This window comes from Enterococcus infantis, from assembly GCF_049166715.1.
GTDB classification, from domain to species: domain Bacteria; phylum Bacillota; class Bacilli; order Lactobacillales; family Enterococcaceae; genus Enterococcus_C; species Enterococcus_C leclercqii.
In genome coordinates, this window is the sequence record NZ_JBMHFB010000002.1 from 287,508 (window position 1) to 328,364 (window position 40,857).

The 40,857-nt window shown below is 45.4% G+C and carries 37 protein-coding genes, 1 other RNA gene and 1 pseudogene (1 of these 39 cut by a window edge); 29 read left to right on the forward strand and 10 right to left on the reverse strand.

Annotated features, from left to right (window positions below):
• From ACOMA8_RS03895 to ACOMA8_RS03930, 8 genes are all read left to right on the forward strand, one after another.
• Nucleotides 1-210, forward strand: the 3' end of a protein-coding gene (locus tag ACOMA8_RS03895; RefSeq protein WP_421368682.1) for a M20 metallopeptidase family protein. 948 nt of this gene lie to the left of the window's left edge; only the last 210 of its 1,158 coding nucleotides appear in the window; its start codon lies off the left edge, out of view; the stop codon is at nt 208-210.
• A 30-nt stretch (nt 211-240) separates the two neighbouring features.
• Nucleotides 241-1,539: a diaminopimelate decarboxylase gene (gene lysA, locus ACOMA8_RS03900; protein WP_421368684.1), complete on the forward strand. Its 1,299-nt coding sequence runs from the start codon at nt 241-243 to the stop codon at nt 1,537-1,539.
• A 6-nt stretch (nt 1,540-1,545) separates the two neighbouring features.
• Nucleotides 1,546-2,424, forward strand: a complete 879-nt coding sequence (gene dapF, locus ACOMA8_RS03905) for a diaminopimelate epimerase (RefSeq protein ID WP_161899924.1) — start codon at nt 1,546-1,548, stop codon at nt 2,422-2,424.
• A 273-nt stretch (nt 2,425-2,697) separates the two neighbouring features.
• Nucleotides 2,698-3,168: a GNAT family N-acetyltransferase gene (locus ACOMA8_RS03910; protein WP_421368686.1), complete on the forward strand. Its 471-nt coding sequence runs from the start codon at nt 2,698-2,700 to the stop codon at nt 3,166-3,168.
• Nucleotides 3,169-3,335: 167 nt separating this feature from the next.
• Complete coding sequence (locus ACOMA8_RS03915; protein ID WP_421368688.1) at nt 3,336-4,283, forward strand: PTS sugar transporter subunit IIB; 948 nt, start codon at nt 3,336-3,338, stop codon at nt 4,281-4,283.
• Between the two features lie 110 nt (nt 4,284-4,393).
• Entirely contained in the window at nt 4,394-4,951 is a 558-nt protein-coding gene (locus ACOMA8_RS03920; RefSeq protein ID WP_421368691.1) for a GNAT family N-acetyltransferase, read from the forward strand.
• Nucleotides 4,952-5,088: 137 nt separating this feature from the next.
• Nucleotides 5,089-6,222: a C45 family autoproteolytic acyltransferase/hydrolase gene (locus tag ACOMA8_RS03925; protein WP_421368694.1), complete on the forward strand. Its 1,134-nt coding sequence runs from the start codon at nt 5,089-5,091 to the stop codon at nt 6,220-6,222.
• A gap of 14 nt (nt 6,223-6,236) precedes the next feature.
• Nucleotides 6,237-7,112: an AraC family transcriptional regulator gene (locus tag ACOMA8_RS03930; RefSeq protein WP_421368697.1), complete on the forward strand. Its 876-nt coding sequence runs from the start codon at nt 6,237-6,239 to the stop codon at nt 7,110-7,112.
• A 159-nt stretch (nt 7,113-7,271) separates the two neighbouring features.
• Here ACOMA8_RS03930 and ACOMA8_RS03935 read toward each other — a convergent pair whose 3' ends face one another.
• From ACOMA8_RS03935 to ACOMA8_RS03950, 4 genes are read right to left on the reverse strand one after another with little or no spacing between them, the layout of a single operon-like run.
• Nucleotides 7,272-7,535 (reverse strand): metal-sensitive transcriptional regulator, encoded by a 264-nt coding sequence (locus ACOMA8_RS03935; RefSeq protein WP_161899919.1) that lies wholly within the window; start codon nt 7,533-7,535, stop codon nt 7,272-7,274.
• On the reverse strand, nt 7,532-7,831 hold the full coding sequence (locus ACOMA8_RS03940; protein ID WP_421368699.1) for a rhodanese-like domain-containing protein: 300 nt from the start codon (nt 7,829-7,831) through the stop codon (nt 7,532-7,534). The genes ACOMA8_RS03935 and ACOMA8_RS03940 overlap by 4 nt, the downstream gene beginning before the upstream one ends.
• Nucleotides 7,824-9,485 carry an FAD-dependent oxidoreductase gene (locus ACOMA8_RS03945; RefSeq protein WP_421368701.1) on the reverse strand — a complete coding sequence of 554 codons (1,662 nt, stop codon included), beginning with the start codon at nt 9,483-9,485 and terminating at the stop codon, nt 7,824-7,826. Before ACOMA8_RS03945 ends, ACOMA8_RS03940 begins: the two co-directional genes overlap by 8 nt.
• Before the next feature lie 2 nt (nt 9,486-9,487).
• Nucleotides 9,488-9,802: a rhodanese-like domain-containing protein gene (locus ACOMA8_RS03950; RefSeq protein WP_421368703.1), complete on the reverse strand. Its 315-nt coding sequence runs from the start codon at nt 9,800-9,802 to the stop codon at nt 9,488-9,490.
• Between the two features lie 215 nt (nt 9,803-10,017).
• Here ACOMA8_RS03950 and ACOMA8_RS03955 point away from each other — a divergent pair, with 215 nt between their 5' ends.
• From ACOMA8_RS03955 to ACOMA8_RS03995, 9 genes are all read left to right on the forward strand, one after another.
• Nucleotides 10,018-10,695 (forward strand): HAD family hydrolase, encoded by a 678-nt coding sequence (locus ACOMA8_RS03955; RefSeq protein WP_421368705.1) that lies wholly within the window; start codon nt 10,018-10,020, stop codon nt 10,693-10,695.
• Between the two features lie 313 nt (nt 10,696-11,008).
• Nucleotides 11,009-11,341 (forward strand): PadR family transcriptional regulator, encoded by a 333-nt coding sequence (locus ACOMA8_RS03960; protein ID WP_161900035.1) that lies wholly within the window; start codon nt 11,009-11,011, stop codon nt 11,339-11,341.
• Entirely contained in the window at nt 11,338-12,183 is an 846-nt protein-coding gene (locus tag ACOMA8_RS03965; RefSeq protein ID WP_421368707.1) for a DUF1129 domain-containing protein, read from the forward strand. Before ACOMA8_RS03960 ends, ACOMA8_RS03965 begins: the two co-directional genes overlap by 4 nt.
• Before the next feature lie 197 nt (nt 12,184-12,380).
• Nucleotides 12,381-14,291, forward strand: coding sequence for a heavy metal translocating P-type ATPase (locus ACOMA8_RS03970; RefSeq protein ID WP_421368709.1), 1,911 nt, complete (start codon nt 12,381-12,383; stop codon nt 14,289-14,291).
• A 173-nt stretch (nt 14,292-14,464) separates the two neighbouring features.
• Nucleotides 14,465-14,692 carry a heavy-metal-associated domain-containing protein gene (locus ACOMA8_RS03975; protein ID WP_161899912.1) on the forward strand — a complete coding sequence of 76 codons (228 nt, stop codon included), beginning with the start codon at nt 14,465-14,467 and terminating at the stop codon, nt 14,690-14,692.
• Between the two features lie 69 nt (nt 14,693-14,761).
• Nucleotides 14,762-15,301: a ferritin-like domain-containing protein gene (locus ACOMA8_RS03980; RefSeq protein WP_421368712.1), complete on the forward strand. Its 540-nt coding sequence runs from the start codon at nt 14,762-14,764 to the stop codon at nt 15,299-15,301.
• 102 nt (nt 15,302-15,403) lie between these two features.
• Nucleotides 15,404-16,096 (forward strand): Crp/Fnr family transcriptional regulator, encoded by a 693-nt coding sequence (locus ACOMA8_RS03985; protein WP_421368714.1) that lies wholly within the window; start codon nt 15,404-15,406, stop codon nt 16,094-16,096.
• Between the two features lie 527 nt (nt 16,097-16,623).
• Complete coding sequence (gap, locus tag ACOMA8_RS03990) at nt 16,624-17,634, forward strand: type I glyceraldehyde-3-phosphate dehydrogenase (protein WP_421368715.1); 1,011 nt, start codon at nt 16,624-16,626, stop codon at nt 17,632-17,634.
• Nucleotides 17,635-17,939: 305 nt separating this feature from the next.
• Nucleotides 17,940-18,596, forward strand: coding sequence for an MIP/aquaporin family protein (locus ACOMA8_RS03995; protein ID WP_421368717.1), 657 nt, complete (start codon nt 17,940-17,942; stop codon nt 18,594-18,596).
• Between the two features lie 193 nt (nt 18,597-18,789).
• On the opposite strand, the pseudogene ACOMA8_RS04000 reads toward ACOMA8_RS03995, so the two are convergent.
• Together ACOMA8_RS04000 and ACOMA8_RS04005 are read right to left on the reverse strand one after the other, a co-directional pair.
• Nucleotides 18,790-20,190: pseudogene (locus ACOMA8_RS04000) on the reverse strand (flotillin family protein); the annotation flags it as partial.
• 41 nt (nt 20,191-20,231) lie between these two features.
• Nucleotides 20,232-20,654 (reverse strand): hypothetical protein, encoded by a 423-nt coding sequence (locus tag ACOMA8_RS04005; RefSeq protein ID WP_161899909.1) that lies wholly within the window; start codon nt 20,652-20,654, stop codon nt 20,232-20,234.
• 390 nt (nt 20,655-21,044) lie between these two features.
• On the opposite strand from ACOMA8_RS04005, the gene ACOMA8_RS04010 reads away from it, so the two are divergent.
• The 3 genes from ACOMA8_RS04010 to ACOMA8_RS04020 all read left to right on the forward strand — a co-directional run bounded on the left by ACOMA8_RS04010 (nt 21,045) and on the right by ACOMA8_RS04020 (nt 23,028).
• Nucleotides 21,045-21,383: a zinc ribbon domain-containing protein YjdM gene (locus ACOMA8_RS04010; RefSeq protein WP_421368720.1), complete on the forward strand. Its 339-nt coding sequence runs from the start codon at nt 21,045-21,047 to the stop codon at nt 21,381-21,383.
• A gap of 142 nt (nt 21,384-21,525) precedes the next feature.
• The gene (locus ACOMA8_RS04015; protein WP_421368721.1) at nt 21,526-22,236 is read left to right on the forward strand and encodes a zinc metallopeptidase; all 711 of its coding nucleotides are present in this window, start codon (nt 21,526-21,528) and stop codon (nt 22,234-22,236) included.
• A gap of 150 nt (nt 22,237-22,386) precedes the next feature.
• Entirely contained in the window at nt 22,387-23,028 is a 642-nt protein-coding gene (locus tag ACOMA8_RS04020) for a YczE/YyaS/YitT family protein (RefSeq protein ID WP_161899906.1), read from the forward strand.
• A 626-nt stretch (nt 23,029-23,654) separates the two neighbouring features.
• On the opposite strand, the gene ACOMA8_RS04025 is transcribed toward ACOMA8_RS04020, so the two are convergent.
• The 3 genes from ACOMA8_RS04025 to ACOMA8_RS04035 all read right to left on the reverse strand — a co-directional run bounded on the left by ACOMA8_RS04025 (nt 23,655) and on the right by ACOMA8_RS04035 (nt 27,190).
• Entirely contained in the window at nt 23,655-23,990 is a 336-nt protein-coding gene (locus tag ACOMA8_RS04025; RefSeq protein WP_161899905.1) for a hypothetical protein, read from the reverse strand.
• A 311-nt stretch (nt 23,991-24,301) separates the two neighbouring features.
• Nucleotides 24,302-25,663 carry an RsmF rRNA methyltransferase first C-terminal domain-containing protein gene (locus ACOMA8_RS04030; RefSeq protein ID WP_421368748.1) on the reverse strand — a complete coding sequence of 454 codons (1,362 nt, stop codon included), beginning with the start codon at nt 25,661-25,663 and terminating at the stop codon, nt 24,302-24,304.
• A gap of 120 nt (nt 25,664-25,783) precedes the next feature.
• Entirely contained in the window at nt 25,784-27,190 is a 1,407-nt protein-coding gene (locus tag ACOMA8_RS04035) for a hypothetical protein (protein WP_421368724.1), read from the reverse strand.
• A gap of 470 nt (nt 27,191-27,660) precedes the next feature.
• Here ACOMA8_RS04035 and ACOMA8_RS04040 point away from each other — a divergent pair, with 470 nt between their 5' ends.
• The 3 genes from ACOMA8_RS04040 to ACOMA8_RS04050 are packed head-to-tail and all read left to right on the forward strand — an operon-like array spanning nt 27,661 to nt 31,848.
• The gene (locus tag ACOMA8_RS04040; protein WP_421368726.1) at nt 27,661-28,170 is read left to right on the forward strand and encodes an NADH-quinone oxidoreductase subunit NuoE family protein; all 510 of its coding nucleotides are present in this window, start codon (nt 27,661-27,663) and stop codon (nt 28,168-28,170) included.
• Nucleotides 28,171-28,204: 34 nt separating this feature from the next.
• Nucleotides 28,205-30,085: an NADH-quinone oxidoreductase subunit NuoF gene (locus ACOMA8_RS04045; RefSeq protein ID WP_161899902.1), complete on the forward strand. Its 1,881-nt coding sequence runs from the start codon at nt 28,205-28,207 to the stop codon at nt 30,083-30,085.
• 14 nt (nt 30,086-30,099) lie between these two features.
• Nucleotides 30,100-31,848, forward strand: a complete 1,749-nt coding sequence (locus tag ACOMA8_RS04050; RefSeq protein WP_421368729.1) for an NADH-dependent [FeFe] hydrogenase, group A6 — start codon at nt 30,100-30,102, stop codon at nt 31,846-31,848.
• A gap of 184 nt (nt 31,849-32,032) precedes the next feature.
• Here the strand turns inward: ACOMA8_RS04050 and ACOMA8_RS04055 are convergent, their stop codons facing one another.
• Nucleotides 32,033-32,602: an ECF transporter S component gene (locus ACOMA8_RS04055; protein ID WP_421368731.1), complete on the reverse strand. Its 570-nt coding sequence runs from the start codon at nt 32,600-32,602 to the stop codon at nt 32,033-32,035.
• Nucleotides 32,603-32,983: 381 nt separating this feature from the next.
• Between ACOMA8_RS04055 and ACOMA8_RS04060 the strand changes: the two genes are divergently transcribed.
• From ACOMA8_RS04060 to ffs, 6 genes are all read left to right on the forward strand, one after another.
• On the forward strand, nt 32,984-33,433 hold the full coding sequence (locus tag ACOMA8_RS04060; RefSeq protein ID WP_161899899.1) for a flavodoxin: 450 nt from the start codon (nt 32,984-32,986) through the stop codon (nt 33,431-33,433).
• An 88-nt stretch (nt 33,434-33,521) separates the two neighbouring features.
• Nucleotides 33,522-34,358, forward strand: coding sequence for a sulfide/dihydroorotate dehydrogenase-like FAD/NAD-binding protein (locus ACOMA8_RS04065; RefSeq protein ID WP_161899898.1), 837 nt, complete (start codon nt 33,522-33,524; stop codon nt 34,356-34,358).
• A complete protein-coding gene (gene gltA, locus ACOMA8_RS04070; RefSeq protein ID WP_421368734.1) occupies nt 34,351-35,760 on the forward strand; it encodes an NADPH-dependent glutamate synthase in 1,410 nt (469 codons plus the stop codon). Before ACOMA8_RS04065 ends, gltA begins: the two co-directional genes overlap by 8 nt.
• A gap of 210 nt (nt 35,761-35,970) precedes the next feature.
• Complete coding sequence (nifJ, locus tag ACOMA8_RS04075; RefSeq protein WP_421368736.1) at nt 35,971-39,507, forward strand: pyruvate:ferredoxin (flavodoxin) oxidoreductase; 3,537 nt, start codon at nt 35,971-35,973, stop codon at nt 39,505-39,507.
• 267 nt (nt 39,508-39,774) lie between these two features.
• Nucleotides 39,775-40,362, forward strand: coding sequence for a tRNA adenosine(34) deaminase TadA (gene tadA, locus ACOMA8_RS04080; protein WP_161899895.1), 588 nt, complete (start codon nt 39,775-39,777; stop codon nt 40,360-40,362).
• A gap of 59 nt (nt 40,363-40,421) precedes the next feature.
• Nucleotides 40,422-40,508, forward strand: an RNA gene (gene ffs, locus ACOMA8_RS04085) — signal recognition particle sRNA small type.
• Nucleotides 40,509-40,857: the final 349 nt, after the last annotated feature.

Genomic DNA, 40,857 nt, shown 5'->3' on the forward strand with positions numbered 1-40,857 from the left:
TATGAAGAGACCCCACCGTATTTGTTGGCAGAAGATTTTTCCATGTATCAACAAGTGGTTCCGGGACTATTTTTCTTTGTGGGAATTCGCAATGAGAAAAAAGATTGGGTTCATCCTCTTCACAGCGGAAAACTGCAATTTGATGAAGCTGATCTGTTGGGGGGAATCCAGTGTTACCGAGAGCTTTTGCAGCGAATAAATGAAAACTAAACAGGTACCATCAAAAAAGGAGCGATTGAGATGACGATTCAAACAATCGAAAACGGCCATTTGTATTGGGACGGTTGTGATACTGTGGCACTGGCTGAAAAATATGGAACCCCTCTGTATGTACTTTCAGAAAATGCTATCTTAGCGCGAACCGACGAGTTGCATCGGGATTTTCTAGATAAATATGACAACGTGCGGGCAGCTTATGCCAGTAAGGCTTTCTCAACGCTGGCGATGTGTCGCTTGATGGCAAGAGAAGGTCTTGCTCTGGATGTGGTGTCTGGCGGTGAGTTGTACACGGCCATCAAAGCCGATTTTCCCGGGGAGCATATCGAATTTAACGGCAACAACAAATCTCGTGAAGAATTGACAATGGCCATCGAATATGGTGTTGGGCGGATCATCGTGGATGGACTGCAAGAACTGAGGCTGATTGAAGACATCTGTCAGGCAGTTGGCAAAAAAACGCAAATCTTATTTCGAATTACCCCGGAGATTAAAGCAGATACCCACGATTTTATTTCTACAGGCCAAAAGGATTCCAAATTCGGTATCCCTTTAAATCCGGAAATTCTTTTCCCCCAGATTGAAGCAGCGATAGCCTCACCATTCGCCGATTTTCTTGGCTTTCATTTTCACATTGGAAGCCAACTGGCAGACAATAGTACCCATCTGGCAGCTGCAAAAGTAGCCTTGCATCTGGCGCTCGCTGTCAAAGAACGCTATGACTTCGAGATCCGGGAACTAAATTACGGCGGCGGCTTTGGAGTGAAATACGTAGAAGGGGATGTGCGACAGCCCTATGCCTATTTTTTAGAACCTTTGATGGCATTGACAGAAGCGTTTTGTACTGCAAATAATCTGAAACGTCCCACAATCGTGATTGAACCCGGCCGCAGCATTGTTGCTGAAGCCGGTATCAGCCTGCACACCATCGGCAGTATTAAGGAATTGCCAGGGATTCGGACTTACGCTTCGATTGATGGTGGTATGACGGATAACATTCGCCCCGGGCTTTATCAGGCCGATTATACGGGACTGATTGCCAACAAAGCCGATCAGTCCTTAACAGAGGTTGTGACGATTTCCGGAAAAGCCTGTGAAAGTACGGATATTCTCGTGAAGAATCTGGCGACAGCACCGGTTGAAGCAGGAGATATCTTTGTGACCTTTGCGACTGGCGCTTATGGCTATTCGATGGCGTCCAACTACAATAAACTACCGATTCCAGCAGTAGTGATGGTCAAAGATGGGGTTGATCAACTGATTGTCAGACGCCAAAGCTACGAACAAATGCTTCAAAATGAGTGCTTACCAGAAGGGATGTGAGGGCAGATGGAACTGGCCTTCTTTAAAATGCAAGGAGCCGGCAATGACTTCATTGTGATGGATAATCGCAGGACCAACTACACGAAAACACAGCTCCAACAGATTGCTCGCAGAGTTTGTCAACGAAAAATTTCTGTCGGCGGGGATGCCTTGATGGTTGTTGAAGCACCAGTCTCGGCACAAGCCAATCTGCGTATGCGCTTTTTCAATGCTGATGGCAGTGAAGCAGAAATGTGTGGCAATGGCGCCCGTTGCTTGGCTCGTTATGCATATGAACAGAAAATTGCGGGGGCGGCGATGGTTATTGATACAATGGCTGGCCCGGTCCCCGCTTGGCGGCTAGGAGAACGGCGCTACAAAGTGCGTCTGAATCCGCCTTCTGCCTATCAGAAAAATTTGCCGCTTGAAGCGTTGACGGATAAAAAAGGAGCCAGCGTTGCCACCACTGGTATTGATTTTGCAGACCATGTAGATTTGGGAGATCCCGCAATCCCTCATTTGGTGGTGAGTTGTCCAAATCTTCTTCAAAAAACCACAGAGGAGCTGCGGGAAGTGGCAACGGCGTTTCGCTGGTGGTCGTTACTTGAAAAAGGAGCTAACGTGAATTTCTTTGCGCTACCGGAGCAACCAGGTGCGCCCATTTTAGTCCGGACTTTTGAACGAGGCGTGGAAGATTTTACCCTGGCTTGCGGGACCGGTTCCGGTTCCGTAGCCTATGTTTTGGCGCAGCGTTCTCTGGTGGATCCGACTGACGGCCCGATTCCTTTAGCAGTTCCTGGTGGCTTATTGGAAGTCGAAGTTAAAGGAACAGCGCTCAACTTGATTGGGGATACCAATATCGTTTTGCGGGGTCTTATTACGGATGAGGACCTCAACTTCGATTGATTGGTACACAAGAGGGACTCTTTGCATCACTTGGCGTGAAAATAGTGCTAATAAAACGACCTTGCCGCTAAAAGGCAGGGCCGTTTTTTATCGTGGCAACATCAAAGTCGGATTAATCCAGATTGTCAAATTTTTGAAAAGCTCATTGTAGTTCTTTCTTTGACACCGCTGTCTCGGTTATCTAGAATGGAGGAAAGCCAAGCGCGCGAGCTGTCCTTTTTCGCTACATTCATGAAAAAAGGCTGCAAGCCAACCGAAAGGACCGTGAACCAGTTGACAATCACACTAAAAGCCATTGACCGAGAAAACTATGAGTCTTGTCTGCAACTAGCAACAGCACCGGAACAGCAGAAATTTGTCGCGCCCAATGCCTATTCACTAGTGCAAGCTGCCTATGAGCCAGAGTTGTTTCCTTTGGGGATTTACGACGAGGAAACGATGGTTGGTTTTTTACTCTATGATTTTGACAGCGAATTGCCGGGATGGAGCATGAGCTGTTTTATGATTGACAAAAAGCATCAAGGCAAAGGCTACGGCAAGCAGGCCCTGCAACTTTTTCTGAATTATTTTTATGCTAAATATGGATCCGTACCACTGTACACCAGTGTTTCTATCAGTAATGGGGTAGCGCAGCAACTCTACGAAAAATTCGGTTTTATCACGTTGGAGGAGTTCTCCTATACCTATAACGACGTCACTTACTATGAATTTCGTTTAAAAAAAACTGCGTCACAGCCCAGCTAAATCAAATTAAGCGTAGCAAGATCTTGTAGCCAAAGCGTTGGAGTGCGTTAATCTGATGAAGGGTCTCTTTTAAGTAACTACAATATTCTGACCTCGGCAAAGGATTTATAGCGCGCTTTTCACCTTCCGGTAGTTCCGGTAACAAGTAAGAAGAGAGATGAAGCCTTGTGTTTATTTATGTAGGATGTGCCGGTGGTGGGACATCCAGTATGTTCTGCCAGCGAATGGTCAAAGAAATTCAGCAGCATGACGAAAATTTGCGGGCGGCTTTTGCCGATGTCCAAAGCATTGCCAAACATGCGGCAGCTTACAGTGGTGCCTATGATTTGGTCTTTGCGTATGGTGGTGCCGGTGAAATTCGTGAGTATACAGCCTTTGAATTTGGCAATCTCTTTGATGTCGTCTATATTGCGCCGCAAGTCAGATTTATGACACCGGCACTTCGACAGCTGTTAGCCCCTTATCCGACTTTGGTAAGAGACATTCCGATGCGGATTTTTGGCAATATGGAGGCTTCTAAAGCGTATCCCCAGCTTTTGGATGAACTGATTATTTTAGATGAAGAACGAGCCGCTCAATCGGGCTATAAAAAGGCCTCTAAAGGTCGGGACAAGAATATGGAACTGCTCATTTTAGGTCAGGCTTCGACTAGTCGTCTAATGGGGGAGTTTTCCGATTATTTGAGTCGTTGGGATATTCGAACGATAAAGCAGCGCTTCTCGATTCCTGTCTTGTATCAGGAGCCGGAAGCAGATTTTGATTTACGACTTTTGTTTGGTCGGCAAGAAGAGTTGACCGAAGATTTGCCAAAAATCGCTCGGCGCATCGATGGCGTGGTTTTGTTTCCGGGAATCAATGGGCTTTCACCGACAATCAGCCAGTGGCTAAAAGCCTATCACATTCCAATCTTCATAGCAGATTTAGAGGTTTTAGGGGAAAGCAATCCGGAACCACAGTTTGATGACTGGTTGACATTTTTGTTGGAAGTTCAAGTCCACACTGAATACCGCAGTGAGATTCAAGTGGCGGCATTAGAAGTTCCACCAATGCCTAAGAGCAAGAGCTTTCTGGGGATTTTTTCATGGGAAGTCGCTGAAAAGGCCGCAAAGAAATAATCTTTTGACAGACCCAAGTTTTCTGAACGCTAAAAGAAACAGCGATTGGATAATATTTTAGAAAAGTTGTCTGGGTATTTTATTATTTTGACTAAAAAAGGAGAAGGATAATGGCCTCATTGGTATCTGAGCGACTGTTGATTCGATCGTTTCGTAAAACAGATTGGCAGGATCTTTACGAAATGTTGTCTGACGAAGAGGTAGTGAAGTATGAGCCCTACCCAGTCCAAACCAAAAAGCAATGTAAACAAGCGGCTTGTTTGCGGGAATCATCAGCAGAGTTTTATGCTGTTTGCTTGAAAACTACCGGCAAACTAATTGGCAATGTCTACCTAGCTCCGCAGAGTCATCAAAACTGGGAACTGGGCTATGTGTTTAACCGCACCTATCAGAAAAAAGGATATGGAACTGAAGCGGTTCAGATATTGTTGAGATGGGTCTTTTCTGAAGAAAAAGCGCAGCGGGTGTTTGCAGAGTGCAACCCTGAGAACATAGCCTCTTGGCGTCTTCTAGAGCGCAGCGGGTTTTATCGGGAAGGACACTTGCGAAAAAATATCTACTTTTTCTTTGATGATGCAGGGACCCCCCTTTGGCAGGATACTTTCATATATGGCCTGCTAAAAGAAGATTGGCTCACCTGGGAGCAAATCATTGCTGACGAGATTTGATGGGTTTAAGCTGCTGGGAAAAACGACTCGATAATTTACGAAAACCGCAGAAAATATCATGTAGTCGGCGTTGTCCCTTGTTAAACTGATAGTAAGATAAGGTATGAATTATTCTATCAGAAGGAGGGAAAGACAGCATGGAACGGCTAACTACCTATACGATGGATCTAGCAGGAAGCAGCTATGAAATTGGTTACCAATATGGCAAGCAAATTAGTAAAATACCGTCACTTTTGGCATTGCAAACCAAAAAACGACCAAACTTCAGTCGACAAGAGACAAAAGAGGCGATTGCACTTTTTAATCGCTGGTGTCCTGGTTTAAATGAAGAATTAACCGGTTGTGCAGATGCGCTACAGATACCTTCAGAGAATTTACTTTTTTACAGCATGACATATTTGATTCCCCGATGTAGCCAGATTGCGGTTTTACCAAAAATCAGTGAGAACGGACTACCCCTTTTAGCCCGAAACTATGAGTTTAGTCACCGGACTGAAGATTTCTGCTTGATCAAGACAGCGGTGAATGGGCGCTATACACATATGGGCACCAGTGTTCTTCATTTTGGGCGCGATGACGGTTTCAACGAGCAGGGACTGGCGGTCACCATGAGCTCTTGTGGGTTTCCCGTGGGGGCCGATAGCTATATGCGTGGGCCAAAGTTAAAAGGGCTGCAGTTTTGGGCAGTGATTCGGGGAGTATTGGAAAACTGTCGAAATGTCACGGAAGCGTTAGACTATTTAGAAGAAATGCCTATTGCCTACAACCTTAACTTGATGCTTGTGGACAAATCAGGTCAGGCAGCATTGTTTGAAACGTTGGATGGGAACCGAGAAGTAAAAATTATTGATGCATCTTCTGAGCAGCAGGTGCTCTTTGCTACAAATCATGCAGTCCTGCCGAAACTTAGTCGCATTGAACCACAGCGGATGCAACATTCAGATGTCAGGTACCAATTTATTGAAGCACAGTTGACGGGGCAAATGAATATCTCTTGCAGCAAACTAGAAGAAATGCTGTTGGCAAAATATCCCGACGGTCTTTGTTGTCCCTTCTTCGATGAATTTTTTGGAACAACCAAAAGTATGATTTTTTCACCGGCAGAAGGGATAGTTCAACTTCTTTGGGGTGGTGAAGCTGCAAATGGTTGGCGGCGTTACGATATTGGTCAGCCGCTAGAAACAGCAATTGGAAAAATTAAGATTTACCCGCAAAAAGCCCCTCGGGGAACCTTTGACTGGCAACAATCGTCAGCGCCTCATGTTGGATAAAAGGGGGAAGAGGAATGGATTACCGCCGAGCATTGGAACAAGCAATCAGCTACATTGAGAACCATTTGACTGAAGCAATTACAGTGGAAGAAGTCGCACAGGCGGCGGGCTATTCCTACTATCATTTGACGCGCCAGTTTTCTGCAATCCTGGGGGAAAGTGTGGGGAGCTATATCAAAAAAAGGCGCTTAGCTGAGGCTGCCCAAAAATTGTTGCACAGTCAAGACAAGGTAATTACGATTGCACTGACCGCCGGTTTTGAATCAGCCGAAGCCTTCAGTCGCGCTTTTAAGCAAGTTTATCAAGCGAGTCCCCGAGACTATCGGAAGAATCAACTGTCGACTTTTGTGGGTGCTAAGGAAAGACTGGACAACGGCTTGTTGGATCACCTAACAGCTAATGTGACTGTTCGTCCCAGAATTGTGGAGCTGGCATCAATCAGAGTTGCGGGACTCAGAGGAGAAACTACATTGAAGGACAATCGTCTGCGTCAGCTTTGGGATCGAGCCAACGCCTGTTATACACAGATTCCTCATCGTGTTTTTAATGGGCGAGGATTCGGCATCTGTGAAGCTTGCCATGAAAATACTCTATATACTATGCATGAAGACGTATTGTTTACTGAAGTCGCCGGGGTAGAAGTGACTTCTTTTGAAGGGTTGCCGGCAGAATTTGTTGCAAAGGTTATTCCTAGTGGCCGCTATGCCGTTTTTACTCACCGAGGAACGTTGCGGATGTTACCCAAAACCTTTGAGTATATTTGGGGGACTTGGTTTTTGACAACAGACGAGAAGTTGGCAGATAAAGAGGATTTTGAAGTTTATGATCAACGTTTTCTAGGGTATGACCATCCGGAAAGTGAAGTTGATTTATACATTCCATTACAGTAAGTTCGGAAAGTAAGTTCGGAAACCTAGACTTGAAAAAAGGCACAATCTCGGAAACGAACACTCTTTATCTGCCACATGTTGAATACTGACAGTGGTGCAAAATCTGTGCCATTTTCAGACGAAAGATCCACTATCACGGTCCTTAAATGATTGAAACGATTATTTTTTGATGATCATTTGAATCGCTTGCTGGATTTTTTCTTCTTGATTCGCGGCGTCTTTGTCAGGATGCTCGAGACAGCTTTTTAAGTTTTCCGCGACGATAATCCCCATGATTCGATCCACGCTGGAGCGAACCGCACTCAACTGAGTAATGACATCACTACAGTCTTGTTCAGCTTCAATCATTTTTTGGATCCCCCGCAGTTGACCTTCTGTTCGTTTTAAGCGATTTAGGATAGATTTTTCACAGGCCTTTGTCATTGGCTGATTGCTCCTTTCCAGTCGTTCATGCCACCAGCGATATTAGTGACTTGGAAACCTGCTTGCGAGAGGTACTCACAGGCGCTGGCGGAACGATTACCAGAGCGACAAATGAGATAATAGCGAGTCGCAGGATCTAAGCTTGACACAGTGGCTCCAAGCTCACTTAATGGCAGATTCTGAGCTTTGGGAACATGCCCTTCAGCAAACTCGTAAGCTTCTCGTACATCCAAAAGTGCGAGTGTTTCAGTCTGTAACTTTTGCTTTAGTTCGGTTGTTGAGATTGTATTATACATGATTGATTTCCTCCGGTTTAACGGTGCTGTACAATGAAAAGCCGCCGTCGAGATTTTTGACATGGAAGCCAGCTTGTTTCAAGATTCGTTCGGCCAGATAACTGCGTAGCCCACTGTGACAAGTGACGATATATTCTTGGTCAATTGCAAGTTCACTAAGGCGACAACGCAGGTCGTGCAGGGGAATGTGGTGGACGGCTCTTTGAAAGCGACCGCCTTCTGCTAATTCTTGGGGGGTTCGTACATCTAACAAGATGGCCCCTTGATCCAACGCTTCGTTTAATTGGTGCCATTGGACATTTTGACTGAGACCCTCTACTAAGTTCATCGCAGCATAACCCAACATGTTCACGGGATCTTTTGCCGAGCCAAAAGGTGGGGCATAGGTGAATTCTAATTCCGGCAGATCAAAAATGGTGAGACCGCCTTTAATGGCAGTCGCAAGAACATCAATGCGTTTGTCTACCCCTTTTTTTCCTATCCCTTGTGCACCCAAAATCTTTCCGTTGGCCGGATTAAACACCAGCTTCAAAGTTAGTTGCGACGCCCCAGGATAATAACCGGCATGGTCTTTTCCAGAAACATGGATTGCTGCTGGCTGCAAGCCGGCAGCTACGGCATTGCGCTCGCTAAGACCCGTAGAGGCCGCAGTCAGATCAAAAACCCGCAAAATTGCTGTCCCGATACTGCCTTGATTTTTTCGGGGTATTCCGGCTAATACATCGGCGACTTCCCGTCCTTGTCGATTTGCCGGGGAAGCTAGTGAAATCAAGGCATCTTCACCGGTAATTTGTTGTTTGACCACGATGGCGTCTCCGACAGCGTAGACGTCTGGGGCACTGGTCTGATAGTTTTCATCCACTAAAATCCCTCCGCGCAAGCCTAGTTTGAGACCAGCTTTTTGGGCAAGGGAAGTTTCCGGTTGAACGCCGACAGACAATATTGTCAAATCGCTGGCAAGATAACTGCCATCTTCTAAACGAATCTGTTTGCCAGCTTCTTCAAAAGCCGCCGCCGATTGCCCGGTAATGACCCGGATTCCTTTTGCTAGAAGTTCTCTTTCAACAAAGGCTGCCATTTCTTCATCTAGCGGGGGCAAAAGTTGCGGTGCTTTTTCTATGATTGACACTGCCAAGCCTCGTTTGGCAAGATTTTCCGCCATTTCCAGACCGATAAATCCCGCACCAATGACCACCGCTTGTTGGACCTGGTCTTTTTCAAGGGGGGCCATAATCCGGTCAAGATCTGGCAGATTTCGCAGAACAAAGACGTTTTCAGCGGCTGCAAGACCAGCAATTGGCGGGACAAAAGGTTTGGCGCCGGGAGACAACAGCAATTGATCATAGCTTTCTTGATAAAGCTGTTCTCCGTGTTGTACCGTAATTTCTTTCTTTTGGGTGTCGATAGCTACCACTTCTTGCTCCGGTCGGACATCTAAACCAAAACGTGCACGCAGGCTTGCCGGTGTCTGAACTAACAGGTCGTCTCTTTCAGTGATTTCACCGGAGACATAGTAGGGCAATCCACAGTTTGCAAAAGAAACGTAAGGGCCTTTTTCAAAGATGATGATTTCAGTATCCTCAGACAGGCGCCGCAAGCGAGTAGCTGCCGACATTCCGCCAGCCACACCACCGATAATTATTACTTTTTTCATACTTATTTGCCTCCTCTCACAGGACCTTGCCATGCGTTCATGCCTCCTCGGACATTTACAGCGTCTATTCCTTTTTTACGCAGGATAGCGACTGCTTTTTTGCTGCGCATCCCCGATTGACAAATCACATAGATGGGTTCAGTAGTTTTAGCAAAAAAACGTTCTACCCGTTCCAATGGGAGATTTTCAGCTTGGAGAATATGCCCTCCCCGGTATTCTGCTGAACTGCGCACATCCAGTAGATGGACGGTGCTGCGAAGCTTTTCTTGTAATTGCGACACAGAGATACTCGGTGTCTTCTTGAATAACGTCAACATTGGTGCCACTCCTTTTTATATACCTATACGGGTATATTTAAACCGATAATTTCAACAACGTCAATCTTTTTGTTTTTCCACAAGACACAAAAATATTTGAGACTGTGGCAGATTGTTATTGATACCCATATAGGTATAGTAGGGTGAGATCTGATTTGCCAAGGAACCTTTTTTTAGGCACAATAGAGTAAGAATAAGCCAAGAAGGATGTGTCTATGATGATAAAAGGTGTGCTGTTTGATTTTAATGGGACCATGTTCCAAGATTCGCCCTTCAATGAAGAAGCGTGGCTGACGTTTGCTGAAAAAGAAGCCCATAAGCAACTGACTCGCGATGAGTTTGACCAAAATGTCCACGGAAAAAATAATCGTCTAGTGCTGGAGTATCTGTTTGAGCGCCCCTTCACAAAGGAAGAGGCCATCGAGTGGGGGGAGAAAAAAGAAGCTATCTACCGCGAGCTAGTCCGCAGTCACCCTGATGCAGCCCATTTAACAGCGGGGCTTCCGGAATTTTTGGATGATTTAAAACAAAAGCAGGTGCCTTTCAACATTGCTACCGCCGCTGGTAAAGGCAATGTAGATTTTTATTTCGAAGCTTTTGATCTAGGTCGCTGGTTCGACTATGAAAAAGTAATCTATGATAATGGCGAGATGAAGAGCAAACCCGCCCCGGATTTCTATTTGCAATCGGCAGAGAAAATTGGTCTAAAACCTTCAGAATGTGTGGTTTTTGAAGATTCCGTCTCCGGCATCAAAGCCGCCCATAATGCGGCTGCTAAAAAAATCTTTGCCATTACCACTGATGGTAATGGTGCGATGTTGTCTTATTTGGGAAATGTTGATGCAGTGATTGATGATTTTACTGATCCGCGGGTCAGAAACTTGTTTGCATAAGAAAAGATAAGGCTGTATTTCAACCGACGATTTCATTTTCGTCGGTTTTTTTTGTGCTGGCTTTGGCAAGACAGCAGCGGTCTTTGAAACTGTGTGTAAGAAATTCCGAGAAGAAAGGAGTAAAAAATGACTAGTATGCTTTACAAACTAGCTGCGTCGGTGTATAGTGTGGTTGTTCCAGTAGTATGTAAAACAAACTAGTTAAGAGTTAAATTGACGAGCTTGAAGGGAGCCTATCAAGCAGAAGGTTCCAGCAGTGAAGCTACAAGAAGGTTTGTTTGACAGAAAAGACGAAAATAAAGGAGGGCTGACATTGAAAGAGACCCAAATGCTCAAAGGAGTCCTAGAAGGCTGTGTCTTAACACTGATTCAACAGGGCAATGGGACTATTTATGGCTATGAATTGGTTCAACAGTTGAAGGCAGCTGGATTTACAACTATTGTGGGAGGAACCATTTACCCATTATTGCAAAAGCTGGAAAAAAATGGGCAAATTGCTGGTGTCATGAAAAAATCACCAGAAGGACCAGATCGCAAATATTTTACCCTGACAGCTTCCGGAGAGGCGGCATTGGCAGACTTTACTCAACAGTGGCGTCAATTGGAGCAGAAAGTCAATCTTTTGATCGGAGTTGAAAAACTATGAAAAAGACCCGCAAACTTGCAGCAATTTATCGCGAGAAACTGAATCAGCTGGAAGACCAGTTGACCCCTACAAATAAGGACTATTTTGATGATTTGCGAATGTACATGTCTTTTGGCGGACTACTCGTAGATGAAGGAGAACTGAACGCACAATTGTATCAGATGGCGACAGATTTAATAGCGGCACAAGCAGACGGGATAACTGCTGTCGATTTTTTTGGAAATGATCCGAAAGGGCTAGCAGATTCTCTTTTGGCCAACACCACCAAAGCCGACATAAAAACTAAGCTATCTCTGGTAGGAAGCGTGGTGGGTGTTTTGTGGCTAATCAACCTAATCAGTGATTTTAGCAGTAGTGGTGTGATGAAGATTTCTCTTCCCCAGTACCTCCTCAGTGGTCTATTGGGAGTGTTGGGGGTGGCAGGAATTTTTGGGCTTCTTAAATGGGGAATCTTCAAACGTCAAAAGAAAGACAACAAGTTAGTCTTTTTCGGAATTTTTCTGATTTTGCTGCTAGTTGTCGGTGGACAACTGGCAGCAGGAATGCTGTTAGTAGATGACGGTCTAATTGAAATTTTCTACCCCGCAGATTTAATCTTATTGAGTATCCTGCTGATAGCATTGACCGTTTGGCTGATTAAAGCAGGTGATCCCGCCTTTTATCCGATGACGATGGTCTTGTACGTATTCGCACTTATCGGAGTGGTACGGCGCTTGAACGTGGCTCAGCTACTCACTGGGATGTTTTGGGAAAAGTGGTTTTCTGTGATAGCCCTAGTGCTTGCAGGAGTAGCCTACATCATTTGGACTTGGATTCAGGGGAAAAAGCTAGAAAAAAGTTGAATAACCGACGAGTCAAGAGATGACAGCAATTTTGCTGTTGTCTCTTTTTTTCTTGATAGCTGTCAATTCTTTCTGTGAAGCCGTGGGGTAAACTGAGCTTGTCTTTAAGAAGTATGAAGTCGTCTTGTCTGGAAAATCCGATAAGAAGAAAGTTGCTGGTGAGACGACTCGTACACATTTGCTAGGAGGAAAAAAACATGAAAACGCAACGAATCATATTGCAGCACAAAAATCAGATTGCAATCGCAAGTGGCATCTTAATCGCTGCAGCTTTTGCAGCAAAATGGCTTGCTCATTGGCAATTAGGTTGGCAAGTAGCGATGGTCACAGCTTCAATTATAGGTTTTCTACCTATCGCAATTCAAGCGTACCAAGCATTGCGGGTAAAAGTCGTCTCCATCGAACTTTTGGTAACAATCGCAGTATTGGGAGCCTTTGTTATCGGTGAATACAATGAGTCAGCAATCGTGACCTTTTTATTTTTATTTGGCGCGCTGCTGGAGCAAAAGACATTAGAAAAAACCCGCTCTGCCATCAGCCAGTTGACGAAAATGGCTCCGGCTTCAGCCTTACTTTTAGATGAAGCAGGAACCATTGAAAAGGTGGATATCGACGAGGTAGTTGCAGGTGATTTGCTATTGGTGAAGACTGGCGCACAAGTGCCGGTGGATGGTGTAATTAGCGAAGGGCGAGGTCATTTGAATGAAGCCAGTGTTACCGGCGAAGCACAAATGGCTGCTAAAAGTGTCGGTGACAAAGTGTTTGCAGGAACTATTCTAGAAAACGGTACATTAAAAGTCACAGCTGAAAAGGTGGGGGAGGATACAACTTTTGGCAAGATTATTGAGTTGGTAGAAGAAGCACAAGATGCTAAGTCTAACGCTGAAGGAGTGATTGATAAATTTGCCAAATATTATACGCCAGCAGTCTTGCTCCTAGCCTTAGTCGTCGGTGTTGTTACGCAAGATTTGCGGTTGGCCATCACGATCTTGGTGTTGGGGTGTCCCGGTGCGCTAGTGATAGGTGTGCCTGTTTCCAGTGTAGCAGGAATTGGCAATGGCGCTAAAAACGGGATTTTGATTAAAGGCGGGCAGGTGTTGAATACTTTCAGCCAAGTTGATACTTTTGTGTTTGATAAAACCGGCACCTTAACAGAAGGAAAACCCACTGTGGCGGTAGTTAGAAGTTATAATCATTCATTAAGCGAAGAGGAACTCCTGATGCTGACTGCTGCAGTAGAACGAGAGAGCGATCATCCCTTGGGACAAGCCATTACTAGATATGCAGCTTTGGAAAACTATCCTGCAGTGACAGAGACAAAAGTGATCAAAGGACAAGGTCTCATGGCAAGCGTGGCTGGATATCAGCTATTAGTAGGTAACGAAAAATTATTGCAAGCTGGCAATGTACAGCTTTCTGCTGCTTTGCAAAAGGAGCTGTCGCAATTACAAAGAGAAGGGAATTCTACTGTACTAATTGCAGTAGATGGGCAGCTGGCGTTATTGATTGGGATTAAAGATCAAATTCGCAAAGAAGCAGCGTCAACGTTGCAACAGTTACGCAAAATGGGTGCCAAACAGCTGGTCATGCTGACTGGTGATAATCAGGCAGCTGCAGATCTTGTAGGTCAGCAGTTGGCATTGAACACAGTAAAAGGCGGCCTTTTGCCAGAGGAAAAATCAGCCTATGTTCGTCAGTTGCAGGCTTCTGGGCACAAAGTCGCATTTGTTGGTGATGGGGTAAACGATAGTCCATCCATTGCTTTGGCAGATATTGGCATCGCCATGGGAAATGGGACAGATGTCGCTGTAGAGACTTCCGACATCGTCTTGATGCAATCAAATTTTGCTAATTTGGTTCAAGGCTATGGCCTCACGAAAAAGACAGTGGCGAATATGAAGGAAAACATTGCCATTGCAGTTGGAACTGTGTTGTTTTTACTAATCGGTTTAGTGGCTGGCTATATCTACATGGCTAGTGGCATGCTGGTCCATGAGTTGAGTATTTTAGTAGTGGTAATTAATGGCATGCGTCTTCTCGGCTACCGAACTAAACATGACCAAGTGACTGTCTCAGAGAAAGACTTGACAGCTAGTTTATTAGAGTAAATCTTTTTATAAAACTTGATTGCTATCAATTTTTTTCTTAAAAAAAGCAACTAGACTGGAAATGTAAGAAAGCTTCGTAGTTGTCAAAAGTATTGTGATTTTTAAGCAAATCAGTTAAGCAAAATAAAAGCTGCCAATAGTTATATGGCAGATGAAAGGAAGAGAAAATCATCATGGAAAAAGTTATTCTGCAATTAGGCGCACTCACTTGTCCAAGCTGTATGCAAAAAATTGAGGCTGGTGTGGCCAGTCAGCCGGGAGTGAAAAATGTCAAAGTATTGTTCAACGCTAGTAAAGTCAAGGCAGAGATTGATTCAGCAGCTACCAGTGGTGAACAGCTGAAAACCGTCATTGAAAAGTTGGGTTATGATGTCCAATCAGTCAAAGTTAAAGAGTTGTAACAATTAAAAACAACAAACATGAAAAATGAGCAACTACAATTAGAGTTATACAAGAAAGAAGAGAGCCTTATGACAGTCGCAGAAGAAAAATACCAAGCGGAATTAGTAAAATCAGAACGGGATCATCACACCCCAACCGCTGGGGCTATGACTGGTCACATTATCAGTAATTTGATGATTCAACAGCACAAATTGCGCCAGATCATCTATTATGCCAAGGGAGTTGAGGGTAATTTCATCACCCAACACTTTCCAAAGGTTTTAGTAGAAGAAAGCAAGTTGTTTGACCAATTGAATCAGCTGATGTTAGATGAAGGGGAAGTTGTCCCCACTACTTCAATGGAATTTACGCAATACAGTATGTTGGAAGAAAATGGGCAACTGAAGTATGAAGCAGCAGATACCTTGATTTTGTCTACAGTCAAAGATTTTGCAACCCAAAATCTGTTTATCACCCGGGGAATCGCCTTGGCAGAAAAAGAGGAAAAATATGCCTTAGCTACTTTTTTGAAGGAGCTTTACGGTTGGATCAAACATCAGATTTTTTGTTTACAGAGTTATTTAGGTAATGAAGTGACTGAAGGACTGGAAGAAGAGGATGACGACTAAGGCTGACTGCAAAAGTTTCTTGCTGATGAAATAAGGCCGAACAACTGTTTTTTAACAGCTCGCACTGTGAGAGAATACAATATCGGAGAGGTCGTGAAAACCGTGCCACATTCAACCGAAAATTTGGAAACTACCACCTCGCATCAACACCTGTGTGTGACCTTGGTACCGTTATTCAATCATTTGGATACTGCTGACCAAGAGAAGATTAATCAGTTGGTACATCATCGACATTTTTCAAAAGGGGAACAGGTTTTGACCCCGGATGGTGAGCCTCAGCTTGTAATTGTGGCGCGGGGAAATCTCAAAGTTTATCAGCTTTCAGCAGCTGGTCGGGAACAATTGTTACGAGTGGTGTCACCTGGTGGCTATGAAGGGGAGAGTCAGCTTTTCGGAGCTTCAAATAACGATTTGTTTGCTGAAGCACTACAACCAACTGAAGTCTGTCTCTTGAAACAAGCAGATTTTCAACGTTTACTTTTGAATTATCCGCAGCTGAGCTTGAAGTTACTGGAATTAACTGCCAATAAGATGACTGCAGTGGAACAACAGACTCAATTCCTGCTGATGGAAAAAGTCGAGGAAAGACTAGCCAAGTACCTGACAGATTTACAGGTAGCCGTGGGCAGTCTTGAGCTTACAATTCCCATGAAGATGAAGGAGTTGGCGGCTTACTTGGGTACAACGCCAGAAACCTTGTCACGAAAGTTCAAGCTATTGGAAGAAAAAAAGCTGATTCGTCGTAAAAGTAGCAACGTCACTATCTTGGATGTGGAGGGGTTGGAGGAGTTGTAGGCGGAAAAGCTAAAACAAGTGCTGATTGTTCGGCTGGGAAGTCTTTCAACCGTCAAAAATAAAAGAATGGCTGGCTCAGAGCAAGGAACCTGCTTGCCTGAGCATTTTTTGGATAACAAGGCTGTGATATTCCCTCTTTTAAGCAGCAAGTGGCGGAGGATATGGCATCACCTAAGCAAACAACTAGATGCTAGTTGCTGGCAAATAGTTATAACAATCCTTGTGTTAAAGTCCGGAGAAGGAGCATTTCCGCATGAATAAGAAAAAAAGTGAATTATGCTGATTACCCTTGAGAAAATCAAGGAGGTTCTTCATTAGAGCTCACTTTTGGTATGTTGCTCGTTTTGGGGACAAGGTTGTTGTCGCAGCTTTTTTCCCAGTCCTATGTGGTTGGCGCGACTGTTAAGTTGAAAAGCGGCAGTCCGAGCCCAATCTTTTGACAAACCCGCGTTTTCGATAGAAAATCATAAGTGAACCACGCTGTAAGTTTATCTGATTTTCGTAGTGAAAAAAGGAGGAAGCAACACATGACAGTAAAAGTAGGTATTAATGGTTTTGGACGTATCGGTCGTTTGGCTTTCCGTCGAATCAAAGAAGTTTCTGATGATATTGAAGTAGTCGCAATCAACGATTTGACTAGTCCAGTGATGTTGGCACAACTGCTGCAATTCGATTCCACTCATGGCACTTATCCTGGAACAGTAACTGCGACAGAAGATTCTATCGTAGTTGATGGGGAAACAACTCGTGTTTATGCTGAACCGGATGCCAGCAAGATTCCTTGGGTGAAAGAAAACGGTGTGGATATCGTTTTGGAATGTACGGGTTTTTACACTTCTGAAGAAAAAGCCAAAGCCCATTTGGATGCCGGCGTTAAACGCGTTGTTATTTCAGCTCCAGCTGGTGCAATGAAGACCATCGTTTACAACGTCAACGATGATACTCTGACACCAGATGACAAGATCATCTCTGCCGGTTCTTGTACAACAAACTGTTTGGCACCGATGGCTTATTTCTTGAATAACGAATTCGGTATCAAAGTTGGGACAATGACCACAGTTCATGCGTATACTTCTACACAAATGCTGTTGGACGGCCCAGTACGCGGTGGCAATCTGCGGGCAGCCCGCTCAGCAGCCGACAATACTATTCCACATTCTACTGGTGCAGCCAAAGCAATCGGTTTGGTTATTCCTGAATTGAATGGCAAACTGCAAGGTCATGCACAACGGGTGCCAGTAGTAGATGGGTCATTGACTGAATTGGTAACTATCTTGGATCGTCAAGTAACTGCTGATGAAGTCAACGAAGCAATGAAAAAACACACCATCGACAACCCATCATTTGGTTACGACGATCGTCAAATCGTTTCCGGTGATGTAATTGGTACGACACAAGGTTCAATTTTTGACCCAACACAAACTGAAGTGACCTCAGCTGGTGAATTCCAACTGGTAAAAACTGTTGCTTGGTATGACAACGAATACGGCTTTACTTGCCAAATGATTCGTTTGTTGGAAAAATTTGCTAACTTGTAAGTCGATAGGTATTTGAAGCGGTAGCGCCCATCAGCGCTGCCGCTTTTTTAAGTAGCAAAGAAACAGTTTTGAAATGGATGGAAAGTGAGGGGATATCTTTCTTCTGCTTTTTTGACAGAGAAATTAATGGCTGTCAGACAAGCGGGCTTTTTTTCGACCCTTTTTTCAGAGGGTTAGGATGATCAGGAAAAGTCAGATTCACCCGATTATTTTCAGAAATTTTCTGCTGTCCGAGACGTTAAAACAGTGAAACGAGGCGCTGCGTGCTATAATTTTTCTATAAACAAGGAAAGGAGGAGTATAAGATGAGAAAATATATTGCAGAATTTATGGGAACGCTCTTATTGGTCTTTTTAGGAACTGGGACAGTCGTAATTGCTAAAGGAGATACCTTGGCGATTGGTTTGGCCTTTGGTTTGGCAATCACCATCATGGCAATTGCGGTAGGAGGTGTCTCTGGTGGGAATTTCAACCCAGCCGTGACATTAGCGATGGTGCTCAACAAACGTTTGGCATTAAAAGATGCTGTGGGTTACTGGATTTCACAATTTCTAGGAGCGACAGTTGCTGCGGCACTGATCCGCTACTTTGGCAGTATGTTGGGCTTGGCTAAAGATGCGATGGGACAAACTGATTTCACCAATATCAGTGCGTTGGATGCTTTCATCGTTGAAGTAGTAATCACCTTTATCTTTGTTTTCGTAATCTTGATGTCCACCAGTGCCAAATATGGTAACGGCAATTTAGCACCGTTTTCTATTGGGTTGGTTTTGGGCTTCTTGATTATCGTGGCATTGAATCTCACCGGCGGTTCATTGAATCCGGCCCGTAGTTTTGGTCCGGCAATCTTTGCTGGCGGCGATGCGTTGAAACATTATCCGGTCTATCTATTTGCGCCATTGGTAGGGTCAGCATTGGCCTCAGTTCTCGCAAAAGTGACTGGTTCAGAAGATCCGGCTTAATTAATGAAATAAAAAACACCGTCGACCTGAAAAAGGCGACGGTGTTTTTTTGCAATCGGTTTGCCGGCGTAACTTAAATATCGTATTTGGTGCCCCGCTTTGCAGGTTCTTGATCGGGGGCAGTTTTTGCAGCCGGTGCTTTTGGTGCAGCATGACGAGGTTCAACGGCTGCTTCCGATTTTACAGTAGGAGTTTTTGGTGTAGCAGAAGTTGGCAGGGTTTCTTTTTCCTCCAATGCGGCTACTAGTTCTCGGTTGCCGCTGCGAGTGGACATGGAATCATTGATTAAAGAGACGAGATCCAGTCCAGTTGTTTCTTTGATTGTGTCAAAGGTTCGAGCCAAACCAGCTTGGCCCATTTCAGGCAGTCCGTCGCCAGAGCCGAAGCTGACCACTTTGTCGATGTTGGACAGTGGTGCGTTGACTTCTTTGGCGATTTCCGGCAGAACTTTGATGAATTCCATCAAAATCCCCGCTTCGTTGAGCTTGGTAAGGGCGATGGCCATCTTTTCGCGACTTTCGGCTTCGGCTTGACCGATTTTGGCGATCTTTTCAGCGTCAGCAGCCCCCAGTTTCTCGATCCGTTCAGCTTCCGCATGGGCAGCCAGGCGAACTTTTTCGGCTTCGGCTTCCGCATGGGCGATTTCACGAGCTTTGTCAGCCAGGGCATTTTGTTCTACAACGTACTTATCAGCTTCAGCCTTTTTGCGAAGAGTGGCAGTCAATTCTTTTTCTGCCAATTCCGCTTGTTTGGCTTGGATTTCGATGTTCTTATCTTGCTCGATGAGGTTGACCTTCATTTTTTCTGCCACTGCGATTTGTTCCGCTTGGGCTTGGGCAACTTCTTGCTCTTGTTGATACTGGGCTTGTTTTAAGGCCATATCTTTGTTGGCTTCCGCAATTTCTGTCTTACGGCGAATTTCTTCGTGCTGAGCCAACTGTTCGTTTTCTGCTTGCTTAATCCGAGTTTCACGCAAGGCATTGGATTCGGCGACTTCTGCATTTTTCTTCACTTCGGCAATCTGTGGTCGACCTAATGCATCCAAGTAACCATTGGGATCAGATACGTCTTTGATGGTGAAAGAAACGATTTCCAGCCCCATTTTTTTCAAGTCAGTAGAAGCTACGTTTTGGACTTGTTCGGCAAAGTCATCTCGGTTTTTATAGATGGCTTCGACGGTCATCGTTCCGAGAATCGCCCGCAAGTGACCTTCCAATACTTCTTTTGCTTCGTCTTCTAATTCATCCGTGGATTTGCCCAGGTATTGTTCGGCGGCTGTTTTGATAGCTTCAGTCGAGTTGCCGACTTTCACCAAGACAGTCGCAGAAGCCTTGATGGGAACTCCTTGCTCGGTATAAACTTCTGGCGTGCCAATCTCTAACTTGTGGGTCAGCAAGCTCAGTTTGTGGGCTTTTTGGATGATGGGGATCACGAAAGTCCCGCTGTTTTTCAAAATCTTGATGCCCTCTTTCCCCAGAAGAGAACCAGTGACGATTAGTGCTTCGTCGGGTTTTCCGATGCGGTAGCGGACCATCAAAAAGACCAATAGCGCTACGATCAGGATGATAATCAACAAAATTGGATTTAAAATCATTTCTTCCTCACTCCTTCTTTTCTCTAACTGAAAAGCCAAAGCTAATCAGCGATAAAACTCTTGCTTTGCACAACCAAAGCGATGCCCCGCTCATCAAAATCAATGATCAGGACCTTGGTACCAACCGGGAGCAGCAGCCCGTTTTGGGCGTCTGCTTCGTTGTACAAACGGGCTGGATGAACCGACCGTGCCTCACCAGAACCAACTTCCATCACTTCACCAAGAGCAGTGCCGTGGATTTTTTCGGTCAACTCACCCAGTAAATAGTCGTCACTTGCTGGGACGTTGCTCGTGTTTTTGTCGGTAAGGCGGTTGTACAACAACATAAAAGGTGCCAGCAACAGGCTGAACAATAGGTAAACGACGGTAGCCAAAAGTAGGACCAATAAAAGCCAAACCAGCAGTTGACCAAAAGACGGCAACCAAGCGATTTGACTATTGATCCATTCGATAAGATTTCCCATGGAATATACACCTCGTTTTTTCAAAAATCTCCCCGTAGTTAAAAAAACTCAGAGGAATCTTTTTTGCGCCTGTAACAGTTTCCCGTTATGTTTAACAATATGATAGGACAACTATGACGGCGCTTCAAGTAAAATCTGACGGGAATTTATAGAAAATGGTCTGATTTAATGAATCCCTAATTTTTGTCATTGAAAGCCTTTCACGGAAAAATGATTTATAATATAGGAAGCATCTTTTTTCTTCAGCTTTTTACTTCTTTTCGATGGAAGTTTAAAGAAAGTGCCAAAGCTGACGAAAGTGGTGGAAAGGGGAAACCAGCTTTTCAGGGAGACTTTTTTCAGATACAATGGGAACTGTCATAAAAAAATAAACAAAAAGGAATGAAGTAGATGTCACAATTACCAAACTGCCCCCAATGCGGCTCAGAATACACTTACGAGGATCGCGGGTTGTTCGTTTGTCCCGAATGTGGTCACGAGTGGAGTGAGGCGCAGTCAGCTGAACAAGAGAGCGGCCTGGTAGTCAAAGATGCCAATGGAAATCTGTTGCAAGATGGCGACAGCGTGACGGTTATCAAAGATCTGAAGGTCAAAGGTGCGTCAGGTCCCATCAAACAAGGAACAAAAGTAAAAAACATTCGATTGGTAGAAAGCGATCACAACATTGATTGCAAGATCGACGGCTTTGGTGCGATGTCTTTAAAATCGGAATTTGTTAAGAAAAACTGATTTCACAAAAAGTTCATCTTCCAATTGTAAACTGACAGTAACGGATCACTGGAAAAAGTTTATGCTAGTTTTGAAATAGCGAAAGTTTACAAAAACTTTTACCTGCTGATTCGCCAATAACAAAAAGATGAGGTGTTCAATCATGTATGGAATGGGATATGGCTTTGGCTTTTTCGATGCGACCATTGTGCTAGTGTTTATCGGAATGGCGCTTTCCATGGCGGCTTCTGCCTATGTCAACAGCACCTTTCGCAAGTATGACCAAGTCAAAAGTGCCCACAGCGTCACGGGAACGCAGGCTGCCCAATACATCCTGCGTAACCAAGGAATTATGAATGTCGGTGTTCAGCAGATTGCCGGCGATTTGACAGATAATTACAATTCTGGCAACAAGATGCTGAGCTTGTCTCAGGCTACCGCCCAATCGACATCAGTAGCTGCAATCGGAGTAGCTGCCCATGAATGCGGGCATGCAGTGCAAGATGCTAAAGGCTATTTTCCATTGCGGTTGCGGGCTGCTATCGTTCCCGTGGCAAATATTGGTTCTTCTTTAGCGATGCCGATTATATTGGTGGGACTTTTGCTACGGACCCAGACATTGGTAGAAATCGGCTTAGTCGCGTTTTCGCTGGCCTTTTTATTCCAAGTCGTAACGTTACCGGTGGAGTTCAATGCATCTCGCCGTGCGTTGGCGATTTTGGGAGAAGGCGGTTTGCTGACGCCAGAAGAACTGCCCCAAGCGCGCAAAGTACTAGTAGCTGCAGCATTGACATATGTAGCAGCAGCAATCAGTACCCTGTTGCAACTGTTGCGTCTTGTTTTACTTTTCGGTGGCCGCAATAACGACCGTTGAGATAGTCACCCGTGGCTCCGGTACCTCTAGGGGTGTCGGAGCCTTTTTACATAGCTAAACAGCAACTGGGGCCGTTTGGCAAAAGGGTTATCGTGGCGAAAAGTTGATTTTAACTTCGCTGCAGATAGTATGAGAAAGGGTGAGTGAAGGATGAAAATAAGCAAAAGTTTATTGCTGCGGGCAGTTTATGCCACAGTTGGGGTCTTGATTTTGGGCTTTGGTGCGACGATTTTAAGAGAAGGAAATGTGGGGATGGATCCATATACTTCTGCCAATATTGCCATCGGGGGACTATTTGGTCTCTCACTAGGGGTCTATCAGCTGGGCCTCAATTTGGTCTTTTTGGCAGTGATTTTTATTTTCGGACGCAAGTACATCGGCTTTGGAACAGTGGTAAACATGGTCTTTACCGGATTCTTCATTGACATGTTTACAGCTCTCTTCGATAAATTCGGCATTCACGCGGAGACTTTGCCAATGAAAATCGTCTTTCTGGTAGTAGGGACCTTGATCTTTACGTTTGCAGTTTCACTTTATACCGGTGCCAATCTGGGAGCTGCGCCTTACGATGCTTGTGCACCTACCATCGTGGATCACACGGGCTGGCCTTACCGGATTGTGCGTATCATCCAGGACGTCACCTTTACCTTGATCGGATTCTTTTTTAAAGGACCAATCGGAGTTGGAACCTTTATCAATGCCTTTTTGACCGGGCCATTGATTACGTTTTGGAACGAAAAAGTAACTGGTCCATTGATTGCCAAAAGTTTGGCAGCTATCGATAAGAAATGAAAGCCACTCACTGACTGAGTATCAAAAAAGCAGGTATCAAAAAAACGCCAACCAAACTATTTGACCGAGTCTTTGAAGGAGAAGCGAAAGTCTTCAAACGACCGTGTCCAATAGTGGTTGGTTTTTTTTATGGAATAGCGGAAGGTTTTTTCAATTATTGAATTGGATTATTGGTCGCTCTTTGTAAATTTTGGAGCGAACTTGTTGAACAGCCACCAGTTGAATAACAAACCAACACATTGAAAAAGGCCCAATAGCAGGGTGACGGCGGAATTTTCGTCACTGTTCTTCATAAAGGTGACTATAATCAGTGCCAAAAGGAGCAGTAAAAAAACGCAATTCCCTAAAAGGACCAATTTACTTTTCATAAGATTGCCTCCATTTTCATAAGTAGAAACAGCCAGATAACTTCAGGATAAATGACAGTGCTTTACTTGAGTATACTCTCGTAATAAAGCGCTGTCAAACGAGTTTAAAGACGAGGGACTTATCGATTTTTTCGAAGGGTTATCGCTATTAGATTGCTGAGGAAGCAGATTTTAAGTGGTTTGCTTATTGCTAAAAGCGGCGGCTGTAGTCGTGAAACCAGCAAAAAACCTCCGGCAATTCCGGAGGTTCGGTTATTATTAAAGAACGTTGCCGATGAAACTTTCAAGCTTGCCCTTCAAACTGTCAGTAGCTTCTTTGACATTTTCTCCGTAGACGGAAATTTGTTTGCGGCCGTCTTTGATCTTGCCCATGACATTCATCAGTGAGTCCAAGTCATCGTCGGAGAGGTCGTCCACCACAGACATCAGTTTTTCGTTACCATTAAACTTATCATCAACGAATTTTTTTACTTGGTGCCGGTTCTTCTTGTGACGGATCACATCTGCCAGACTGTCGGAAACGATGGCTGCCGAGACGATGCCGGCAACAGCTGCAACACTTAAACCGATAGCTACTTTTGTCGATGTTTTCATGAAAAAACCTCCTAAATGATCTGTTTTGTCGCAGCGATTACAGTTAAATACAATGTTTCTCTGCGACCAGTTTACCTACTCTTTTATGATAGCATAGGGGGGATTTTTAGGATAACGATAGGCACTTGAGCCTTTTTTAAAGACAAGCTGCATGTTGACAAGAAAGCAGGTATCTCCACTGACTGGTTTTCTTACGCTTAGGGAGAATGGGGTCAATTAATAAATTTTAAATAGCAGCTGCAACTAAAAACCCCCGAAAACACGCTTTATCAGCAGAATGTTTTCGGGGGTTTAACCAAAGAGAAAGTGGATCACGGAGTAAAGCGCAGTCCTTTAGGAAAGAAATTTTTGACAACACCTTGGACTTGTTTACCAAAACCAACCGGAACTGAATCAACTGTCAACAGTACCCAACCGTCGTTGCCGGTAGCTGGAAAAGTCTCGCCGGCTACGTATTTTTGCCAGTCGGCAAGAGTGATAGCTAGACGTTTTTCAGTCGCAGTTGGCTCAATAGCCAGGGCTAAGTTGTAAGCAGGTTCCAGTCGGTTCTTTTTGACAGCAGCCATTTGAACACCGCTGCGAAGAACTCGGATACCTGTCAAATCCGGCGCCATTTCCGGTATCCACCAGAGGTACTCTCCGAAAAGCTGGGGACTGCCGGCAACACTGGGGGCTGGGAAGACTTTGGTGAAGTTCTCCCAAAGTTTCTGCAGATCTTTGGATAAGCCGGGGGAAAGCTTTTTGCCCGGCTTTTTTTGCGGCTTGGTGGGGGGGTTATCGCCATGAAATTTGAGCTTAGCAGCAAAATGACCCTCTCCTTGACCTTTATGGGGCCATAAGCGAATGGTTTTTTCCAGTCCCGGAACATTTCCCCATTCCGGGCGTCCTGCTGAGGTTCCGGCAATCGTCAACGGCTCGATGGTCAATGGGAAGCTAGTCACAAGCCAACTGATGATTTCCTCATTTTCTTCTGGAGCAAAGGTACAGGTGGAATAGATGAGTTCTCCTCCAGTGGCTAACATTTTGATTGCGGATGCTAAAATTTCCTTTTGACGAGCAGCACACAAACTGGGGGTGTCTGCCTGCCACTCGGTGAGCGCAATAGGGTCTTTGCGGAACATTCCTTCACCGGAACAAGGAGCGTCTACAACGATTCGGTCGAAAAAGCCACTAAAATGCGGGACAAGTTCTGCCGGAGCATGGTTGGTAACGATGGTATTGGCGGTACCCCAACGTTCGAGGTTTTCCGAAAGAATCTTAGCTCGTTTGCCGAAGATTTCATTTGAAACTAAGAGCCCTTGGTTTTGTAATTGCGCAGCTAGTTGTGTAGATTTGCCACCAGGAGCGGCACATAAATCCAATACTTTTTCACCGGGGCGTGCTGCTGCCACTTGACCGACAATCATGGCACTGGGTTCTTGGCTGTAGACATAGCCTGCCTGATGTAGCAGACTGTGCCCACTGATTGTCCCCAGCCAGCTATTTTCTCCAAAGGGGGCGGGAATTCTCTCTTGTGGCCCGTATTTGTCTAGCATCTGTTCAAAATCGGGTTTCAAAGGGTTGACTCGGTAGGCTTTGATCGGTTTTCCTTGTGTCAGTTCTTCAAAAAAAGGCGCAGCTTCTTCTCCCAAAAGAGCAGTATATTTTTCAACGAATGCTTGTGGCAGTTGCATCGACTCATTCCTTCCTGATTTTTCCTTCAAAAAAGCCTCTTCCGGCAAAAGAAGAGGCCATTGTCGTGTTACATCATAAAATATCAACTGCAGTCTGGCAAGTAGCGGCAATAATCGCGCTCACATTTCTTCGTCGCTGTCTGTGGCAATCGTATTTTGTGGCTGATAAATCGGCAGCTGTCGGCGACTAAAGATGACGAATAAAATCAATAGAATAATTAAAAGTAGCCCAACATTCAGGAATTTAGCTGCTTCTAGAATCCATTTTTCTTTCTGAGAAGCTGCGATATACGTGGTGATGGACAAAAGCGTATTTTGGGGTAAGCCGCGCCAAAAGATCAACCCAGACAACATCAGCATCAATGCAAATTGATGCAGGAGGCTACCCTCATTTTGAACCATGGATTTGGCAATCAACCGCTGACTAAAAGGCAGTGTAGGTATAGCAAAGTGCTGTTCGTTGAGCCATGCCGAACAAATGCTGCGAAAGAAACTTAAAAGAAAGAACCCCACCCACAATGTTGGCGGCCACAAAATCAGTAGTAAGCCTAACATTTGTCCACCGAGAAACAACTGCGGTGCACGAGGGCGTCCCCATCGCCGCAACAGCCTGCCTCGTACCAAAAGCCCCACCATCATACCCAAGATATAAGGAAGAAAAACAACAGTCGGAACTCGTGAACCACCAAAAACGGTACCTACATACATAGAGCCAAAGAGAAATAAAAAGTTACCTATCATTCCATTGACAAAAGTTAAACTGTTGAGCCAAAAAGGCAGCTTGCGATGAGGTCGACGAAGGGTCCCAGCAATCAAAAGCAATATGAACAAGCCGCAAAAGCCAATTAATGCTAAGTCGATAGTTGTAATCTGGGTCAAACTGCGACCGACCCGCAGAAAGAACAAGAGCAGGAAAAAAGCGACAAACAAAAGTAATTCTCGTTTACGCAAAGTCCGTAGCCGAATACCAGCAAATTTCAGATCAAAATGAGGGGAGTGAGTCACCGTATGATAACAGGCGACAAAAAAGATAGTATAAAGCCCAAAAGAAAACGTGCGACCCGCCACACTTCCTACCGACAAAGTCAGAAATAATAAGAGCGCCAGCAGAAAACCAGCAAAATAGTAGGCAGCACGCATTGTCGGACTGCCATTTGATTTTTCATAACGATCCACTGTCAGTTTGGCGGGTAAAAACCAGGCAGCAGCCAGACCCAGCGCAATGGCTGCAACTGAATAGAGAGCCGGAAACAAAAAGCCTAAAGTACCTACCAGCGAGCCACCACAGCCCAACAAAATGGCAATCATCCACAAGGTGTAACTATCGACTCCAGTTGGTAATACCCGCAACAAAAAGATGCCGGTCATTCGCAAGGTGTAGAACAAGACAAAAGGCAAAATACTGCCCCAAGTGAGGCCATCGCTATAATTCAAAAAAAGCAGGTAAGGCAGAAAGCTTAGTGTGTTTCCTAAAAGAAAAGGGGTGCTGCGGGAAAACAGCCGCAGAAAATCCTTGAGATAGTTCATTGATAGGTGACTCCTTTTATGCTGCTGTTCAACGATTGCAAAAGTTTCTGACAAATTCTAAATTTTTCTTAAGTTTAGCATTGTACCTGCAGCCTGTCCACGTCAGACGCCTGCTTCGGTAGATAAAAAAAGATGCTATGTTCCAACTGAGACGATCACAGAGAGAAAAAAGCGAGGATAAATTGGTTCTGAAAATGTGGCGAACCTTTTCTTAAAAAAACGTCCGTTACAAGTGAGGGCGTTTTAATTTCTAAAAAAAGCAGGAGTACACGAAAAAAGTAGGAATACTGAAAAACACGTAATCAGCTGTTTTAATGCCACTCTGCCACTGAAAATGATTATCACTGAGAATGGAGGACAAATTGTGATGAAATGCACATTCTTCTTGGGAAATTTGATAAAATAATTTTGAAAGCGCTACAAATATCGTTAGCCAGATTTTTATTTATACGGGGAGGGACTATTTCACGATGAGCGGACAAACAGTTGCTTTTGAATTCATCGAGACGCAAAGTCAGTTTGATGAGCTACAAGAAGTTCTGCAGCGGCTGCAGAGCCAGGCGGGTGGACAGATGCCAGCGCTACAGGAGGCGCAACGCATCTATGGCTATCTACCGATTGAAGTCTTACAGCGGATTTCCAAAGAATTGGCCGTGCCTTTGGAAAAACTTTACAGCACAGCGACCTTTTATTCTCAGTTCACCTTTATCCCGCGGGGCAAATACACTATTAGTGTATGTATGGGAACTGCTTGCTATGTAAAAGGGGCCGGGAATATTTTGGATTCTTATGAGACCAGTCTGAGTATCAAGGCTGGCGAGACCACCGATGACCGGCTATTTACTCTGGAATCTTGTCGCTGCATCGGTGCCTGCGGATTGGCCCCGGTATTGACCGTCAATGAAGAAGTTTACGGCCGACTGACCACGAAAAAAGGCGATAAAGTGTTGGCGACCTATCTGAAAGAGAGCCAGGCCTGAGCGCCGAATAAATCTAGAAAACGAGGATTCGATTATGAAAAATTGGCAGGAATTGAATGAACTGCAAAAACACTATCGACAAAAGGTCGCGATCCGTCTGGATGAAGGGGAAGGGACTGCCCTTGACACTAAAAAAAGAGAGATCGTCGTCTGCGCCGGGACTGGCTGTTTGTCTTCCAAGAGTCGGGATTTCATCGACACCATGAACAATGAACTTATGGCTCACGGATTATCAGAGGAGGTCAGCGTAGTAGCCACTGGCTGCTTTGGTTTGTGTGCGCAAGGGCCCATCGTGATTGTTCATCCAGAAGGCACATTTTATCATCAGGTCCAGCCCAAGGATGCCAAAAAAATTGTGGAGAAGCATTTGATTGGTGGTGAGCCCATCGAAAAGATGCTCTATCATGATCATGAAACCAAAGAAGTCATTCGTAAACTGATGGATACGCCTTTTTATCACAAGCAAGAACGGGTGGCGCTGAGAAACTGCGGGCGCATCGATCCGGAAAAAATCGAGGAATATATCGCTTTTGACGGGTATCAGGCACTGGCTAAAGTCGTTCACGAATATTCACCTGAAGATGTCTTGGAGCGACTAAAAGTTTCTGGTCTAAGAGGACGTGGTGGTGCTGGCTTTCCAACTTATATGAAGTGGACCTTTGCTAAAAATAGCCCTGGTGATCAAAAATATGTCGTCTGCAATGCCGACGAAGGAGATCCTGGTGCTTTTATGGACCGTTCTGTTTTGGAAGGAGATCCCCATGCGGTGATTGAAGCGATGGCGATTGCAGGTTATACGATTGGCGCTAATCAGGGCTATGTCTATGTACGGGCAGAATACCCTACGGCCGTCAACCGTCTGGAAATTGCAATCCAACAAGCTCGAGAGTATGGCCTGTTAGGCGACAACATCTTCGGCACCAATTTCTCCTTCCAACTGGATATTCGGTTAGGCTCCGGGGCGTTTGTCTGCGGAGAGGAAACGGCCCTTTTAGAAAGTATTGAAGGTCGGCGGGGCGAGCCACGACCACGACCACCTTTTCCGGCTGTCAAAGGACTTTTCGGTAAGCCGACAACTGTCAACAATGTGGAAACTCTGGCCAATATTCCCCAAATATTTGTCAAAGGTCCGGAATGGTTTGCAGCCATGGGGACCGAAAAATCAAAAGGAACAAAAGTCTTTGCCCTCGGTGGCAAGATTCAAAATACCGGCTTGGTGGAAATCCCAATGGGGACCACACTGCGGGAGATTGTGGAAGATATTGGTGGTGGAATCCCTGACGGAAAAGCCTTTAAAGCTGCCCAAACGGGGGGACCTTCTGGCGGTTGTATTCCGGAAGAGCATTACGACGTGCCCATTGATTACGACAATCTGATGGAAATCGGCTCGATGATGGGTTCTGGCGGACTGATCGTGATGGACGAAGACAACTGCATGGTGGACATCGCCAAATTCTTCTTGGAATTTACTGTAGAAGAAAGCTGTGGAAAATGTGCGCCATGTCGAATCGGGACCAAACGCCTTTTGGAGATCTTAGACAAGATTACGATGGGCAAAGCAACGATGGCAGATCTAGACAAGATGGAGGAGCTCTGCTACCACATTAAAGAAAATTCCCTATGCGGTCTTGGTCAGACTGCGCCAAATCCGGTGTTGTCTACCTATCATTACTTTAAAGAGGAATATTTGGCTCATGTGCAGGACCGCCGTTGTCCAGCAGGAGTCTGTAAGAACTTGATTCAATATAGTATCGAGCCGGAAAAATGTACCGGCTGCAGCGCTTGTGCCCGGATTTGCCCAGTGTCGGCAATCTCTGGTGAAGTCAAAAAAGTCTACGAGATCGATCAAGAGACCTGTATCAAGTGTGGCCTGTGTAAAGATACCTGTCGTTTTGATGCCATCTACGTGCATTAGGAGGGAGCACCGCTATGAATAAAATCGAAATCTTCATCAATGGGCAATCCTGCTATGCCACAGAAGGCACGACTATTTTGCAGGCAGCACGGGAAAACAACATCGATATCCCAACGTTATGTTATCTGAAGGAAATTAATGAGATTGGTGCTTGTCGCATCTGTGTCGTAGAAGTTGAAGGAGCCAAGAACCTGGTTACGGCTTGCGTGTATCCCATCAGAGAAGGTATGAAAATCGTTACCAACTCCCAACGCGTTTTTGATTCTCGCAAGCTGACGCTGGAATTAATCTTGTCCACCCACGAACGCAAATGTCTATCTTGTATTCGCAGTGGCAATTGTGAGCTGCAAAAACTTTGTAAAGAGTTCAATGTCGATGACGAAGATTACTACAATGGTGAAAACAACGAATGGGAATTTGATGATTCTGCGGTCCATATGGTGCGAAATGACAATAAATGCATCCTCTGCAAGCGCTGTGTGGCGGCCTGTGACAAATGTCAGGCAGTCGCAGTCATCGGAGCCAACGATCGAGGCTTTAACACCCATATTGGTTCGGCTTATGAACTGGGACTGGGAGAAGTGGCTTGCATTTCTTGCGGACAGTGTATTGTCGTCTGTCCAACCGGTGCCATTCATGAAAAAGACCAGACGGATGATGTGTGGCGAGCCTTAGAAGATCCTCGGAAATACGTAGTCGTGCAAACAGCGCCGTCCATTCGTGTGACCCTTGGGGAAGCTTTTGGAATGCCAATCGGGACCAATGTCGAAGGAAAGATGGTGGCCGCACTGCGCCGTTTAGGATTTGACAAGGTATTTGATACAAACGTTGCAGCTGATTTTACTATCATGGAAGAGGCCAACGAATTTATCGAACGTGTGAAAAATAATGGCCCGTTCCCGCTGTTCACCTCTTGTTCACCAGGATGGGTCAAGTATTGTGAGTCTTATCATCCGGAAATGATTCCGAATCTCTCCAGCTGTAAATCTCCTCAGCAAATGTTTGGCGCGCTGACCAAGACCTGGTATGCCGAAAAGATGGGGTTGAATCCGGCAGATATTTTCGTGGTTGGCATCATGCCTTGTACGGCTAAAAAATTCGAAGTAACCCGTGAAGACGAAGCAGCAGCGGGCTTTCCTGATGTGGATGTCGCATTGACTACGCGGGAGTTGGCTCGCATGATCGACAAGGCTGGGATTCAATTCCCTTATTTACCTGATGAAAACTTTGATAACCCACTGGGAGAAGCGACTGGTGCCGGTTATATCTTCGGCGCGTCTGGTGGCGTGATGGAAGCTGCGTTGCGGACGGCTGTCGAACGCTTAGTCGGAGAACACGCGGCGCCGCTGGACTTCACCGAGGTTCGAGGCATGTCTGGCATCAAGGAAGCCACGTATCGCATCAACGGCGAAGATATCAATATCGCTGTCACTTCCGGGATTGGCAATGCCAAACGACTGCTTGAAGAAAAGATCATTCCTGGTGAAAAAACCTATCACTTTGTGGAGGTCATGGGCTGTCCGGGAGGCTGTATCAACGGTGGTGGTCAACCAGTCCAACCCGCTTCGGTTCGTAATTTTGTCGACTTGCAAGGGCTGCGGGCACAAGCGCTCTACACAGAAGACGAGCAAAAGAAACTGCGGCGTTCCCATGAAAGTCCAGTAGTCCAACGACTGTACGAAGAATATCTGGGGGCACCTGGCAGCTTGAAAGCCCATCACCTGCTGCACACGAGTTACCATGAACGAATGGAAGTTCAGTAATCTCTTAATCGAAAATTTGCGCAATCAGGCCTGGCATTAGTGGCTGCTAGTTCAAGAAAAGTTAAAAAAGGTGAAACCACCGCTAAGGGTCGTTTCACCTTCCATGATAAAGACCTGTCGGCACCATGTCGGAATATAATCCGCCGGTGCCGCGTCTTTTGTAATCAATTTCAATAATTGCGGGTTAATTTGTGGCTTTTCTATTGGCGGGTTGTCTTTTGAAAATCTTAGTCAACTGTGGAATCACCAAACAAGCAACCCCGCCGCCAATCAGGGCAGTGATTAATTGTGGGAGACTGAACATCTTCGCCAGATTTTGTTTAGCTGGTGCAGGAATATTGTCAGACATCGGTGCGACGATTTGCACCACTAATAGCCACAACACAGTGAATTTCAATAGTGCACCCGCCACCGCCGCAGCAATTAGCCGAGGGTATTGCTGATGGCCCAGCTTACCTAACAACAGCCACCATACCACGATCAAAACGGCATTGCCGGCCATGATGCAGGCGATGATTTGAGGAAATTGGGGTCCGATTCCAAAGATAAAAGCAAAGATTGGTGACAGACAGGCGACAGTCAAACCGCTAGTCAGCCCTGCCAGTGTGACGGTTAGAATCAAGAGCAGATTCACTAGGCTTCCGGTGACAAACTGACCCATGCCGCCAGTTGTCGCTTGGACAACTACAATCAATGCAATCATGATGGCAGTCTGAGTAACCCACAGAGCGTTGCTTTTAGTACGTTTGTTCATAGCTTGCGACAGTTTCTTGCCGAGCAAGAAAAATGTCTTTCACTTCCTTTCTGTCAGGTGTCGGACGACCTTAGTGTCCGGCCCTATTAGCGGAGGCGCACCCCCCAAATGTTTTTTAACATCACTATTGTATCAAATAAAAGCGCCTTCATGTGAATAAATAAACAAATTTATTTCAAAGTTGTGCTCCTCTATCCAGTGCGGATTTCGGCAAACAGAAAAAGAAAGTTCGATAAAAATGCAAAAAATACCCAAAAAATCTGTTCAGTTATACACAGAAATGAAGTATTATAGAATCAGGTAAAATCTACTTAATTCTATTTTATGTTTTAAATCTGGCTGATTTAAGCCGTGAAAGAAAATTCAAGGAGGAAAAGTCAAATGACAGTAGCAAAAATCGTTTACGCAAGTGCAACAGGAAACACAGAAGGGATCGCAGAATTTTTGGAAGAACAATTCAAAGCATTGGATGTCGATGTGGAATTGGTGGAAGCCGATGATGCCGATGAAGATACCTTTGAAGATGCTGAAATCTGTGTAGTCGCAACATATACGGATGGAGATGGCGAAATTCCATTCGATCTGGAAGACTTCTTTGAAGAACTGCCGGAACAAGAATTGGAAGGCAAGGTCTTCGGTGTTGTTGGTTCAGGAGACAGCGAACTGTATCCGGATTACTTCTGCCAAGCAGCTATTGATTTCGATGAAGCATTTGGCAAAACTGGTGCGAAAAAAGGCGCAGAAGTCGTGAAAATCGAAAACGCCTATGACGATGAAGACGAAGAAGGACTGAAAGCTTTCGTCAAAGCAATTGTTGAAGCTATCGCATAACTTTTAATAAAGATACGACTGCCGGGGGAACGGTTCGACGTATCGAACGGTTAGCGCAGTCACACAGAGAAAAAAGGGGACTTTTCACTTGTTTAAAATCACAGAAAAGACAGAGTTGAATCCAATTGAATTTGAAATCTACGTGGAGGCACCTCGGATTGCACAAAAGGCCAAAGCCGGCCAATTTGTGATCCTGCGCATCAACGAACATGGGGAGCGGATTCCGTTGACCGTGGTGGATACTGATCCAGAAGCGGGCTTGGTCCGTTTGATCTTCCAAGTAATCGGTAAATCCACCGCCGAATTGGCTGCATTGCAGGCCGGTGATAGCCTCGCCGATCTGGTAGGGCCATTAGGCAAGGCGACAGAAATTGAAAACTACGGCACCGTCCTCTTAGTAGGCGGTGGTGTGGGGATTGCGGCTTTGTTTCCGATTATTAAAGCCTTGAAACAGGCGGGAAACAAAGTCATCAGCATTTTAGGAGCTAAAAATCGCGACTTGATGATTTTGGCAGAAGAATGCGGCAACTATTCCGATCAGCTGATCTTGATGACTGACGACGGTTCACTGGGCCAAAAAGGTCTGGTGACCGATGCCATGAAGCAAGTATTTGCAACTGAGACCATTGATATGGCTTGGGGGATTGGTCCAAGTATCATGATGAAGTTCTGTACCTTGACAGCACAAGAAGCCGGCGTACCAATTTACGTTTCATTGAATCCAATCATGGTGGATGGCACGGGAATGTGCGGCGGTTGCCGGGTAACGGTGGACAACCAGATCAAGTTTGCTTGTGTGGATGGTCCGGAATTTCTCGGTGCCGGGGTTGACTGGGACGAGTTCGTTAACCGGATGGGACAATATAAAAACGAAGAGACCGTAGCTAACGAAGATTATGAAAAGAAGGTGACACAACATGGCTAAGCGCAGTTATACTAAAACGCCCATGAAAGAACAGGCACCCGACGTTCGTAACAAAAACTTTTCGGAAGTGGCTTTGGGCTATACGTTGGAGGAAGGACAGTTAGAAGCAAGTCGCTGTCTGCAATGTAAAAATGCGCCCTGTATTCAAAACTGTCCGGTGATGATCGATATCCCAGGCTTTATCAAACAAATCGAAGAAGGCAACATGCAGCAAGCTTCCGAGATCCTCAGCAAATATACCAACCTGCCAGCTATCTGTGGACGAGTTTGCCCACAAGAAAAGCAGTGTGAAATGGTGTGTCGCCTGGGACAATCGAAGAAATTTGAGCCTGTAGCTATCGGGAAACTGGAACGATTAGTTGCCGATTGGGCGCTGCAACAGCCCATCGAAAAATTAGATATCGCCCATGACAAAGGCAAAGTAGTGGTCATCGGATCCGGACCTTCTGGATTGACCGCAGCCGGTGATTTGGCGAAGTTGGGCTATGAGGTTAAAATCTTTGAAGCCCTTCACGCTCCCGGTGGGGTATTGACCTACGGGATTCCGGAATTTCGGTTGCCTAAGCGGATTGTTCAAAAAGAGATTGAACGCATTCAAGCTACCGGAGTTGAGATTGAGACCAATGTAGTGGTAGGAAAAACCATCACGATGGATGAAATCATGGCTGAATACGATGCTTGTTACCTCTCAGTAGGTGCAGGTGCTCCGAATTTCATGGGAATTCCTGGGACATCACTAAACGGTGTCTATAGCTCCAGTGAATATTTGACCCGCATCAACTTAATGAAGGGCTATGAATTTCCAAGATATGATACACCCGTCCAAAAATCCCGCAATGTCGTCGTGATTGGCGGCGGAAATGTGGCGATGGATGCTGCTCGTTCTGCTAAACGATTAGGAGCAGAAAACGTCTCTATCATCTACCGCCGTTCCCGTGAAGAATTGCCGGCTCGGGAAGAGGAGTATCATCACTCTGTGGAAGAAGGCATCAATTACCACTGGTTGACCAATCCGGTGGAATACATCAATGACGGTACTGGGAAATTACAGGCTGTCAAATGTGTCAAAATGGAATTGGGTGAACCGGATGCGTCCGGCCGCCGTCGCCCGCAAGTAATTCCTGACAGTGAATTCATCGTGGAAGCCGATACTGCAATTGAAGCAATCGGGCAAGGGGCCAACCGGGTCCTTTTGGATACCTTCCCTGAACTGGCACTGAATCGCTGGGGCTACATTGAGGCTGATCCAGAAACTGGCGCAACATCGATTCCGGGAGTGTTTGCCGGCGGAGATATCGTGACTGGGGCAGCGACTGTTATCTTAGCCATGGGTGCCGGGAAAGTGGCAGCGGATCAGATTGACAAGTATGTTCAAGAACAAAAAGCAAAAATCACTGTCTGAGTCCAGGCAGTGATTAGCGGCTGAGAAGATCCTGGGACAACTGGTGATCTTCTCTGACCGCAATGCATAAATGGGGAGTTAGAGAGTCAAGTGGCGTAAGCGCTTACTGGTTTGTGTAGTCAAAATAAGCCAGCACGGACTTTGATAGTACCGCTCAGTCTACCGGTATCAGCCGAAAGACTGCAAATCACAAGCGAGGTGACAGGTTACATGAAGAAAATGAAAACGATGGATGGGAATACGGCAGCAGCGTATGTCTCCTATGCCTTTACCGAGGTCGCAGCCATCTATCCAATCACACCAAGTTCTACCATGGCAGAAGTCGTGGATGAGTGGGCCAGTGTCCACGAACAAAAGAATATTTTCGGGGAAACCGTTAATTTAGTTGAAATGCAATCAGAGGCGGGGGCTTCCGGTACCGTTCACGGGTCATTAAAGACCGGTGTTTTAACCACAACATATACTGCCTCTCAAGGGTTATTGTTGATGATTCCCAACATGTTCAAAATTGCAGGGGAACTATTGCCGACTGTTTTCCACGTAGCAGCTCGTGCTGTTTCCACCAATGCGCTGTCGATCTTTGGCGACCACAGCGATGTGATGGCTGCCCGCCAGACTGGCTTTTGTATGCTGGCTGAAAGCAGTGTGCAAGAAGTTATGGACTTGTCGGCAGTGGCACATTTGGCTTCAATTGAAGGCAGTTTGCCCTTTATGAACTTCTTTGACGGATTCCGCACTTCTCATGAATTGCAGAAAATCGAAGTTCTAGACTACGAGGATCTCAAAGATATGATGAACTGGGAAGCCTTGGCAGAATTCCGTAAACGGGGGATGAATCCGAATCATCCGACAGTCTCCGGTACTGCACAAAATCCGGATATCCATTTCCAACAAAGAGAAACTGTCAATCGTTATTACGATGCCATGCCGGCAATTGTTCAAAAATACATGGGCAAAATCAACGAGCTGCGAGGCACCAATTACGATTTAGTTGATTACTATGGCGATCCTGAAGCAACAGAGGTCATCATTTCCATGGGTTCAGCTTCACCGACGATTCAACAAACCGTGGCTTATTTGAATGAACAAGGACGGAAAGTTGGACACATCAATATCCACTTGTATCGGCCATTCCCAACAGAAAATATTTTGGAAAAACTGCCGAAAACTGTTGAACGCATTGCTGTATTGGATCGTACCAAAGAACCAGGATCCGACGGTGAGCCATTATTACTGGATGTACAGTCCATCTTGTTCCGTCATGAAAACCGTCCAATCGTAATCGGCGGCCGCTACGGAATTGCTTCAAAAGATGTGACCCCAGACCAAATCATTGCCGTGTATGATCATTTACGAGTGCCGGCAGATCAGCTGCGCTATCGTTTCACATTGGGAATTAATGATGATGTGACTCATTTGAGCTTGCCGCAATTGCCAACTATGGACCTGACTCCGGCTTCCACTTTCCAAGCAAAATTCTGGGGCTTTGGTTCTGATGGAACAGTCGGCGCTAATAAACAAGCCATCAAGATCATCGGGAACAATACCGATATGTACGCGCAAGCCTATTTTGCTTATGACTCCAAAAAATCCGGCGGGATCACCATTTCTCACCTGCGTTTTGGTGAAGAACCGATCTTGTCCACCTACAATGTGGAAGCGGCTGATTATATTGCCTGCCACAACAGCGCCTATATCCATCAGTATGACCTGCTGAAGGGATTAAAAGATGGCGGAACCTTCTTATTGAATACGGTTTGGGATGAAGAAAAAGTTAAACAGCACTTGCCGAAGAAATTGAAAAAATACATTGCTGAGCATAATATCAATTTTTATATCATCAATGCGATGGATATTTCCGTGAAAAATGGTTTGGGACGCCGGATCAATACCGTGTGTTCGGCAGCCTTCTTTGAAGTGACAGATATCATGGATCGCGACACCTTCTTACCACTTCTGAAGCAAGAAGTTGAAGCAGCCTACGGGAAAAAATCACGCAAAATCGTGGAAACCAACTGGGCAGCCATCGATGAAACTTTTGCTGCGTTGGTGAAAGTCAATGTTCCAGCAGAATGGAAGGATATCGTCTTGACTGAAGAAGCAGCAGGTGCAGATGATCGGCCTGCTTATGTGAAAAATATCTTAGATCCAATCAATCGCCAAGAAGGCAATGCTTTGTCTGTGGGGGATTTGATTGATAATGGGATGTTGGGTGGCGAAATGCCAATGGGAACTGCTGCTTTTGAAAAACGCGGCATTGCGTTGGAAGTGCCGGAATGGCTGCCGGAATCCTGTACCCAATGTAATGAATGTGCGTTTATTTGTCCTCATGCGGCCATCCGGCCATTTATGGCAGATGAAGCGGAAATGAAGGAAGCGCCTGCTGGTTTTATCACCCGTGATATGAAAGGTGCAGACGGTATCCAATATCGCATCCAAGTGTCGGTAGAAGACTGTACTGGTTGCGGTCTGTGTGTGGAAGCTTGTCCGGCTAAGGAAAAAGCCTTAGTCATGAAGCCTTATGATGCGATGAAAGACGAAGCGATGAATTGGGCATTTGCAATGACCTTGCGTCAAAAAGCCAATCCATTCAAACTGGGTTCAGTGAAAGGTTCACAGCTGGAACAACCGCTGATGGAATTTTCCGGTGCCTGTGCAGGGTGTGGCGAAACACCTTATATCAAGCTGTTGACCCAACTTTACGGCGACCGCATGATGATTGCCAATACAACCGGCTGTTCCTCTATTTGGGGTGGCTCATCTCCAGCAACACCTTACACAACCAATGCCGATGGTCGTGGTCCCGCGTGGAGTAACTCGCTATTTGAAGATAACGCCGAATACGGGTTGGGGATGTACATTGCCAATGAAACCAAACGCAAACGCTTAGCAACGGCAATTTCCAAAGTTTTAGCCGAAGCAAAAGGCACCATTGAAACACAAAATCTATTGGAAGACTGGTTGGAACACGTTCATGAAGGAGAAGGCACTCAGCAGCGGGCAGCAAAAGTCATTGCAGCTTTAAAAGAGGAGACTGATCCGGATATGCAAGCTCTCTTGGCACATGAAGACATGTTTGCCAAACCGTCACAATGGATTGTCGGGGGCGATGGCTGGGCCTATGATATCGGTTATTCCGGTATTGATCACGTACTGGCTACTGGTGCCGATGTCAATATCTTTGTAATGGACAATGAGCTTTACGCCAATACAGGTGGCCAGATGTCCAAAGCAACGCCAACTTCTGCGATTGCCAAGTTTGCAGCCGGCGGGAAAAAGAATAAGAAAAAGGATCTCGGGATGATGGCTATTGCTTATCAAGATGTCTATGTGGCGCAAATCTCTATTGAAGCCAATCAGATGCAGACCATTAAAGCCATTATGGAAGCTGAAGCTTATCCGGGGCCTTCACTAATCATCGGTTACACACCATGTATCAACCATGGGATTAGAGGCGGGATGTCTAAATCCATCGAAAATGCCAAGGCAGCAGTGGAATCTGGTTATTGGCAGTTGTATCGTTACGATCCACGCCTGCGAGACAAAGGCAAAGATCCGATGCGTATCGACTTCAAGAAGCAAGATTTCAGCAAGATGACCGCTTTTATGGAAAATCAAGTGCGCTTCTCTGCGTTGCGGAACATCAAACCTTCCGAGGGAGAAGTAGATGAAATGCTAGACCAAACCGTTAAAGACATGGAAGAACGGACGCAGGTCTACAGCCAATTGGCAGACCTGAAGAAATAAAGCAACTTTTTAGAATTCAATAACTACAGTCGAACCGGCCTTAAAGCGTATTGCTTTAGGTCGGTTCTTTTGTCTCATATATAGAAGAAAAGAACAAAGCCGACAGGTAAGAGTGACAGACCGCGCGTCTTTAGCGAGGTTAGCTCCTAGCGATACGAAAAATCCAGCGGTATCGAATGTCAGAGGTTTCATTTTCAAAACAGCTGCACGTTACTCTGAAAAATTTGATATACTACCCAAAGAACAGAAGGATCAGCGGAGGTTGAAATGGTAGAAAAAGTCAGTAGCTTGACGCAAGCAGAAAAAGAAAGCTTTATGCAGCTGGCAATTGCAGAGGCACGCAAAGCCGAAGCCATCGGTGAGGTTCCGATTGGCTGTGTACTAGTATTAGACGGAAAAGTGATTGGGCGAGGACACAATCGCCGAGAAGAAACACAAGATGCTACCGCCCACGCAGAGATGTATGCGATTCGAGAAGCCTGCCAGTGGATTGAGAGCTGGCGGTTGGAGCGCGCACAGCTCTTTGTCACTTTGGAACCATGTCCCATGTGCAGTGGCGCAATGCTCTTATCTCGGGTGGAGGAAGTATATTTTGGCGCCTATGATCCCAAAGGCGGCACTGCTGGAACATTTATGAATCTATTGGAAGATCAACGCTTTAATCATTGGTCGTATGTGGAAGGTGGAATCTTGGAAGCGGCCTGCGGACAATTATTATCAGATTTTTTTCGTAAAATTCGAGAAAAGCAAAAAGCCCGCAAGCAGGCCCGTAAGGCGGAAATTGCAGCCAAAAAAGCGTATCAAGCCAACAATTCCCAGTTGAAGATACAAGAGGACCCAAAAGTTTCAGAATAATTTGTGGCGAAAAAGACTAGCCAGCACCGAAATTTTGGGGTATACTAGTTTTTGCCGAAAGGCTAGGACAATGGTTGGCTTGTGAAGCGTGTCAGATCCGGAAGGAAGCAGCACTAAGCGAGCGCAGCCATGTGTCCGATACATATGCTGAAAACCGACTTTCGAGTCGGTTTTTTTGTGCATTCATTAAAGTGAAAAAAGTTTTTTTATACAATCTTTTGTTTGATTTTCAAAGCTATTTGTTCGGTATTTACTGTGTTCTTCCATAAAAAAAAGAAATTGACGGATGAATGTTTTGAAATAACGAACAAAGTCTAAGCGATGAGTTGTATGCGTGTAGAAACCATGAAAAAAAGAAAGAGAAAAGCCTTGACCCGCTCTTTAAGAAATGGTAAATTAATCAACGTTGACGACGAGAAAGTCTCGTAGAAAACTTCTTGAAAATCAATTCAAAAAAGTAGTTGACACTGGCAACTAAGCCTGTTAAACTAACGA

Excerpts from the sequence above, each read along its gene's own strand:
- lysA (WP_421368684.1), top strand. The coding sequence starts at position 241 with ATGACGATTCAAACAATCGAAAACGGCCATTTGTATTGGGACGGTTGT.
- dapF (WP_161899924.1), top strand. The coding sequence starts at position 1,546 with ATGGAACTGGCCTTCTTTAAAATGCAAGGAGCCGGCAATGACTTCATT.
- ACOMA8_RS03920 (WP_421368691.1), top strand. The coding sequence starts at position 4,394 with ATGGCCTCATTGGTATCTGAGCGACTGTTGATTCGATCGTTTCGTAAA.
- ACOMA8_RS03925 (WP_421368694.1), top strand. The coding sequence starts at position 5,089 with ATGGAACGGCTAACTACCTATACGATGGATCTAGCAGGAAGCAGCTAT.
- ACOMA8_RS03930 (WP_421368697.1), top strand. The coding sequence starts at position 6,237 with ATGGATTACCGCCGAGCATTGGAACAAGCAATCAGCTACATTGAGAAC.
- ACOMA8_RS03935 (WP_161899919.1), bottom strand. The coding sequence starts at position 7,535 with ATGACAAAGGCCTGTGAAAAATCTATCCTAAATCGCTTAAAACGAACA.
- ACOMA8_RS03940 (WP_421368699.1), bottom strand. The coding sequence starts at position 7,831 with ATGTATAATACAATCTCAACAACCGAACTAAAGCAAAAGTTACAGACT.
- ACOMA8_RS03945 (WP_421368701.1), bottom strand. The coding sequence starts at position 9,485 with ATGAAAAAAGTAATAATTATCGGTGGTGTGGCTGGCGGAATGTCGGCA.
- ACOMA8_RS03950 (WP_421368703.1), bottom strand. The coding sequence starts at position 9,802 with ATGTTGACGTTATTCAAGAAGACACCGAGTATCTCTGTGTCGCAATTA.
- ACOMA8_RS03955 (WP_421368705.1), top strand. The coding sequence starts at position 10,018 with ATGATGATAAAAGGTGTGCTGTTTGATTTTAATGGGACCATGTTCCAA.
- ACOMA8_RS03965 (WP_421368707.1), top strand. The coding sequence starts at position 11,338 with ATGAAAAAGACCCGCAAACTTGCAGCAATTTATCGCGAGAAACTGAAT.
- ACOMA8_RS03970 (WP_421368709.1), top strand. The coding sequence starts at position 12,381 with ATGAAAACGCAACGAATCATATTGCAGCACAAAAATCAGATTGCAATC.
- ACOMA8_RS03975 (WP_161899912.1), top strand. The coding sequence starts at position 14,465 with ATGGAAAAAGTTATTCTGCAATTAGGCGCACTCACTTGTCCAAGCTGT.
- ACOMA8_RS03980 (WP_421368712.1), top strand. The coding sequence starts at position 14,762 with ATGACAGTCGCAGAAGAAAAATACCAAGCGGAATTAGTAAAATCAGAA.
- gap (WP_421368715.1), top strand. The coding sequence starts at position 16,624 with ATGACAGTAAAAGTAGGTATTAATGGTTTTGGACGTATCGGTCGTTTG.
- ACOMA8_RS03995 (WP_421368717.1), top strand. The coding sequence starts at position 17,940 with ATGAGAAAATATATTGCAGAATTTATGGGAACGCTCTTATTGGTCTTT.
- ACOMA8_RS04005 (WP_161899909.1), bottom strand. The coding sequence starts at position 20,654 with ATGGGAAATCTTATCGAATGGATCAATAGTCAAATCGCTTGGTTGCCG.
- ACOMA8_RS04010 (WP_421368720.1), top strand. The coding sequence starts at position 21,045 with ATGTCACAATTACCAAACTGCCCCCAATGCGGCTCAGAATACACTTAC.
- ACOMA8_RS04015 (WP_421368721.1), top strand. The coding sequence starts at position 21,526 with ATGTATGGAATGGGATATGGCTTTGGCTTTTTCGATGCGACCATTGTG.
- ACOMA8_RS04020 (WP_161899906.1), top strand. The coding sequence starts at position 22,387 with ATGAAAATAAGCAAAAGTTTATTGCTGCGGGCAGTTTATGCCACAGTT.
- ACOMA8_RS04025 (WP_161899905.1), bottom strand. The coding sequence starts at position 23,990 with ATGAAAACATCGACAAAAGTAGCTATCGGTTTAAGTGTTGCAGCTGTT.
- ACOMA8_RS04030 (WP_421368748.1), bottom strand. The coding sequence starts at position 25,663 with ATGCAACTGCCACAAGCATTCGTTGAAAAATATACTGCTCTTTTGGGA.
- ACOMA8_RS04035 (WP_421368724.1), bottom strand. The coding sequence starts at position 27,190 with ATGAACTATCTCAAGGATTTTCTGCGGCTGTTTTCCCGCAGCACCCCT.
- ACOMA8_RS04040 (WP_421368726.1), top strand. The coding sequence starts at position 27,661 with ATGAGCGGACAAACAGTTGCTTTTGAATTCATCGAGACGCAAAGTCAG.
- ACOMA8_RS04045 (WP_161899902.1), top strand. The coding sequence starts at position 28,205 with ATGAAAAATTGGCAGGAATTGAATGAACTGCAAAAACACTATCGACAA.
- ACOMA8_RS04050 (WP_421368729.1), top strand. The coding sequence starts at position 30,100 with ATGAATAAAATCGAAATCTTCATCAATGGGCAATCCTGCTATGCCACA.
- ACOMA8_RS04055 (WP_421368731.1), bottom strand. The coding sequence starts at position 32,602 with ATGAACAAACGTACTAAAAGCAACGCTCTGTGGGTTACTCAGACTGCC.
- ACOMA8_RS04060 (WP_161899899.1), top strand. The coding sequence starts at position 32,984 with ATGACAGTAGCAAAAATCGTTTACGCAAGTGCAACAGGAAACACAGAA.
- gltA (WP_421368734.1), top strand. The coding sequence starts at position 34,351 with ATGGCTAAGCGCAGTTATACTAAAACGCCCATGAAAGAACAGGCACCC.
- nifJ (WP_421368736.1), top strand. The coding sequence starts at position 35,971 with ATGAAGAAAATGAAAACGATGGATGGGAATACGGCAGCAGCGTATGTC.
- tadA (WP_161899895.1), top strand. The coding sequence starts at position 39,775 with ATGGTAGAAAAAGTCAGTAGCTTGACGCAAGCAGAAAAAGAAAGCTTT.